Origin of the sequence: Frankia sp. R43, from assembly GCF_001306465.1 — a bacterium.
Taxonomy (GTDB): domain Bacteria; phylum Actinomycetota; class Actinomycetes; order Frankiales; family Frankiaceae; genus Parafrankia; species Parafrankia irregularis.
Genome location: NZ_LFCW01000002.1, coordinates 1,367,734 through 1,420,597 on the forward strand (window position 1 = coordinate 1,367,734; position 52,864 = coordinate 1,420,597).

Consider the following 52,864-nt stretch of genomic DNA (forward strand, 5'->3'; position numbering starts at 1 on the left):
CGACGTCCAGTGAGCTGGCCCGCGGAGCGCACACCGCGAGCCGCCTGCACGGCATCACCCGCAACCCGTGGCGGCTGGCGGCGTCCGCCGGCGGCTCGTCGGGTGGCAGCGCCGCCGCGGTGGCCGGTGGCCTGTTCGCGCTGGCGACGGCGACGGACGGCGGCGGCTCGACCCGTCAGCCGGCGGCGATGTGCGGCCTGCCCGGGCTCAAGGTCAGCTGGCGGATCGTGCCCGGTGGGCCGGAGCCGGTGCTGGAGCCGTTCACCGTGGTCACGACCACGCTGAGCCGCTCGGTACGCGACATCGCCCGCGCGCTCGACGTCACCGCCGGCTTCGACGCGCGTGATCCGTTCAGTGCCCCGATCTCCCCCCGGTTCGAGGCCGGTCTCGGGACGGTGCCCACCGCGGGCCTGCGGGTCGCCTGGCTGCCGGACCTCGGTGGCGCCGCGCACGACCAGGGCGTGGTCACCGTGGTGGAGCGGGCGCTGCGCGACCTCGTCGCGGCCGCGGGCCTGCGGCTGGCCGCGCTGGCGACCCCGGCGGTCCCCGGACCGTCGGCGGCGTTCGCGGCGATCGGCGCGCTGCGCATCCGGCGGTTCCTGGGCCCGTACTGGCCCGCGTGCGCGGACGAGCTCACGGCGGAGATCCGGGAGGTGATGGTGGCCGCGGACAGCCTCGACGCCCGGGTCCTCACCGAGCTGGACACCTACCGGATCGACGTCATCGAGACCATGGCGGCGCTGTTCGACGACGTCGACCTCGTGGCCTGCCCGACGACGGGGGAGGCCTTCGACGCCGAGACGGGCAGCCCCGCGCCGGGCCCGCTTCCCCTGGCGAACATCAGCGGCTGCCCGGCGATCTCCATCCCGGTGGGGACGGGCCCGACCGGCCTGCCGGTGGGCCTGCACCTGTTCGCGCCGCACCACCGCGACGACCTGCTGCTCGAGCTTGCCGCGGCGGTCGAGCGCGACCACCCCTGGCCACTCGTCGCGCCGGCCTCGCCGTGGTGACGGCAGTTCGGTGCCGTCGCGCCGGAACCGGCAACCAGCGGATGTCTCCTGCGACGCTGATCTCCCGTGTGTTGACGTCTCGCGCGCTGCCGAGAACCCCGGCGGCACCGGCGCCCTCGGCGGTGCCGGTGCCGGTGCCGCCGGCCCGGCTAGGCCGGCGGCTTCTCCTTCTGGTAGCGGTGCGCCGCGCCGTTGATGTGTGCGCGCATCTCCGCCTCCGCCCAGTCCGCATCCCGGGCGCGAATCGCCTCCAGGATGCGGCGGTGCTCCTCCCAGGCACGCCCCGAGCGGCGCGCCACCCCGACGGAGAACAGCAGCTGCAGCCGGTTCTGCAGGTCACGCAGGACCTCGACGAGGTGGTTGTTGCCGCTGGCCCGCGCGAGCAGGTCGTGGAAGCGGGCGTTGAGCGCGGAGAGGCGCTCGTAGGCGCCCGCCTCGGTGACGCTCTCGCCCTCGACCAGCACCGCCTCGAGCTCTGCGTCGATCTCGGCGGTGATGCCCCTGGCCGCCGCCCGGCGTACCGCGGTGACCTCCAGCGCGGCGCGGACCTCGATGAGGTCGTCGGCCTCCTCGCCGCTGATCACCGTGACCATGACGCCCTTGCGCGGCGTGACCTCGACGAGGCCCTCCGACTCCAGCAGCCGGATCGCCTCGCGGACAGGGTTGCGGGAGACCCCCAGCTCCTCGGCGAGACGGTCCTCGATGACACGGCTGCCCTGGGTGAGCTCGCCGCGGAGAATGCGACCGCGCAGCTCGTCGGCGACGAGCTGCCGCAGCGGGCGGTAGGCCGCGCCGATCGTCGTCTTCATATCTCCCACCCGTACACCTCAGCAGCAAGATTGTGGACAGTATACAGAAATGAATCGACGCCGTCGTCGGCTGGAGTGAGCTCCTGCCCCTGGCCGTCGAAACCACCCTGACGCACCCGGCGGAAACTTCCGTTCCATGGCGGAAACATTTCGTCTGGAACAGTTTTCGCACGATAGCACAAAACTTCGCGCGAAGTGCGTTTTCGACCATGATCTTCGCGTCTACAGACGACATAGTTAGGTGGAGGTGCCGGTGCTCGCCGGAGTGAACTTCTTCCCCACGGTCTCGCCCGCCGAGAAGTCTGCTGTGCAGTTCTTCGACGAGGCTCTCGAACTGTCGATCCTCGCGGACCGCCTCGGCTACTCCTCGGTGAAGATCGTCGAACACTACTTCTATCCCTACGGGGGCTACAGCCCGGACCCCGTCACCTTCCTCGCGGCCGTCGCGACCCGGACCGAACGTATTCGGCTGATAACCGGCGCGAACATCCCGGCGTTCAACCACCCCATCAAGCTCGCGGGGCAGCTCGCGATGCTCGACAACCTGTCCCACGGCCGACTCGACGTGGGCTTCGCCCGCGCCTTCCTCCCTGGCGAGTTCGAGGCATTCGAAGTCGACATGGACACCAGCCGGGCGCGGCACCAGGAAGGTATTGCCGCGGTCCTCAAACTGTGGACCGAGACCGATGTGGTGTGGAACGGCACCTTTCACAGGTTCGGTCCGGTGAGTATGCTTCCCCTGACCTACCAGCGGCCCCATCCGCCGGTCTTCATCGCGGCGACGTCCACCCCGGAGAGTTTTGTCTGGGCGGGCAGCCAGGGCTTCAACCTGATGTTCATTCCGTTCACCTCGACGAACGAGAAGGTCGCCGGGCTGCTCGACCTGTACCGGAAGGCCCGGCTGGACGCCGGTTACCCGGCCGGCTCCGAGCGGATCCAGATGGGGATCCACTGCTTCGTCGACACCGACGGCGACCGGGCCCGGCGCAACGCCGCCGTCCACTACGCCGACTACGTCGACAAGATGGCCTCCACCTGGGAGGACTACATGGAGCGCAGCCCGTCGCAGTACGCGGGCTACGCCGACATGATCACCGGGATGCGTAGGAAGACGCTGGCCGAGCTGGAGGACAAGGCCCAGGTCTACGTCGGCACGCCGGCGGACGTCCGCCAGCAGGTGGCCTCGACCCTCGAGGTGTTCGGCGACGTCGAGCCCTCCATGCAGATCAACTTCGCGGCGACCCCGCTGTCGGACGCGCGCCGCACGCTGGAGCTCTTCGCCGCCGAGGTCATGCCCGCCTTCCCGGAGCCGGACAACGGGGTCGCGGCCGAGGCGTCGGCGGCGACCGCCGTCGCGGCGGCGTCGGTTCCGGCAGCCGCGAGCAGCTGAGCGCCGGAGCGCCGGAGCACCTGAGACCGGCTCCAGGAACAGATGAGCCATCCCAGCTCAGACGGCCCCGCATAACCCGAACAACCCAGCTGGCCCGACAGCCGGCTGAAGATACCTGAGGAGAAACCGTGCGCTTGTCCACTGTCCGTCGTCCCGGTGGCGTAACCGCCGCCGGTCGCGTCGAGGGTGATGAGATCGTCCTGCTCCCGTTCGCGAGCGTGGGCACTCTGATCGCCTCGGGCCCGGACTGGCGCCAGGCTGCCGCTGTTGACGGCGAGAGGATCGAGCGTGAGGGCGTCGACCTGGCGCCACTGGTGCCGCAGCCGCCCAAGATCGTCTGCATGGGCCTGAACTACGCGACCCACCTGAAGGAGATGGGGCGCACTCCGCCGACCCACCCGACGCTGTTCGCGAAGTACGCGAGCTCGCTGATCGGCGCGCACGACGACATCATCGTGCCGCCCGTGACGAACGAGGTCGACTGGGAGGGCGAGCTAGCCTTCGTCATCGGCTCGACGGTCCGTTTCGCCGACGAGGACACGGCCCGCGCGGCCATCGCCGGCTACACGGTGATGAACGACATCACCATGCGGGACTGGCAGTTCCGCACCCTGCAGTTCCTGCAGGGCAAGACCTTCGAGGGCTCCACCCCGCTCGGTCCCGAGCTGGTCACCCCCGACGAGCTCGACAATGTCGACGACCTCGCCCTGCGCACCCTGGTGAACGGTGAGGTGATGCAGAAGTCGCGTACCTCGGACCTGCTTTTCCCGCCCGCCACGATCGTGGCCTACGTCAGCCAGTTCATCACCCTGGTACCGGGTGACATCCTCACCACCGGAACCCCGGGTGGTGTCGGGCACGGCCGTGACCCGAAGGTCTATCTCGCCGACGGCGACGTGGTCACGGTCGAGATCGAGGGTATCGGCACCACCCAGAACACCGTCCGTTTCTCCTGATCTCCCGCCTTTTGCTTCCGTTCCTTTCGTCGGATCAATTCCGCGGGCGCGACCAGGTGTCGATCCGCCGCTGATCCGGCGCAGCACCTGGTATCGAGCAGGCCGCGATCCGGCGTGACGTATTTGTTGCCAGCGTGACCGGTCGCGGCGACTCCAGTTAGCGTCGATCTCCCGAACCGTCGCGCCGCCGTATCTCCGGAGCCTTCTGGAACACGATTTCATGGCTCCGAGACAGGCGGGATAAAACCCCGAAACATCGTGCACGGAGCATGAAAACCGCCGGTCGGGCGCCCGGCCGGCGGGGCTTCACGAATCCGGGCCGTGCCTCGGCACGCGGCGGCTCGTGGGCTCGTCCCGGCCCGACGGGGAGTCTCCCGGGACCGGCGCGCCGGGGGGAACGGAAGCGCCGCGGCATCGCGGCACAGCGGCAAAGCCACACCGGTGAGAGGTGCATCGTGCTCGTTCCCAACCAGGCCGCCGACGGCGGCACCCTCACAACCCTGTTCCGCCGTGCGCTGGAAGGCTGCGACGTGCGGCCCGGCGAGACGGTGGCCGTTCTCGGCAACGCCCAGTCGCCGCCGCTCTACCTGGAGACCACCGCGGCCGCGGCCGCGTCGCTGGGCGCCCGGGTCTTCACCGTCATGCTGCCGTCGATCACCCGATCCGCCGCCGCCGTCCCCGGGGTGGGCGAGGTGTACGGGCTGACCGGCCTGACCGGCCTGCGCCCGGTGGTCGAGGCGCTCAGGTCGGCCGACATGGTGGTCGACCTGTCGATCCTGCTGCATTCGGCGGAGCAGGAGGAGATCCTCGCCGCCGGCACCCGGATTCTCATGATCACCGAGCCGCCGGAGATCCTGGAGCGGCTGTTCCCGACGGACGACCTGCGCCGGCGGGTGCAGACCAGCGTGGCCATGCTCAGCGGGGGCAGCGAGCTGCGGATCACCTCGGACGCCGGCACCGACATCACCTTCGGCCTCGGCCAGTTCGGCGCCGGCGGTGGCTGGGGGCTCACCAGCGGCCCCGGCACCCACGCGCACCTCAGCGCCGGTCTCGCGGCGGCCTACCCGAACGAGGGCAGCGCCAACGGCCGGTGGGTGATCAACAGCGGCGACATCATCTTCCCGTTCAAGACCTACGTGAACGCGCCGATCACGATCGACGTCGTCGACGGGTTCATCCGCTCCATCGAGGGCCCCGGGGCGGACGCCGAGCTGTACCGGGACTACCTGGAGAGCTGGGGCGACCCCGAGGGCTTCGCGATGTCCCACATCGGGTGGGGTCTCAACGAGAAGGCCCGCTGGAACGCGCTGGCGCTGCTCGACCGCTCCGCCACCCAGGGCATGGACGGCCGCTGCTTCGCCGGCAACGTGCTGTTCTCCACCGGCCCCAACAACGAGGCCGGCGGCAGCCGGTTCACCCTCGCGCACTCGGACGTCCCGGTGCGCCGGTGCAGCGTGTGGCTCGACGGGCGGCAGATCCTCGACCACGGCCGTTTCGTCGTCGACGAGCTGCGGGTGGACGACGGGGCCGCCCGGCTCGGTGCCCCGCTCGTGGGCGCGCTCTGACCACCCGAGTGCCCGTTCGACCGCCCGGCTCGATCGCACGGCCCGGCGCGACTGCCCATCCCTGTCTCCGACTGCCCATCCCTGCCTGGAGGAGAGAACGTGACCGCGCAAGCCTTCGAAAGCCCCGCACCGGCCGCGTCCACCGGCGGGCCGCTGCTCGGGCCGCTGTCGTGGAACCTGGTGTACGTCGACGACCTCGCTGCCATGCGGGCGTTCTACGAGGGCGTCCTCGGCCTGCCGGTGAAGAACGCCTCGCCGTACTTCGCGGCGTACCACACCGGCGGCTGCACCCTGGAGCTGATGGCCCGCAAGGACAACGGGCCGGCCGCGGGTAGCCCGGCGCGGGGCTGGGACCGCAACCGCGTGCTGATGTCGTTCAAGGTCGAGAACATGACCGCGGTCGTCGCCGAGCTCACCCGGCGCGGCGCGACGCTGCTGCACGGCCCGTCACCGACGGTCTCCGCCGACGGGCTGCCCCCGGAGGGCCAGGTCGCGCAGTTCATCGACCCCGAGGGCAACATCTTCGAGCTCTGCGACGAGCCGCTGTTCTTCTGAGCTCCGCCGGGCTCGGCCGGGTCAGGCCGGGCTCCGCGAGCTCCGCTGAGCGTCTGCACCACCCATCTCGCCCCTTCGACCTCCCGCCGAGGAGTGATTACGTGAGCATCAGCGTTCCCGAGCAGGCCTCGGCGAGCGAACCGACCCAGACCCAGAGCCAGGCCCGGCACACCGAGCCGACCGCCGCGGGCATGGCCATGGCCAACGAGCTCGCCGAGCAGACCCGGGACCAGGTCGACCGGGTCGAGGCCCCGCCCCGCCGGGCCAGGCCCTGGCAGCGTTACCTGGAGGCGAACCTGGGCCTGCGCGAGTACTGGTATCCGGCGGCACTGTCCGACGCGCTGCCCGAGGGCGGCACCCACGCGGTGAAGATGCTCGGCGAGGAGATCCTGCTCGTCCGCAAGAACGGCAGGCTGTACGCGGTCGAGGACCGGTGCGCGCACCGCGGCACCCGTTTCTCCGAGCGCCCGCTGGTCCTCTCGGAGGACACGATCACGTGCTGGTACCACACGTGGACGTTCGACATGGAGAACGGCGACCTGCGCTGCATCCTCAACGAGCCGGAAAGCGCGCTGGCCGGCAGGACGGGCGTGCGCGCCTACCCGATCGTCGAGGCCAAGGGCCTGCTGTTCGTCTACATCGGTGACGAGGAGCCGCCGCCGCTGGAGGCGGACGTCCCGGCGAGCTTCCTGGCCGCCGACACGGTCATGCACTACGCCGAGCCGGGGATCATCCGGGCGAACTGGCGGCTGGCGCTGGAGAACTCGTTCGACCCGGGCCACCACTTCATCCACAACTGGTCGCCGTACGTCATCGAGTCGGGCTTCCCGATGACGTTCGGCTACGTGGCGAAGAAGGGCGAGGAGGCCGGCGAGACCACCTACGTCGTCGACGCCCCCGGCCCGAAGGGCTTCTCCCGCTGCACCGCGACCGCCGAGCTGATCTTCTCCGCGGTCATCCCGGGCAAGGACGGCCGCCCGGACACCACCTACACCGCGCCGGCGGCGGTCGGGAAGAGCCGGGAGGAGCTGATCTCCTCCTTCCTGGCGATGCCGCCGATCGAGGTCGGCATCTGGCTGCCGTCCTGCAACGAGACGGTGAACTTCCCGTCCGACATGATCACTTTTGACTGGCTGGTCCCGATCGACGAGAACCACACCCGCTCCTTCATGTTCGGCGCGAAGCCGTGTGCGACCGAGGAGGAGGCGGAGGCCTGGCGCGGGGAGACCGGCCACACCGAGTGGTACGTGCCCACCGTCGAGAAGTTCCTCATCGACGACAACAAGGCCCGGGAAAGCATGCAGACGTTCTACGAGAAGGAGAACGGCTGGGACCGGGAGCGGCTCTACCGCCCCGACCTGGAGATCACCATGTTCCGCAAGTTCTTCAGCGAGCACGCGCGGGACATCCAGACGCCCGACAAGCTGATCAAGCCGCGCAGCCGCCGGAACCCGACCCGAGGACGGTCCTGATGGCCACGGAACAGACCACCGCGGAGCCGATTCCCGGATCGCTGCTGGCCGGCAAGGTCGCCCTCGTCGTCGGCGGCACCCAGGGCATCGGCATCGGGATCGCGCGGGCCTACCTCGCCGCCGGTGCCCGGGTCGCCGTCGCCGGCCGGGACAAGGCCCGGATGGACGCCGTCGTCGAGGATCTCGCGAACGTCGCCGGGCCGGCGAACATCACCGGCATCCAGGTGGACGTCCTCGACGTCGCCGCGAACACCGCGGTCGTGCAGGCCTGCGTCGCCCACTTCGGCGGGCTGGACGTCTTCGCCGCCGTCGCCGGGGTGTTCCGCCCCGCCGAGCTGGTGGACGTCACCGAGGCCGACTTCGACGCGCAGATCGACCTCAACCTGAAGGGCACCTTCTTCGGTGTCCAGGCGGCGGCGCGGTACTTCCTCGCGGACCAGCGCCCCGGGAAGATCCTGACGGTGAGCTCGGTCGCCGGCAGGCGGGCGTTTCCCGGGTCGTCGGTGTACGGGGCGAGCAAGGCCGCCGTCGAGCACCTCACGAAGGTCTTCGCCGGCGAGCTGGCCCCACGGGGCATCAACGTGAACTGCCTGGTCCCGGGCAGCATCGAGACGCCGACGAACTGGCTGCTGAACAAGCCGGGCGCGGCCGAGGAGTCGGCCGCCGGCACGCCGGCGCGGCGCAACGGGCTGCTGGTCGACATGGGCGCCGCCGCGGTCTACCTCTCCTCCGGCGCGGCCGACTTCGTCCACGGCACCACGCTCGTCGTCGACGGCGGAGTCGCGGCCGTCGCCTGACCACCCCATCGCCTGACCACCCCGTCGTCTGACCACCCAGGTCCGTCGGTCGGTCTGCCCTCCCGGCCGGACCGGCGGGGTGGCTGCTTCCGTCCAACGCATCACAGAAAGAGGCCACCCGGCATGCCACTCGGAGCGATCAGCTGGAACCTCGTGTGGGCCCATGACATCAGCCTGATGACCGGCTGGTACCGCGACGGCCTCGGTCTCAAGGTGCTGTCGACCACCGAGCAGTCGGCGGTGTTCGACACCGGGCCCTGCATCCTCGTGCTCATCGGCCGGCACGACAACGGCCCGTCGGGCAACCCGGACCGCACGGGCTGGGAGCGTAACCAGGTCCTGTTCACCTTCAAGGTCGACGACATGGATGCCGAGCTCGCCGAGCTCGCCGAACGCGGCGTCGAGCCGATCCACGTCGCGCCGGTCGTCATCGACGGCATGGACGCCCCGCGCTGGCGGGTCGCGCAGCTGATGGACCCGGAAGGCAACATCGTCGAGCTGTGCGACGAGCCGGTTCGCTGGCACCCCCACATCTATGCCTGACCAGCCGCCTGTGCCTGACCAGCCGCCGGGGAATCCGAGCCCGAACCCGGCCGCGGAGCCGGGAGCGGGCGCGGGGGCGGCGCTCGCCGAGCTCGACCGGCTCCGGGCCCGGTTCGAGGCCTCCGGGATGGTCGGCCGGGTCGGCTGGGGTGAGGCACCGGCCGTCGTGGTCGTGGACCTGATCCGCGGCTTCACCGACCCCGCGTCGCCGCTCGGCGGCGACCTCGGTGACGTGGTCGAGGCGACCGGCGTGCTCGTCGCCACGGCCCGGCGGGTGGGCGTCCCGGTCTACTGGGCGGAGGTCGCCTACGCCCCGGACCTGAGCGACGCCGGGGTCTGGCCACGCAAGATCAGCGCCCAGCGGCTGCTCGTCGAGGGCGGCGAGTGGACCGGCCTGGACGCACGGCTCACCCGCCGGCCGGGGGAGCCGCGGGTGGTGAAGAAGCACGCCTCGGCCTTCCTCGGCACCGACCTGGCCGACCGGCTGCGCCGCGACGGCGTCGACACGATCCTCGTCGCCGGCTGCACCACCAGCGGCTGTGTGCGGGCCACGGTGGTGGACGGGTGCGGGCTCGGGTTCCGCCCCATCGTCGTGCGTGAGGCGGTCGGCGACCGCTCGGCGCTGGTGCACGAGGTCAGCCTGTTCGACCTGGATGCCAAGTACGGCGATGTGGAGGACCTCGCCGCGGTGCTCGACACGCTGCTGGACGGCACCCGCGACCGGGGCGCGGCGTGAGCCTGCCAGCCAGCTCACCGACCCTGCCCGCCGGGCCGGCCCGCGACGTGCTGGCTGGCGACGCGCTGGCCGGCGGGACGTCTGCCGGCCGGATGCCGGCTGGCGGGATGCCTGCCGGCGGGATGCCGGGCGGCGGGACGCTGCCCGGGCTGGTCGCGACGGCGTGCCGGGTGCTCGCGGCCGACGGCCAGGACCATTTCTGCTTCGGGCATGTGAGTGCGCGCGGGGCCGACGGTGGCCTGTTCGTCAAGGCGGTCGGCCCGTCGCTGGCCCGGGTCACCACCGCCCGGGTCGCCGAGATCAGCCCGGACGGATCACTGCGTACCCCCGGTCTGCGCCTGCACGAGGAGACCGCCCTGCACCAGGCCGTGTACGCCGCCCGCCCGGACGTCGGCGCGGTCGTGCACACCCATCCGCTCGCGGTGCAGAGCGCGACGACGCTCGGCCCGTTGCCGGACGGTGTCTTCAGCCAGGACGACGTGCCGTTCGCCGCCGGGCTCGCCTGGTACGACGACGCGGACCTGGTCGCCGACACCGCCCGCGCGCAGGGGTTCGCCACCTGCCTCGGCGGCGCGCGAGGCGCGCTGCTGCGGGCACACGGCCTGGTGACGGTCGGCGCCGATGTCGAGGAGGCCACCGCGCTCGCGCTGCTGCTGCACCGGGCGGTGTCGGTGCGGCTCGCGGCGATGGCGGTGGGCCGCCCGCGCCCGCTTCCACCGGTGACCCTCGACCGGCTCAGCGGCGCTTTCGAAGCTGGCCACCGCGGCCGGATGACCGCCATCTGGGCGGACGCCTGCGCCGGCATCGGAGCCGCCGCGGGTGACGGTGAGGGTGACGGGGAGGACCGATGAGCACGACAGCCGCGACACCCACGGACACCGCGACAACCACGACACCCGCGACACCCGCGACAACCGCGACACCCACGGACGCCGCGCCGCCCACGGCACCGAAGGCACCGCCGGCGGCGTCGCCCGCGACCACCCGGTGGGCGCACCCGACATCGCTCGCCGAGGCGCTCGCCGAGCTGGCCGTGCCGGGCAGCGTCCCGGCCGCCGGCTGCACCCAGCTCGCCTTCGCGCTGGCCGACCCGCGCCGTCGGCCCGGCCGGCTGGTGGCGCTCGGGGGCGTCCCGGAACTGTCCGCCATCCAGCAGATGAACTGGGCGGACGGCCGGGGGACGGTGGTGCTGGGCGCCGCGGTCACCCACGCCCGGGTGGCCGCCGACGCCGACCTGCGGGCGGCCGTGCCGCTGCTCGGAGACGTCTTCTCCCGCGTCGGCAACGTCCGGGTGCGGTCCGTCGCCACCGTCGGCGGTGTCCTCGCCGGTGCGGTCTACGCGTGGGACCCCCCGACGGTGCTGCACGCGCTCGACGCGCGGGTGCGCCTCGATGGCCCGAACGGGCGGCGCACGGTGGCCGTCGAGGACTTCTACCCAGCCGCGGGCACCACCGTGATCGAGCCGGGGGAGCTGCTCACCTCGGTGGAGATCGACGTCCCGCCGCCGGGGACGGTGAGCCGCTACCTGACGCTGAAGACCCGCTCGGCGGAGGACTCCTCGGCACTCGGGGTCGCGGCCGTGCTCGGCTTCGACCCGTCCGGGGTGTGCGTGCGGGCCCGGCTGGCGCTGGGCAGCGCGACGGACCGCCCTGTCACCTTCGCCGACCTCGACGCGCTGCTGCTCGGTGAGGGCCCCGGCTCCACCTCGGCGAAGGCCGTCGCCGACGGGTATGCCGACCGGGTGACCTGCGTCGACGACCTGCGCGCCGGTGCCGCCTACCGGGTCGAGATGGTCCGGGTCTACGTCCGGCGGGCGATCGCCGCGGCCTACGAGGCGGGTGCGGCGTGATCGACCCGCGGACGAAGGTCGCCGGTGGGCTGCCAATGCTCGCCGACCTCATGGACGTCGGCCCGGGCCTGCTGCACGCCCGGCTGCTGACCGCCCCCGTCGCGCACGCCCGGCTCGCCGTCGACACCGCGGCGGCCCGGCTGGTGCCCGGGGCCGCGGCGGTGTTCTCCGGCCGCGAGCTGGAGGCGGCGCTCGGTGGACGTCCGCTGCGCTTCGGCCCGGTGCTGCGCGACCAGCCGCCGCTGGCCGTCGAACGGGTCCGCTACGCCGGGGAGCCGGTGGCGGTCGCGCTGGCCACCGACCCGGATGACGCCGACGAGGCGCTGCGCCACGTCACCGTCACCTACGACCCGCTGCCGCTGGTCACCGACCCGGTCGCGGCGCTGGACCTGCCGCCGTCCGGTGCGGTGCTGCACCCGCGCGACGCCGAGCCGTCTGCGGCGTTCCCCGAGATCCGGCTGCGCCGGGAGTCGGGCAGCAACCTGGTCAACCACTTCGTCATCCGCAAGGGTGACGCCCCCGGCGCGCTCGCGCGGGCCGACCACGTCTTCACCGACACCTTCACCACCCCGGCGATGCACCACGGCGCGCTGGAGAACCACATCGCGCTGGCGGTGCCCGACGCGGAGCGGCTCGTCGTCTGGTCGGCGACCCAGACGCCGTACAAGGTGCGGGTCCAGCTCGCCGAGATGCTCGGCGTCGCGCTCGACCGGGTGGCCGTACGTACCCTCTACCTGGGCGGTGCGTTCGGCGCGAAGTGCTACGCGAAGATCGAGCCGCTCGCCGCCTGCCTCGCCCGGGCCATGGACCGGCCCGTCCGGGTCAGCCTGGACCGCTCGCAGAGCCTCACCACCGTCACCCGGCACGCCACCCGCTCCACGATCGAGACCGGGGTCCGCGCCGACGGCCGCATCACCGCCCGGCACGTCACCGCCTGGTTCGACGCCGGCGCCTACGCCGACATCAGCCCGCGGGTGATCAAGAACGGCGCGTACGGCTTCGGCGGGCCCTACGACATCGACGACATCTGGGTCGACGTGTACGCCGTGTACACCAACCGGCCGCCGGCCGGGGCGTTCCGCGGGTACGCCTCACCGCAGGCCGCGTTCGCCTACGAGGGCCAGACCGAGCAGATCGCCCGCCGCCTGGGTCTGGACCCGCGCCAGGTCCGCCGGGTGAACCTGCTGCGCGACGGCTCCCGCAACGTCACCGGCGAGTCGATGACCGACTGCCACTACGACACCCTCCTCGACGTCGCCGAGAACGCGTTCGGGCGGGAGCCGATCCGCCCGCAGTGGCCGGGACCCGAGGTGCGGGAGGCCCGCGGCCGGGGGCTCGCGCTGACGGTCAAGGGCACCAACACCCCGTCGGTCTCCCAGGCCGCGGTGCTGCTCAACCGGGACGGCAGCCTGCAGGTGCTGACCAGCACCGTCGAGATGGGCCAGGGAGCCCACCTGGCGCTGGCCCGGCTCGCCGCCGAGGCCCTCGGCATCGGTGAGCGGATGGTGTCGGTCAGCCTGCCCGACACCGACGTCACTCCCTACGACCAGCAGACCAGCTCGTCGCGGTCCACGATCGCGATGGGCGGCGCCGTGCGGGACGCCTGCCGGAACCTGCGCGAGCTGCTCGCCCGCCTCGCCGCGGACCACTGCGGAGTCCCCGTCGAACAGGTCCAGGTGGGGGGTGGCCGGGTCCTGGCCGGGACGGCGGCGTTCGGCTACGGCGAGCTGGTCACCGTGCTGCGCGCCGGCCAGCTGCGCTGCGAGGGCGAGTACGCGTCGACCGGCGGCCTGGACCACGAGACCGGCCAGGGCATCGCCTCGTCCCGCTGGCACCAGGCCAGCGGTGCCGCCGAGGTCGCCGTCGACCTGGAGACCGGGCGGATCCGGGTCCTGCGCTACCACGCCGCGGTCTGGGCGGGCCGGGTCGTCAACCCGGTGGAGGCCCGCATGCAGGTCGAAGGCGCGGTGATCCTGGGCCTGGGCTCCGTCCTCGGCGAGGAGCTCGGCCTCGACCCGGCCGGCGGCCAGGCGCAGCGTGACCTGCTCGACTACCGGATGCCCACGCTGAGCGACCTCCCCGAGATCACCGTCGACCTGCTCGGCGGGCCCGACGACGAGATCTACGGCCTGGGGGAGACCGCGGTGCCACCGGTCGCGCCCGCCGTCGCCGCCGCCGTCGCGGACGCGACCGGCGTCGTCCTCACCGACCTGCCGCTGCGCCCGGAACGGGTGCTCGCCGCACTGCGAGATCCAGGCCCGTGCCAGCGCCAGCGCCAGCACCAGCACCACCGTGACAGCTCCCCGGGCGACCGGGCCGACTACGAGAGGATCGCGCGTTGACGGCCAACGACGACCCGCGACAGCCGCTGCGCCTGGTCGTGAACGACGACGAGGTCGAGGTCCGCCCGCGTGGCCACCACACCCTGCTCGACGTGCTGCGCCGCGAGCTCGACCTGTTCGGCGCCCGTCCCGGCTGCACCGCCGGGGCCTGCGGCTCGTGCACGGTGCTGGTCGACGGCGCTCCGGCGAGCTCCTGCCTGCTGCCCGCCCAGGTGGTCGGCGCCCGGCCGGTGCGCACCGTCGAGGGACTGGCCCGACCGGGGGAGCTGCACCCCGTGCAGCAGGCGTTCATCGACCACACGGCGTTCCAGTGCTCGTACTGCACCCCGGGGTTCATCCTGACCGCGGTGTCGCTGCTCGAGCGGGAGCCGGACGCCTCCCGCGACCGCATCCGCGCCGAGCTGTCCGGAAACCTGTGCCGCTGCGGCAGTTACGTCAAGATCATGGACGCGGTGCTCGACGCCCGTGACCGGATGCGCGGCCACCACGACGACGGCACCCCCTACACGGGCCCCACCGCCGGCTACGCCCGCTCCTCCGCCTCCTCCGCCGCCACCGCGGGCGCGGGCGCGGCCCAGGCCCAGGCGGCCCACCCGTGACCCCCGAGGCGGACACCGCCCTCCGCGCTCGGGCCGTTGGCCAGCCCGGGATGAAGGCCTCCGGGCGGCGGGTGGACGTCGGTGACGCCCGAGACCGCACGATCGGGCGGTACCCGTACGTCATCGACCGGGTCCCGGCCGGCTGCCTGCACGCGGTGCTGGTGCGCAGCCCGCACGCCCACGCCCACCTGCGCTCGGTCGACGTCACCGCCGCCCGGGCCACCCGCGGTGTGGTCGCGGTCGTCACCGGCGAGGACCTGACCCGCTGGCAGGAGCAGCCGGACGGGCCCTTCCCCTACTACGGGCCGGTGCTGCCCGACCGGCCCGTGCTGGCCATCGGCCGGGTCCGGTTCGCCGGCGAGCCGGTCGCCGCGGTCATCGCCCGCGACGTCGACGCCGCCCGCGAGGCCGCCGCCACCATCACCGTCGACTACGACGTGCTGCCGGCGGTGTTCACCCCCGACGCGGCGATGGCCCCCGACGCCCCGATCCTGCACGAGCACGTGCCGACCCGGGACGTCATGACCTTCCCCGACCTCGTCCTGCACACCGACGACGGCGGCAACGTCTGCAACCACTTCAGGCTGCGCCGCGGCGACGTCGACGCCGGTTTCGCCGCCTCCGACCACATCCTCTCCCACGAGTTCCGCACCCCCCAGCAGCAGCATGTGCCGCTGGAGCCGCACGTCACGATCGCGACGGTGCGCGGTGACACGGTCGACATCCAGACGTCGGCCGCCTCCCCCTTCACCGTGCGCAGTCAGGTCGCCGAGACGCTGAGGCTGCCCGAGAGCCGGGTGCGGGTACGGGTGCTCAATGTGGGCGGTGCCTACGGGGCGAAGACGTACCCGCGGCTGGAGCCGCTCGTCGCCGTGCTCGCCTGGGCGGTGCGCGGCCGGCCGGTGCGCGTCGAGCTGACCCGGGCGGAGGAGTTCGCCACCGTCGCCCGGCACAGCTCGGTGGTGCGCATCCGCACCGGCTTCCGCTCCGACGGCACCCTGCTCGCCCGCCGGGTGGAGGTGCTGTGGGGCGCCGGTGCCTACGCCGACATCTCCCCGCGGACCATCAAGAACGGCGGCTACAGCTCCGCCGGGCCCTACGACATCCCGAACGTGTCGATCGACTCCTACGCGGTCTACACCAACACCACCCCGTCGGGCGGGTTCCGCGGGTACGCCATCCCCCAGGTGGCCTGGGCGTATGAGAACCACACCGACCTCATCGCCGAGCACCTCGACCTCGACCCCGCCGAACTGCGCCACCGTGTCCTGCTCCGCCCGGGGGATGCGTTCGCCACCGGGCAGACCATCGAGGACTTCCACCTCGCCGCCCTGCTCGACACCGCCTGCGACCGCATCGGCTGGAAACCCGGCCCGGCGTCCGCCCGGCGGGTCGTCGTCGCCCCCGGGATCGTGCGCGGCAAGGGCGTCTCGACCATCCTGAAGACGACCGTGACACCGTCGACGTCCACCGTGGCGCTCAAGCTCGACGAGGGCGCCAACCTCACCGTCGTGTGCTCCACGGTGGAGATCGGCCAGGGCGCGCGGACGGTGCTCGCCCAGCTCGCCGCCGACGCGACCGGCGTCCCGCTCGAGCGGGTGCACGTCACCTACCCGGACTCGGCCGTCACCGCCTGGGACCAGACCACCAGTTCGTCACGCTCGACGCTGATGATGGGCGTGGCCGTCGAACGCGCCGGAGAGCGGCTGCGCGGAGAGCTCGCCCGCCGCGCCGGTGCGCTGCTGGGCGTGCCGGCGACCACGGTGGACGTGCGCGCCGACCGCGTCCGCAGCGGCCTCGGCCCCGGCCTGAGCTACGCCGAGCTGATCTCCCGGGCGAAGCTCGGCGGCGTCACCGTCTCCGAGGTGCACGCCAGCGACGGGGGCCTGGACCCCGAGACCGGTCAGGGCGTCGTGACGCCGCACTTCTACCATGCCGCCGCGGCCGCCGAGGTCGAGGTCGACCTGGAGACCGGCACGGTGCGCGTCGTCGACCTGCACGTCGAGTCGTACGCCGGGCGAGTCATCCACCCCACCTTCGCCGAGCTGCAGTGTGAGGGGAACGTCGCGTTCGGGATCGGGCAGGCCCTGTCGGAGGCGATGGTCTGGGGCGGCGAGTCGGGGGCGCTGCTCAACGACAGCCTGCTCGACTACCGGATCCCGTCGGTGCGTGACCTGCCGGAGACGTTCACCGTCGGCATGACCGAGGACCCGGCCGGCCCGGACGGTGCCCGCATCCACGGCCTGGGGGAGACCGGCTCCCCGGCGGTGCCCGCCGCGATCGGCAACGCGGTCGCCGAGGCACTCGGCACCCACATCCGCGAGCTTCCCCTGCACCCGGAACGGGTCTGGAAGGCCGTCCGGGCCGCCGCCGAGCCGTCAGCCGGGACGTGACTCACCCGGGCATTCGCCTCACCCGGCATCACCCCCCGCCGCCCGGACGCGGTCATCGCGCCAGATGACCGCGGTGCGAGGCCCCGGGCTCACGCTGATGATGCCGTCAGCGGGCACTGCCCGGGATGTGGCGCCATCTGGGTGGTGGCCCCGTCAGTTGCCGTTCAGGTCGTCCGCGAACTCCTGGGCGCACTGGTCCTGCGCGGTCTGGCTGGTGCCGGCATCGTCCAGGCAGGTCTGGAGGTCCTGAACCTCGTCGGAGATCGCGACAACCGCGATCAGGAAGATCACGGCGAGCACCGCGCCGAGCGCGCCGGTGATGATGCCGGCCAGCGCCATGCCGCCGTTGGTGGCCTCCTGGCGCTTCGCCCGGCCGCGGCCGAGGAAACCGCAGATCAACGCTGCGACGCCGAGCAGGATTCCGCCGACGACGGTCCAGCAGGTCAGGATCGCGATCACGCCGAGGACCAGCGCTGCGACGCCGAGACCGTTGCGGGGCTGCACGCCACCGCCGTAGGGGCCGCCGCCGTGGGGGCCGTAGCCCGGCGGCGGGTAGCCCTGACCACCGGGCGGATAGCCGAATCCCGGCGCCGGCTGGTTACCCGGAGCAGGCGACGGATATGCCGGATAGCCCGGGTTCTGCGGGTAGGCGGAACCGCTGTTCGTGCCCTGGTCCGGGTATGGCGGGTAGCCCCCGCCCGGCCCGCCCTGGCCCGGCGCCGCCTGGCCCGGGTTCCAGGGGGATCCCTTGTCGTCGCTCACGTGTCGTCCGGCTCCCCTCGTCGCGCCGCCCTCACCATCGCCGTGCGGGCGGCATCCGTGCCGGAATCCAACCATCTCCGCATGGAGCCGGTCAGCTGACCGGAGGAGTTTGCCGCTGTCACCGGCGGCTGTCGGCGGTTGGTTGTCGCCGGGCCGACGTGAAGGCGGTGCCCGGCCGGTCGTCATCGTCCGCCGGACAATGCCGCCGCGCGGTGGTCTCCGTGCGGGCGGCGGCTTTCCGCATGTCGTCCACGGGCGGTGTGGCCGCGAGCGAGTGAATTTCGTATCAGGCTTCGAAAAAGTGGCGAATCGCGGTGGGTATGCCGTTGCGGTAGACTGGTCGTTCGTGGCGCCTTCTCCTGATTCTTCGGACGTTCGCCCTGATGCACGTGGCGTCAACACCCGCCAGCAGCTGCTCAGGGTGGCTGAGCGACTGTTCGCTGATCAGGGAATCGCGCGGACCTCCACTCGGCAGATCACGGCGGAGGCCGGCGTCAGTCGGGACGCGATTCATTATCACTTCGGCTCCAAGGCCGGGTTGGTGAGCGCGATCCTCGAGGCCCGGACAGGAGGGCTCCGCGTCGATATCGAACGAATCTTCGCATTGAACGTCCCGGATCGCGATGTCAGTTTTCGTGACATCGCGAACGCGATGGTCGTCGCCGCGAACGAGATGGCCGGCCACGAGACCGGCCGGTTCTACCATCCGTTCCTGATCGCGGTGATGAATGATCCGGAATACCAGCATCTCACCACGTCGAAGGCCACCCCGCAGAGCGAGGCGGTCGTCGAGCTCCTCACCCCGCTCACGCCAGGGCTCAGCGAGACGGAGCGTCTTTACCGGGTGGCGAGCGCGCTGTTGTTGGTGTTGTTCGGAACCGGTGACGGCGGAGTTGTCAAATGGGTCAGCGCGCAGGTCGAGACCACGCCGGGAAACCTTGCGACGATGTTGACTGATGTGGTGGCCGATGTGCTCTCGGGTCGTGGCTCCGCCGCCGGTGGCAGTCCGGTGGGCCACCGGTGGCGGCAGGGAGCCGGTGACGATGATTCCGTCGCGGCCGGTGACGCGGTGGTGGGAGCTTCTCCAGCCGCTGCGCGGTAGCGGCTTTCCGCATCCATATCCGCGTATCCGCCTATCCGTGTGTCCGCGATATCTGCGACCGCTGGTGAAGCGGTCCGTGAGCCGCCCGCACCACGCCGGTGCGGGCGGCTCACAGGGCCGGGCCGATGCCGCCAGCCCAACCGCCGGGCGTCATCCCTGTCGGATCACGCCGCGTTGCAGCGGCCGGGCTCAGTCCTCGATCGCGGAGACCCCGACCGGCGTGTAACCGCCTGGCTGGCCCTTGTCGTCCAGGGTCGCGACGAGCCCGCCGCGGACGCACACCGCGGGCTGCTCCGGGTAGGCCTTGCCGTTGCACCGGAAGCTCAGGCCCTCGGCGCCCGGCAGCTCCTGCGCCGGCATCGCCTTGATCGCGGCGGTGACGGACGCGGCCGTGACGTCCCCGGTGAGCTTCTCGACGGCCGCGCCGAAGGCGGCGACCACGGTGAACATGCTCATCGTGCCAGCCCGCCTGACGTCGATGTCGTGGCCGTAGGTGCTCACGACGGCCTGGAGCAGGCGGGTCGAGGGGTTGTCGGTGCCGATGGGTGCGGTCGCGCTGACGGACATCCCCCTGAGCGTGGACGCCGGCACCGCCTTGCGTGTCGCGTCGGTGATGCACAGCCCGATGGCGACCGTCGGGCCTTCATAACCGACAGCCCGCAGGCCGTTCAGCGCGCTGATGCAGAACGAGTCGCCCCCGATGATCGACACCACGCCCGGATCGCCGGAAGCGATGTCCTGCATCTGCGCCGTCATGTCGGCCGTCCCGGCGGGAACGGCGACGACGTCGAGGGTGAGGCCCTTCTCCTCGAACATCCGCGGTGCGATCGACTTGTAGAAGGCCGTGGCGGTAGGAACGTCGATGACGACTGCGGTCACCTTCCTGACGCCGGCCTCCTTGGCCTTGTCGGCGGGGAGGTTGATCTGGCCGAAGTACGGGTCGGTCAGATTGAAGGTCGTGTCAGCGTCCTTCAGCGGCCCGGTGGCGGTCGTGTTGGCGAACATGAGCGGGATCTTCGCCTGGTGCAGCGGTTCCCAGATGCTTTCCCCGACCGAGGATGATCCGACGACGACGGCGACGACGTCCTCCTCCACCATCCGGTTCGCGCAGTCGGTTCCCTTGCCCGGGTCGGCGAGTGTCTCGCACTTGACCAGGCTGATGGGGCGTCCTGCGATCCCGGAATGATGTTCGTTCAGGTAGGCGATCGTGGCGTCGGCCACCCGGCTTTCGTAGGCGAGGTCCGAGACCGGGCCCTTGCCGTCGGAGATGATCCCGATCCGCACCGGGTCGCCCTTCGCCGGAGCGGACGGCCCGAGCACGTCCGAGGCGTCGGCGGTGCCGGCACCGCTGGTGGCCGTGGTGCCGCCCGAGTCGTCGTCACCACTGCCGCAGGCCGCGACCGTGAAAAGGCTCGCGGATAACGCGGCCACCGCGGCTAAGCGCACTCGCGTTCGGTGTCGAGCCGCTCCGTGACTGGGCACGGTCGGGCGAGAGATCCTGGTGCGCTTCATGATTCAGCCAATCTGGGGGAGGTTGGTCGGAAAAGGTTCATCCGGCGCCGTCGAGAACGGCGTCGGTGTGCTCACCGAGCCGGGGCGCGGGGCGTGAGATCCGCCAGGGGGTGCGGGTGAAACGGTAGGGCGCGCCGGGGTGTGTCTCCTCGCGGCCGGTATGCGGGTCGGTGACCTTCGTGGCGAAGTCGCGGGCGACCAGGTGCGGGTCGTGGATGACCGCCTCCGGGGCGGCGACGAACCCGGCGACCAGGCCGCGGCGCTGGCAGCCCAGGAAGTACTCGTAGGCCGGGATCCGCTCGGCCAGGAGCACCATGGCGTCCCGGGCGGCGTTCCAGATCTGCTGCGCGATCGGATCCGTCCCGAGCTCCACGACACCGACCCCGCCACGCTCGACGCCCATCTCCAGCAGCACGGCGTCCGGGAAGTCGTCGCGGATCCCGACGAGGTCGATCCATTCGAGGATGGACGCGTAGTCCTCGGCCGCGCGTGGCGGGAAGCCGAGCACCACGTAGTTGCCGTCGGCGGCGCGGACCTGGGTCGGCGCCGTCGGCGTCACCATCGCGTGCCGTCCGGTCTGGCGCTGCACGACACCACCGTCGGTGAGCTGGTGGGTGGTGGCGGTCTCGCAGGAGACGTTCAGCGCCGCGTCGATGCTGACGTCGACGTGCTGGCCACGGCCGGAGACGGTGCGGTTCAGCAGCGCGGTGAGGGCGGCCGTCACCGCGAACATCCCGCCGACGTGCACGCTCTGGTTGCCGCCGCCGCGGACCGGCGGCAGCGAGTGGTCGTCGTAACCGCAGGTGAGCACCGGCCCCCCGCCGGCCAGCAGGGTGAGATCGGTGGTGGGGACGTCCGGGGGCGCGCCGCGCCGGCCGAAGGGTGTCACCGAGACCCAGACAAGCGACGGGAAGGAGGCTGTGAACGTCCCCGGGTCAAGCCGGAGGGCGGCGGTGACCTCGGAGCCGGGCATTCCCTCGATGAGGACGTCGCACTTCGCGAGCAGGTGGTGGAGGCGCTCGCGGCCGGCGTCCTCGGTGAGGTCGAGGACGATCCCGCGTTTGGAGGTGTTGTAGTGCCGCCAGTACAGGCTCGCCTCGGGCCCGGGCTGGTCGTCCGCGAACGGCCCCCAGGAACGGGTGGCCGCGCCGTGCGGTGGTTCGACGACGATGACGTCCGCCCCGAGGTCGGCCAGGAGCTTGCTCGGGTACGCGGAGAACTCCCCGGCGATCTCCAGGACCCGTAACCGGTCCAGCGGGCCGTTCATACGACGCCCTCCGCTGCCAGCTCACTCAGCTCGGCGTCGTCGACACCCAGCAGGTCACCCAGGACGTACCGGTTGTGCTCGCCGAGCCGGGGTGCGCCGCGACGCAGCGACCAGTCGCTCCCGGACAGATGCACCGGGATCCCGTCGACCCGGGCCGGGCCGATGTCGGGATGCTGGACCGTCGGCCACAGACCCCAGTCGGACGTCGCCGGCGTGCCGTCGGCGCGGTCAGCCGCCGTGCCGTCGATGCGTTCGGCCGGTGTGCGCACCGGGCTCGCCGGGATGCCGGCGGCGACCAGCCGGCCGGCGAGCTCGTGGTTGTCGAAGCCGGCGGTCCAGGCGGCCAGCCGGGCGTCCAGCGTGTCCTGGCCGGCGAGCCGGGCGGCCAGCGTCGCCAGTTCCCCGGCGGTCGCCCACGGCTGGCCGATCTCGCCCGCCAGCAGCCGCCAGTCGTGATCATCGCGGCAGGCCACCGCGATCCAGCGATCCTCCCCGCGGGCGGGGTAGATCCCGTGCGGCGCCATCGGGGAGTCGGCATCGCGGTTGGAGTCGACCGAGCCGGCGGCGCGGGGCGATCGGCCGTTCAGATGATGATCCAGGATGTCCGGGCCGGTCAGAGCGAGTCCCGCCTCGACGCCGGACAGGTCGACCCACTGCCCCTCGCCGGTTTGGTCGCGGTGCCACAGCGCGGCCAGGATCGCGACCGCCATCGCGTAGGCGCCCATGTGGTCCATGTACGAGAAGCCCCAGCCGGTCGGCGGATGTCCCGCCAGCCCCGCGGTGAAGGTGAGGCCGCTGACGGCCTGCACGATCGGCCCCCAGGTGCGGAAGTCCCGGTACGGCCCGGTGGCCCCGAAGCCGCTGTGCGAGACGTAGACGATGTCGGGCCTGATCTCCCGAAGCCGCTCGTACGGGAAGCCGAGGCGGGCGAACACTCCGCCGGCGAAGTTCTCGGTGACGACGTCCGACACGGCGATCAGCCGGGTGAGCAGCTCCCGGCCGCGCTCGGTGCGCAGGTTGAGGGTGATTCCCAGCTTCTCGGTGTTGTGGTTGTTGAAGGTGGCGCCGAACTCGATACCGCGGCGATCGTCGTGGAACGGCTGGGCCCCGCGGACGATGTCCCAGCCGCCCCTGGTCGCCGGGTCCTCGACCCGGATCACCTGAGCGCCGAACGCGGCGAGGAGCCTGGTGGAGCCGGCCCCGGCGAGCTGGCCGCTCAGGTCGCACACCCGGATGCGTCGTAACGCGTCCGACCGTGCTTCGAGGTCAGGTGGGCACCCCGCCCACCGGTCGACCGCTTCTTCCGCGGGTCCTGACGACGGTCCGACCACGCGCTGCCTCCTCGGTGTGTACCTCGGCGGATCTGCGGAGCCAGTTTCTATCAAGCGCTTGACAGAAAAGTCCATAGGTCTGACCCAAATGCAGGTACACATCCAGATATGTCCGATCCTGGCGGCGTCCCATCCGGAGTAGCTCCGTGACCGGCCACGCCGATGACCGCGGATCCGGTAGCCGTGAGCTGGGGATCGATTCACCTGTCGACTCGGCAATATGCTGGCGGCAGCGCCGAAGCGAGTCCGTTCTCGGTGATGTGTTGCGCCATCGGGGGGCGGCCGGCATGGAATCGCTGCGCACTGACGACCCGGCCCGCATCGGCCCGTACCAGGTGGTGGGGCGGCTGGGCGCCGGTGGGATGGGCCGGGTCTACCTGGGGCGCACCGCGGCAGGGAGACTGGCCGCGGTGAAGGTCATCCGGCCCGAGCTCGCCGACAGTCCTGACTTCCGCGCCCGGTTCGCCCGGGAGGTGGCCGCGGCCCGTGCGGTAGGCGGCCGCCACACCGCGGCGGTCATCGACGCCGATCTTGACGCGACGTCCCCGTGGCTCGCCACCGCCTACGTCTCCGGCCTGTCCCTCGCCATGACGATCAGCCGCCACGGACCGCTCCAGGAAGCGGCGCTGACCACGCTTGCCACCGGGCTCGCGGAGGCGCTGATCGCGATACACGACGCCGGCATCGTGCACCGTGACCTCAAGCCGTCCAACGTCATGCTGGCGGTCGACGGCCCCAAGGTGATCGACTTCGGTGTCTCCCGGGCCGCCGACGCCAGCGTGCTCACCAGGACCGGTGCGATGATCGGCTCGCCCGGCTTCATGTCACCCGAGCAGATGACCGGGGCCGAGGCGGGCGCGCCCAGCGACGTCTTCTCCCTCGGCGCGCTCGTCGCCTATGCCGCGACCGGCCGCGAGCCGTTCGGTGTCGGCCCGACGCCCGCGCAGGTGTACCGGGTTGTGCACGCCGAGCCGGATCTCGACGGGATACCCGGCGCACTGCGCGGGATCATCGCCGACTGTCTCGCGAAGGAGCAGGCCGCTCGGCCGACACCACGCGCGCTGCTGGCACGTCTGATCTCGGCCGACCAGGCGACGAAGGTGCTCACCGGTCCGACCTGGCCGCCAACCGTGCTCGCCGCCGCGCTGCGCGACGAGGACTCCATGGTGGCGACGGCGCTCGCGTCCTGCGTGACGGAGAACACGGAGCCCCTGGCCGGCGCCTCACCCACGCCCGCCCGACCCGGGGCTGCCCCGCCTGCCGACCGGGTGCCGGCCGGCTGGTCGCCGCGCCGATGGAGCCGCGGCCGACGGGGGCGCCTCGCAGCGGGGTTCGTCGTGCTCGCGGTGGCGGCCATGGTCACCGCGTCCGTGGTGGTCGCGGGAGGGAAGCCGGATCATCTGACCGCCACCGCGAGTGTCGGCGCGCCGCTCTCCACCGCCACTGCCGCTGCCTCCTTCTCTGCCTCCACATCTGCCTCCTCCTCGGCCGCCGCGGGCCCGTCGGTGACGACATCCGGTCCCACGGCGGCCGTCCTGTCCCCGTCTCCCTCGACAGCCCCGCCGGTAGACGGGCCGCCGCGGGCGAACAACGAGACCGTGCCCGGGACAGCCCGCGGCACGGCCCACGCAGGGACCAGCCAGCCCCCGACCACGCGCGATGAAACGCCGGCCGCGCCGGGGCCGCCGGCGCAGACCGCCGCCCACGTCTTCTCCTTCAGCGGCTCTCTCGCGCGCCGGCCATGCGCGGACGAGGGCGCTGTCACCTCAGGTCGTACGACGACGGGTGTCCGGGTGACCTTCGTGAACCAGAGCCCGGAACCCGTCCGGATCTACTGGCTGGACTTCTACGGCGCGCGGGTGAGCTACGCGCCCGTCGTCGCGCCGGGCGAAAGCTACAGCGCCAACTCCTACCAGCAGCATCTGTGGCTGATCGCCCGTGCGACCAGCTGCCTGACCATCGCCGACGCGGGCACAGCGGGGGGATCCCTCACGATCAGCTGACGCCATCCACGGTCCGCGTGGCGCAGCTGGGTGGGCGCGTTGTCCGGATGGGCGCGTTGTCTTGGGTGGGCGCGTTGCCGCCGGGCATCAGCGAGGCTCCCGGTCACCTGAGCGGGTGAGGTGGGTGAACAAGGTGAGCATGTGTTCCATGGCCTCGTCGACGCCTTCCTGGTCGCCGGTGGCGAGGAGGTCCAGGAGGAGCCCGCGGGTGGCGGCGAGTGAGAGGCGGGCCTGGGCACGTGCGGCGGTGGGCTCGAGGCCGTCGCGGGTGAGGAAGTCGGTCATCGGGCCGAGCCAGTCGTCGACGACTCCGTCGAGCAGCGGCTGGGCGTAGGCGCGGCCCTGCAGCGCCTGGGTGTAGATCTCGAAGAAGAGGCGCTCGAACGGCGCCAGCTCCGGCTGGCGCAGCTGTCGCCACATCCGGCGGCCCAGCTCGGCGGCGGACGTCGCCGGAACACGGCGCATCTCGGCGAACGCGGCGCGTTGCTGTTCCTCCATCGCACGTACGACCTCGACGAGGAGGCCGTCGCGGGAGCCGAAGTGGTAGATGAGCATGCGGTGGCTGGTGCCGATCGCGGTGGCCAGCTGCCGCAGGCTCACGTCGCCGATTCCGTGTGCGGTGAGGTGGGCGATGACGTCCCCCAGCAGGCGCTGTCGGGCGCTGTCGGGCGGGCTGTCCGATGGCGGACCTTGCGACGGCATGTACCGGATGGTACATGTACCACGTGGTACAGAAGCCGGGCGGCTGCGTGTCGCCGTCCGTGAGCCTTTGATCGCGTCTCCAGGAGGTATCCCCGATGTACTACGAGACCTCGGTGACCATCGACGCCGCCCCCGACGAGGTCTGGGCCGTGATGCGGGACGTCGAGCGCTGGCCCACCTGGACTCCGACGATGACCGCCGTCGAAGCCGTCGACGCCCCGGGCGGCGAGCTACGCGAAGGCGGAAGGGTGCGCATCCAGCAGCCCAGGCTGCCGGTGGCGACGTGGACCGTGACCGATCTGCTCCCGGGCGCGGGCTTCACCTGGACCTCCCGTGCGACCGGAATGATCACCGTCGCCGACCACCGCATCACGTCCGACCCGAACGGCGGCCCGGTCACGGTGCGGCTGAGCCTGCGCCAGAGCGGGCCGCTGGCGCCGGTGGTGGCCCTGCTCATGGGGCGGCTGGTGCGCCGCTACGTCGACACCGAGGCCCAGGGCCTGCGCACCCGCTGCGAGGAACGAACCGGCGCAGACCGAAGCGAAGCCTGATGCGTGCCGTTCACACGGGAGAGGACGCCGAGGAGTCGTAAAGCTCTTGTTGTTCTGGTCGTGGAATGTCTTGCAGCCGGGCGGCGAGGGCTCGCCCTGCGGGTGTCAGGAAAACCTGGTTCTGGCCCGTGCTGAGGTCGCGTGTGTCGTCGAGCAGGCCACGCATCTCCAGCTCGTGAAGGGCCTCGAAGAGCTCCAGCTGCCGGGCCCGCCAGACCCGATGCGCCCGGTTGCGGCCGTCCCCGACCGGTGGCGGGGGTGACAACGCGGCTCGGAGGTCGGTGGTGTCGACGCTGCCTGAACCGGCAACCAGGCGAAGTATCTCGATGTACGTCTCGTTCAGCGGCTCGGACGGCTCGGACGGCTCGGGTGGCGTGCTTGGTTCGGCCGGTTCCGGTTCCGGTTCCGGCTCCGGCTCCGGGTTTGGGTTTGGGTTTGGTTCCACGTTTGCTTCCACGTCGACGTCGCCTGGTGGCCGTGGCGTGGCGCGGGTGCGCAGCGTGGAGCTGGGCCTGGTCGCGAGCCAGCTCTCGAAGGTGCTGCGGCGCCATCGTGGCTGGCTGGGCACCGAGGCGTCGTCGGGGGCCGGCAGCTGTCTCAGTCGGCGGTACCTGCGAAGGGTGGCCGGGGTGACCCCGGCCCGCTGGGCCATCTCCTGGTAGCCGACCAGCGGATCCTCCGCCGACCCGGCGGGGCGGGTCTGCGCGGATTGTGTCGAGGCGTCGATCATGGCGGTCAACGTACCGGGTAATCCTGCGATATTTGCTGTGAAGCAAGTGGCCTTCATGGGTCTCGTCAGGTCTCGCGGTCGGCCGGCCGGATCGTTAGCGTGCACCGCGTGGACCTGAGCGAACAGTGGACCTGAATGAACAGGAGTGCCGCCGCCGGCTCGCGGCGGCGCGGGTCGCTCGCCTCGCGACCGTCGGAGCCGACGGCGCACCCCACCTGGTTCCGGTGACCTTCGCGCTGGCCGGCGATCAGGTCGTGACCGCTGTGGACCACAAACCGAAACGCACGGCGGCGCTGCGGCGACTGGCGAACATCGCCGCCAACCCGCGGGTCAGCCTCCTCGTTGATCAGTACACCGACAACTGGCCCGGCCTGTGGTGGGTCCGGGCCGATGGCCAGGCCCGCGTCGTCGACACGCCGGGCGGCGAGAGATCGGCGGCGATCCGGTGCCTGACGGCGAAGTACGACCAGTACCGGGCCGCCGTTCCAGCCGGCCCGGTGATCCTCGTCCAGGTCGAACGGTGGCGGGGATGGGCGTACGCCGACCGAGGGGTGAGCCGCGCCGCGGATCCGGCCGCTCCGACGGATGCCGTTCCAGACCGCCCCGCCCAGGTTCAGATAGGGGTCATCGGCCCCGGAGCCGGCGAGGCGACGCCGGCCCAGTACCAGCTTGCGCGCCAGGTGGGAAATCTGTTGGCGCACACCGGCGCGCGGGTGGTCTGCGGCGGCCGCGGAGGTGTCATGGAGGGCGTCGCGCTCGGCGTCCAGGAGGCAGGCGGCCTCTGCGTCGGCATTCTGCCCGGCCACGACCGGGCCGCCGCCAACCGGTACCTCGGTGCGGTGATCTGCAGCGGCGTCGGCGAGAAGCGGAACGAGATGGTCGTGGAATCGTCCGACGCCCTCGTGGTGATCGGCAGCAACGCGGGCACGGTCATCGAGATCCTGCTGGCGAAGAAGAACGGCGTGCCGGCCTTCGGCCTCGACTGCGCCCCTGTTTCCACCGGCGGAAGGCGACTTGACGCGGTCGTCATCGTCGACGACCCGGCGGAGGCCGTCACCCGAGCGGTCGAGACAGCCCGAGCCAGAGCCCACGCGCACCTTCACCCGGAGTGACCCCGACGGTGCATCGCACGCGTTCTTCGGACATGTCGGTTCCGCCGATGCGGTGAGGTCGCGGTCCCGCCCTGCGACTGAGAGCATGCGGGAAGTCGCGTCGCGTCAGCGTTGTGAAGGGTGGGCCTGTGGCGGTCAAAACGGCGGCGGGCCGTGCGGCACCTGGTGTGGTGCCCGGCCACGCGGACGTCATCTTCTTCGGCGGGCCGATCGTCACCGTCACGGACACCCCGGTGAACGCGGGTTCACCGGAGGCGGTGGTGGTGAAGGCGGGCCGGATCGTGTTCGTCGGCGACCGCTCCCGGGCGCTGGCGGACTGGCGGGGCGCGGATACCCAGCTGCGCGATCTTCGCGGCCGGGCGTTGCTGCCGGGCTTCATCGACGCACACGGTCACCTGACCGGTACCGGTTTCCAGGCGTCCGTCGCCAACCTGCTCGCCGAACCCGACGGGAATGTCACCACCATCGCGTCACTACGGGAGGCGCTGGCGGAGTTCGCGGTGAGCGAGGTGGGCCGGCGCTCCGAATGGATCATCGGTTTCGGCTACGACGACTCGATGCTCGCCGAGACGCGGCATCCGACCCGTGACGAGCTGGACCTGGTGTCCACCGACCGGCCGGTCCTCGCCATTCATCAGTCGTTCCATCTGGGCGCGGTCAACAGCCGTGGGCTTGAGCTTCTCGGATACGGCGCCGGCACACCGAACCCGGCCGGCGGGGTGATCCGGCGCCAGGACACGGCGCCGCAGTACGGGACACCCGACGGTGTTCTGGAGGAGAACGCGTTCAACCCGGCCGCGGCCAGGGCGATCGCGGGCATGCACGCCGACGACCAGGCCCAGTTCCTGCCCAGGGGGCTACGGAAGGCCGCGAGTTTCGGTTTCACCACCGTGCAGGAGGGGGCCGCCACGCTCGACCAGCTGGCCGCTATGCGCAAGGCCGCGACGGAGTTCCCCGCCGGGCTCCCCATCGACCTGGTCGTGTACGTCAAGGCGGACGAAGCCGTGCAGGATCCGGATCGGCTCCAGGAAGCCCAGGAATACAGTGCCGGCCTGCGGGCAGCGGGAATCAAGATGTTCCTGGACGGTTCGCCGCAGGGCCGCACCGCCTGGCTGACCCGGCCCTACCTCACTCCACCGCCCGGCACCGGCGCCGACTACGCCGGCTACCCCGTCATCACCGACGACGTGGCCGAACGGCAGGTGCGGGCCGGTTTCGAGCGGGGCTGGCAGGTCCTCGCGCACGTCAACGGGGACGCGGCCATCGACCAGTTCATCGCCGCCATACGGAATGCCACCGCGGCTCTGGGACCCGCCGACCGCAGGACGGTCGCGATCCACTCCCAGACCGCCCGGGCGGACCAGCTCGACGCGTTCGCGGAGCTCGGGATCATCCCGTCCTTCTTCTCCATGCACACCTACTACTGGGGCGACTGGTACCGCAGCACCGTGCTCGGCGAGGAACGCGCGGAGAACATCTCCCCGGCCAGGTGGGCGCTGGACCGTCAGTTGCTCTACACCAGCCACCACGACGCACCGGTCGCGCTGCCGAACTCGATCGCGATCCTGGCCAGCCAGGTCACCAGGGTCACCCGCTCGAACCACACCCTCGGCGCCCACCAGCGCGTGTCCGCCCTCGACGCGGTGAAGGCGATCACCATCAACGCCGCCCACCAGTACTTCGAACGGGACACCAAAGGCAGCATCGAGGTAGGCAAGGTGGCCGACCTCGTCATCCTCGACCGCAATCCCCTCACGGTGCCCGCGGAGACCATCCGGGACCTCACGGTGGAGGAGACCATCAAAGCCGGGACCACCGTCTACGACAGCCACCGCGACGGGAACGCCCCGGACTGATCCGCCCACCGAAAGCTGGTGGTGCGCCGGCGTTCTGTCGGGCCGTGACGATGCCGCCGCGGGTCGGGATCCCAGCGCAGCAGTCTGTGGCCATCGGTCGGATGTGATCGGGATTGTGCCGAGGCCCGCTAGGATCGGACGCGTTGCGTGACGGTCCTTGGGGGGCGGAGTGGCGTACGAGGGCAGTTTTCCTCGATGCGAGGCCGGGGCCGGGGCCGCCTCGTGATTGAGGACAAGGCCCAGATCGCGGCGGCGTTACCGGGATACGAGATCGGGGGCCGGCTGGGGCGGGGTGCGTTCGGGCTGGTGCTGGCCGGGCGGCATCGCGAGCTGGGCCGCGAGGTGGCGATCAAGATTCTGCCCGCGGACCAGGGCGGCGTCGCCGGGCGTAGCTGGAGCGAGGCCCGGGTGCTGGCCTCGTTGGATCATCCACACATCATCCGGGTCTATGACGCCCTCACCGTTGGTGATCTTCATCTGCTGGTGATGGAGCTGCTGGCCGGTGGCCCGCTGACCACCCGCGAATACGACATGACGGTCGAGGCGGGCTGCGCGGTGGGGCTGGCGGTGGCGTCCGCCCTGTCCTACGCCCATGGGCGTGGGGTGCTGCACCGCGACATCAAGCCGTCGAACGTTCTCTTCGACGCGGCCGGCCGGCCCAAGGTGGCCGACTTCGGCATCGCCAAGATCGCGCAGGGGACGGTGACCACCGCGAGCGCGGTGAGCGGCACCCCTCGCTACATGGCTCCGGAGCAGATCCTCGGCGGCCAGCTCGGGGCGGCGACCGACCTCTACGCGCTCGGCATCATGCTCTACGAGCTGCTGGGGGACGATCCGCCCTTCGACCCGGCGCTGCCCGCCGCGGGGTTCATCCATCACCACCTCAACGTCATGCCCGCCCCGCCGGCGGGTGTGGCGGAACCGATCGCCGAGGTGGTGATGCGCTGCCTGGCGAAGGATCCGGCCGACAGGCATCCATCGGCGCACGCCTTCGCCCTGGACCTGGCCGTCGCGGCCGCCGCCGTGTGCGGCCCGGGCTGGTCCGACCGCGCCGGCATCGGACTCAGCATTGACGACGCTGTCCGAGCCGCGGCCGAAGCGCCCGCCACCCGGGTACTGGCACCGCATATCCCGGACGCTGTCGAGCCACAGCCGGACAGCACCTCGGACCTCCCCACCCAGCGGGCTGCCCACCCGTCCACCTCGGACGTCGCATCAAACTCGGACAGCGCATCAGACTCGGACGGGGTCCCGGACTCGGACGGGGCAACACGTGAAGCACGGACCTGGCGCCCCGGTCGATCCCTGCCCCGGCGGTTCCGCCTGCCCGCTGCCGCCGCGGCGGCCCTGCTCGCCATCGTCGGTGTCGTCCTCGCCCTGACCCTTCCCTCGGGCAAGGATCCCGCCGCACTCACGGTCGGAGATTCCACCGCCTCCGGTGCGTCGGCCGGCACACCCACCTCGACGACGCCCACGGCGTCGAGGCGATCGACGGCTTCCCAGGGGCCGACGGCCAACCCGGGGCCCATCGCCCCCCTCAACCCCCGCCCGGTGAGCTCCGCGCTCACCGGGCATACCAACGTCGTGTCCTCGGTGGCGTTGTCGCCGGATGGCCGCACCATGGCCAGCGCCAGCTGGGACAGCACGGTGCGGCTGTGGGACGTCACCGACCGGAGCGCGCCCCGCCCGCTGGGCTCTCCGCTCACCGGTCACACCGGCTACGTGTTCTCGGTGGATTTCTCGCCGGACGGGCGCACTCTGGCCAGCGCCGGTTGGGACAGCACGGTGCGGCTGTGGGACGTCTCCGACCGAGATGCGCCCCGCCCCCTGGGCGCCCCGCTCACCGGCCATGCCGAAGGGCTCTATGCGGTGGCGTTCTCGCCGGACGGGCGGACTCTCGCCAGCGCCAGCGACGACAACACGGTGCGGCTGTGGGACGTGACCGACGTGGCCGCGCCCCGGTTGCTGGAATCCGCGCTGACCGGTCACACGGACTACGTGTTCTCGGTGGCGTTCTCGCCGGACGGGCGGACCATCGCCACCGCCAGCGGCGACTACACGGTGCGGCTGTGGGACGTCACCGACCGGAACGCGCCTCGTTCGCTGGGTCCGGCGCTCACCGGCCACACCAACCCCGTGCGGTCGGTGGCGTTCTCGCCGGACGGGCATGTCCTGGCCAGTGCCAGCGACGACAAGACGGTGCGGCTGTGGGATGTGACCGACGTGAGTGCGCCCCGGCCGCTCGGGGCACCACTCACCGGTCATACCGAATATGTGTTCTCGGTGGCGTTCTCGCCGGATGGGCGAACCCTCGCCAGCGCCAGTGGCGACTTCACGGTGCGGCTGTGGGATGTCACAGAACCGGGTGTGCCTGTCCCCGTGGCGTCTCCGCTCACGAATCACGCCAGCTACGTCTACTCGGTGGCGTTCGCGCCGGATGGACGGACGATTGCCAGCGGCAGCGGCGACTTCACAGTGCGGCTCTGGGGCCTGAACTGACCGGGCCACCTCGGCGGCCAACGTGGTGGCCGCCCGCCCGGTCCGTCAGGTCGCCGGACTGTAGGAGCGGAGGCGGTGGCAGGGGAGGCGGCCTCTGCGGGAGCAGATTGTGCTGATTCGTCTTCGTCGGTGATCAGTGAATGCCTCGTCCGGTTCAGCGGAACCGGCGGCGCTCACTCGCGTGTAGTCAGCCGGGCCGTCTTGTCGAGGGCGGGTTCCTCCGGGAAGGTGTCGAGTTTCTGGACGCCGGTGTGAGGCTCGTGCGGCTGCCAGGTTCCCTGTCCGGTGGGGCGACACGAAGGGTTCCTCGTTCCGGCGCTGGACGTCCTCGGCTAGCGCATGATCAACCCGCCGGACACGCCGGAAGGCGACATAGCCCCACATTTGGCCCACCTCGTCTTCGGCGCCGTGGCCGCGTAGGAACAGTGGGCGCTCGGCACACCGTGAAGCTGCCGTCGGGACACCTGCGGGCTAAATACGCTGGCCGTGTTCCTTCGCGGTGGTTGCCAACGCGTGCGGCAGTGTGTTTGCATGACGGCTACCCAGACTGTGCCGCTGGCCGGGCCCTAGTAGCGACGGAGCGTCGCGAGGGGGCAAGTCCGGCTGGCGGCGCACTGGCACGGTTAGCATGCTGGGCCGCCTGGATCTCCATCCAGCGCATAGAGGTAGCCATCGTCGCTGCCGATTACCAGGAGCGATCCGGCCGAAACGGGGGTGGAGTTCACAGCCCCACCGGTTTCGTGGCGCCAGAGTGAGTGGCCGTCACGAGCGTCGAGCGCATACAGAAAGCCGTCGCGAGCGCCTACGTAGACGACTGTTCCTCGTACCACGGGGGACGCCTTGATCGCGCTACCTACCTCGTAGGTCCAGCGTGACGCGCCGCTCTTCCTGTCCAATGCGTAGACGACACCGTCGTAGGACCCGAAGACCACGAGCTCACCGAAGACTGTAGGGGTTCCTTTGATCTGACCGCCAGCCGGGTAGTACCAATCGAGTCTGCCGGTAGCCCGGTCGAGTCGGTGCAGCCGGTGGTCGTAGCCACCGATGAACAGGCTGTCCTCATGGATTTCCGGTGGCGCGTCAAACCATTTACGGGCTCGGTACGCCCAAAGCTCCGCACCGTCGGCGGACCACGCTCGGACGTGGCAATCGTGCCCGCCGAAGTAGAGCGCTCGCCCATCCGTTGCTATCGGGCCATGTACTGGCTGGCTGAGTTCCTTCCGCCATCGCTGGATGCCGGAATGGAAGTCGAGCGTCGTCACACAGCCGTCCGCAGTAGGGACGACCACGGTTTTCCCTGCGACAGTAGGTGCCGCAGTGGGTATCGCCGGGAGATCAGCCTGCCAATGTGTCTCACCGGTTGTGACGTCGAGCGACCACAGACGACTGTCGCCGCCAGCGACCAGCGCGCTCTCGCCACTGATCGTGGGTGCGGATCCGCGGAGCACGGGGAAGTCGCGACGCCACCGAGGCTGGCCGCCGGACGAATCGAGCGCGACCACTTGGTCGACGTTCCCGGTGACCACTAGATACGGCGTCGCGTCCGCCGGTGCCGGTGTGCCACCCAGGTAGAACCGCCACGGCTCTGGCAGCCGACCGTCATCCGCAGGCGGGTTCTGCCGGCCATGACCCGTCTCGGCATGGCTGCCCTCGGGGCGACGCCGTTGGCGTTGTCGCGTCCGGGTCTGCTCGACTGTGTCGAGCGCCTGACGAGCGTCCTGGCGTTCGGCGGGTGCAGGTGCCTGTTCCGCGGAAGCGTCACGCAGCGCGCCGAGTGGAGATGCCCCCACGGTGACCCGTGGCGGCGACGGGGGGGAAACGGACTCGGCGACTGGTGGCGTCGTTCGCGGGGGAACTGGGAACTCCGGGGCTGTGGCAGGCTTGGCCCGGCCAGCCAAACTATGGCCTATCTGTTCGAGCAGGTAGACCCTGGCCGACTCCGCCGGCAGACCGAACAAGTCGAATCCGACCAGGGTGCGTAGCAGCCCTGGCCGGTCACAGTCCTCAAGTCGCACTGGGAGTAGCTTGCGTGCGAAGCCTTCCGGGTCTTCTGCCCGTACGGCCCGCCATTCCTGACCGCCGTAGACGGAACGTAGGTAGGCCGCCGACAGCAACGCCACCATCCGCCCAGCGTGCCTCACTCCCTGCTCCATGCTGGACATCCAGTCCGAACCCGGCACGAAGTCCCACGCCTGGATCAGGACCCGGTAGCCGGCGTCCTCCAGCTGCCAGGCCACCCACTCCGCCCACTGCCGGTCCACGGCCGTGTAGGAGATGAAGAAATCCCACGTCTGCGGCCTGCCCGCAGCCCCCGCATCCGGCACAACCCCAATCCTGGCACCGACACCTCCCTACTGGTAGGCCCCGCCCCTTCCAAACCGGGACCGCCGACAGGAGCGGGCTCTGGACGCACCCACCGTCCCACCCCGCATAGCACCGCGGGAACGCCCCGGGTCGACGGGACCGGCGGAACTGTGCAGTAGTTAGGCCGTCATGTGAGCCAGGTAGGTGGCGAAGGGTTCCAGGCCGGCCGCGGCACGGCGGGCGTCGAGATGTTCCGGGTCGGCGATGGGACGAGGGCCGAGGGCGTCGGTGCCCTGTGGTCCGCGCCAGAACTGGGTCCCGTAGATCTGTGGCTCGTCGCGGGCGCAGAGCACCCGATCGGTCAGGTAGGCGAGGTGCCTGGTGGATGCGTCCCCGGCCACGACCGCGGCCCGCAGCAGCTCCAGGCATTCCGCCTGGAATTCGGGGTCGTGGTCGGCGTGCTGGGCGATCAGCCAGGCGTCGCTCGCTCCGACCGGCCCGACCAGTGTCTCTCCCGGCCAGCCGTGCTCGGCGATGACTGCCCGCAGCCACGCGGTGTTGTCCGCGTCAATCTCTCGCATCCGATCAGCGAGCACCTCACGCTCGGCTGGATCGGCTGCGTCGGTGCCGGCTGCGCCGTCCCGGCCGGCGGGGTCGCTGTGCCGGGTTGAAGTGATGGCCAGCCAGGCGTTCCGCACTTGCTGGTCGGCCTCCGTCCGCCGTGCCAGTTCCTCCCGAAGATCCTCCCGCATGTGCTCATTGTGGGCGAGGCGGGAGGCGGCGGCGGCCCCATCGACTGCGAACGGCCGGGCTGGCTGCCGCCTGCCGCGTCGCACTCGCCGCGGCCTGACACGGTCGGATCGAGGGCGCCGAGCCGCGAAGCTGCTGCTGAGCCCGCAAGCGCACGCCCCGGCGGTCCGCTCTGTCCGTGTTCCGACGGACCGGGCGATCTGACCACCAGGATCTCTACGGTGAACGCTATGGGGATCAGGCACACGTTTCTGGCAGGCGCTGTCGCCACCGTGCTAGGGAGCGGACTGCTCACGGGCTGCGCCGGGCTGGACTCGACATCCGACTCGGACGGCATCGCGGCGTCCGCCGGCCAGCAGGCACTTCCCGCCGGAAGCTGCGGAGGCGCCGTCGAAACGGTGCAGGACGTCGAGGCGATCATCGTCGAGCCCGCGGGCTGCCCCGGCGCGGTGAACACCTACTGGGCCGGCGAGTTGGGCGAGAAGTGGACCCCACCGCGCTACATCTCCTACCGAGACGGGGAGATCCCACCGATCGCCTGCGCGCAGGGCGAATCCGACCCGGCCGCGTTCGCCGACAACGCCCTGTACTGCCCACTCGACGACACCATCGCGTACAGCGTCGACTTCATGACCGAGCTGCACGACACCGGTGGTCCGTCCTACCCGATGTATGTGCTCATGCACGAGCTGGCTCACCGGGCTGCCACTCTCTCCGGCCGCACCGGAGTGGTTTCCCGCGCGGAGGAGAACCAGGCCGACTGCCTTGCCGGCGGCCAGGCCCGCACGGCCGCTGACGCCGACCGGCTCGACCTCGGCGATGCCGTCTCCGGCGTCCTGCTGTTCTTCGGCCTCGGTGACAACCGTGACCGCGGCTGGTTCGACCGCGAGACCGCCACTTCGGAGGGCGCCCACGGCACGTCCCGCCAGCGCGCCCAGGCGTTCACCTTCGGCTATCTACGCGACAACGACACCTGCTTCCGCCTCGGTGAATCACCCACCGGCAGCGTGCTTTTCTGACCGTTGACGGCCTGACGGGTGGAGCATGGCGAGTTCCTGGCTGGTTCAGCCCGTGGCGGCCTCGGTGGCCCTGCGCAGCTGTTCGGCGTCAATGATCTGGCGTGCCAGCTCCTGCTCCGATACATCGACGGCGTCGGGGGTGCCCTCGGCCACGGCACTACGTGCCGGCCGAGTTCCCCACCGCCCGCGCCGTCGAGTTCACAGTGATCTGCCCCGGTCACCTGGGTGATGGGGCTGGCGGCGTGATGCCGGGCCCGCCACGGTGGCAGACGCCCCCTGGATCGGCGCTGCCTGAGCCCGGGGGATACCCTGACCCGCTCTTATTTGAATGAGCGTACGGGGGAAACAGAAATTGACAACGACATGCGGTCTGGCGGCGTGCGGGTGCCGAGGCCTTCTCGCAGGGAAACGAGGCACGCCCGATGGCGGTGTCCTCCGCATGAGTACGCTGGTCCGTCGCGGCCGGCCCGCTCGCCGCGGAAGTGAGGCCGAGCTGTGACGACGCTTCTCGCGTTCCTGGTGTTCTTCGCCCTGATCGGCTTCGTGGTGGGCCTGATCGCGTTCGCCCGGCGGGGACTCGCCTGGGCGCGGATCCGTGACCGCCGGACGGCCGCGGGCGTGACGGCCGTCGCCCTGCTCGTCTTCCTGGTGAGTGCTGCCCTGATGCCCACCGAGGAGGCGGACGAGAGTGACGGAGCTGTGGTCGCGGCCTCCGCGGTAGTGGGGCGGCCCAGCCCGCCCGCCACGACGTCCCCGAGCGCCGGTGGCACCCTCACGGCGACAGCCACGTCGGTCAGCCCGACGGCAGCCGTCGCGTCGGCGACGTTCGTGCCGCAGGCGCCCGCGAGCACGGCGGCCGGGAGGCCCTCCGACAGGTCGGTGTCGCCGGCGTCGCCGCCGACCACCTCGACCGCGGCGGCTGCGGTCCAGCCTGCACCGGCTGCCGCGCCGCAGCAGCCAGCGGCGGTCGTCCAGCAGCCGACAGCCGCTGCCGCGCCGCCACAGGCCGCGCCGCCTCCGGCCGCGGCCCCCGCACCGGACCCGCGTGCCGGGTGCGAGTCGTCCTACCCGGAAACCTGCCTACGCAGCGGCATCGGCGACTACGACTGCGCGGGCGGCAAGGGCGACGGCCCGAACTACGTCCGTGGCCCGCTGCGCGTCACCCCGCCCGACCCGTTCGACCTTGACCGCGACGGCGACGGTTACGGCTGCACCAGCTGAGCCTCAGCCGCCGCCCGGTGCCCGCCCAGGCCGACTCCGAATGTCACGATCACGCGGTCTGCGTCGTCAGGTCAGCATGGATGAGATTGTGATCAACGGATCCACGGGTGTCATCGGGCGGCGGCTCGTCCGTGAGCTGCTCACCGCCGGCTACCAGGTCCGGGGGGTGACCCGTTCCGCCCGCGGTCGGGAGCGGCTTGAGCGCGTCGGGGCGCGGGCCGTCGAGGCGGACGTGTTCGACGAGGCGTCGCTGCGCCGTGCGTTCGACGGGGCGGACGTCGTCGTCAACCTGCTGACCCACATTCCCGGCGTTGAACGCATGGCCGATCCGACCGCCTGGGAGGAGAACGATCGGCTGCGTGTCGTGGCGTCGGAGGCGACCGCCCGCGCCGCCCAGGGCGCCGGGGCGCGCAGGCTGGTGCAGGAGTCGATCTCGTTCGTGTACGCCGACGGCGGCGACGGGTGGCTCGACGAGGACGCGCCGGTCGCCGGTGGTGGCCCGACGACGTCCGCGCTGACGGCCGAGCGCAACGCATGTGAGTTCTTCGAAGGCGACACCGTCGTGCTCCGCTCGCGCACGCCGCGAGACCTACGTCGGCCCGTGGCTGCCGGAGCCGCTGGGAACGCCGCAACCACGAGGGTCGGCGGCCGACCCGGCCGACCGGGTCTCGCTCGACGAGTCGGTCAGCTACGCCCTGCTGACCGTGCTGGAGCAGCTCTCGCCCGCGGAGCGCACCGCGTTCGTGCTGCATGACGTGTTCGACGTCCCGTTCGGTCAGGTCGCCGAGGTGGTTGGGCGCACACCGGAGGCGGTGCGGCAGCTCGCCTCGCGTGCGCGCCGCCATGTCCGGCGCGAACAGCCGCGTTTCGCCGCGTCGCCCGCCGAGCACGACCGCGCTGTGCGGGCGTTCGCGCAGGCGGTCGGCGAAGGCGACCTCGAGAGCCTCGTCTCCGTGCTGGACCCGGAGGTCGTCTGGACCTCGGACGGTGGCGGGCGTGCGACGGCGCTACGCAAGCCGCTGCACGGCCGGGAGCGGGTCGCGCGGGTGTGGGCGGCGCTCGGCCGGGAGTCCCCGCACCAGCCGGTCGAGATCACGATGAACGGCCAGCTAGGGCTGATGCTCCCCAGCGATGACGGCTATCGCGCGGTGTTGTCGTTCGTCGTCGGCGACGGTCGCATTGCCCGCATCGACACGGTTCGCAACCCGGACAAGCTGCGGCGGGTCTGAGGGTACTTCTCTGGGCCTGCCTGGCGGTCGGATATTCGTCGTCAGTCCGGAACGCATCGACTGCATGACCTGCTTATGAGAGATCGGTAGATGATCGGCAGACAGGCTCATGTATGTCGGCTCATGTACTCCGCATCGCGGTCTGTTTCGGCGGAGGTTCGGATGCCGAGCGGTTTCTACCTGGCCAGCGACAGCTGTTCCGAGCCGGCGGCGTTCGCGCCGGATGGGCGCCTGTGTGCTTTCGCCTGCGGTGATGGTCGTCTGCGGTCGCGGTTGTGGGACGTGCTGGACGGGACCGAGGCTCGGCAGCTGAACCGCTCCTTTACGGACCACACGGACGAGGTGTTCTCGGTGGCGTTCTCGTTGGATGGTCGCACTCTGGCCAGCGCCGGTTGGGATGGCGCGGTGGGCTGTGGAATCTGTGTTCGAAGTGAGCCGTGCCGGCCTGGTAAACCCCTGTTGCACCAACCGGGCGACGGTCGCAGTCGTGAGGGCTGTGTGGGCGCGATGCTCTTCTCGCCGGACGGCGAACATTTCTGCGAGGAGCCACAGGGGATATCGCGGTGCAGTTGTGGGATGTTTCCATCCGGATTACCCCGCGCCCGCTCGGCCATGATCGTACCGGCGGCCGTCACGACGAGGCGATGGTGGTGGCGTTCGCCTCGGACGGGCGCACGGTTGTCCGGGTCAGCGAAAAGAGCCCGCTGTGGATGCGGGAAGATGACTGGCCGCGGCGGCGTCGCCGGGTTGCGAGCCGGCCACCGGGCCGATTTCCTCGAAGGAGATGTTGTTCATCATGTCCGATGGCCTGGAGAACCCGGGTGGTCCACCGGGGCCGTGGCCTCCGCCTCCTCACCCGCCCGCGTCGCCCTTTGCTCCGCCGACTCCGTCTCCGTCTCCGTCTCCGTCTCCGTCACCGTCTCCGTCTCGGCCGGGCCCCGCAGCACCATGGCCGGAGCCAACGGGCCCGGTGATGCCAGGGCCCGCGCCGTCTGGGTTCACCGGGCCCGGACAGGTCTGGCAGCCCCCGCCGCCGGCGTCTGCGCGGACGCACCGCGGACCGGCCGCGCTGTCACCCGGGGGAACGTCGGGCGATTCCAGAGCCGAGGCCACCGCCTGGGTTGCGGCCTCGGTGCCGCTCGTCGGGCTGGTCGCCGCCGTGGTCGTCGGCGTGATGTTCCCGGGCCTCGGCATCGCCACCGCGGTATCGCTGGGACTTCTCGTCGGCTGGGGCTGTGGCGTGCTGGTCGCGGTCATCGACCGCCGGCTCCTGCGGGTGCTCGGGGAGGATCCGGCGCACTGGGCCTGGGCGTTGATCGCGCCCTGGGCGTATCTGTTGGCCCGCGCGCTCCGTCGGCGGCCCGCACCCCGGACGACCTGGGCCGCCCTCGGCCTGTGCGTCGTGCTGACGCTCCTGAGCGCTGCCCTCGCCATGCCGCTGACGAGGAGCGTGTGGTCGTCGACTGCCGTGTTCGACCGGGACCGGGTCCAGCAGGACGTCGCGGCGGAGGTGGAAAGACAGACCGGGATCCCGGTGATCGTGTCGTGCCCGGAGGACCCGCGTCTGTCGGCCGGCTCGAGCTTCCACTGCGCGGTCAGAGGCGACGATCTGGTCGCCGTCGCGGTGGTCACCATGGCGGACGACAGCGGTGGCTACACCTGGATTCTCATGTGATCGCCTACCGCACTTCGCCCAGGTCAGCGACGGTTTTCCGGTCGGATTGACCTTCGTCCGGGCGGCTCGGGCTCATTCGTCGATGCTGTCCGCGGGTGATGTCCGGGTGCGTAACAACGCGCGAACTTGCTTGCGGACGGCGTCGGCCTGTGCCTATCCTCTGGATGCCTTCCTACATGAGGCCCGGGCTGCGCGGTGGGCTGACATGCATGCGATGTGACTGTTCTCGGAACGATTGGAATGTGGACTGGGATGTCCATCCAACTGGTCGGGTCAGGTAACGCGAGGCGGGGGACTGAAAGCAGGTATGGAGCCGCGCGACGGGGATCCACTGCTCGCGGTGGCGTCGCGGGTTTAGGTGGTGCCGCGGGTTGATCCCGCTGTGGGACGTTGCCGGCCGGATCCCTGCCGATGATGTCGCGTTGACCGGCCGTTCTCCGCGGCGGCGTGCGCGCCGATTCGCACGGTACCTTGCCACCCCCTTGCCACCCCCTTCCGCCGCCGGCCCGGTCATCTGAACGCCGACCGGACGATCGTGTTCTGTTCGGTCGACGGATCCTTGTACCCGGTCTGATTCCGTCGCCGTTTCTCTCCGCCTGAATTCCTGCACCTGGTCGGTGATATCCGCCGCCCGGGGCCTGTCCTCACGCGTCGGACCTTCATCCCGGGAGAATCGTTGGCCGGACAGCACCGTTCCACCTGGCGGGAGACGCTTCTCGGTCTTCCGGAGGTCGAACAGCACCGGGTCCTGCTCGACCTGCTGCGCCGAAACCTGGTCCGCGCTGTCGGCGACGAGGGCGAACGGGTCCCGTTCGACCCCCGTGTTCCCTTCACTCGGCTGGGGCTCGGCGGTGGAAGCACCGCCGGCTTCCGGGACGCGCTGAGCACGGGGCTCGGGCTGCCACTTCCCGCCACGCTGCTGTTCGACCATCCGTCGCCGGAACGTCTCGCGAGCTATCTGCGGGACCGGGTGCTGCGGACATCAGTGCCCGCCGGCGTCGCCGGCGGGTCGTCGCCCGGCGGCGAGGCACGGCCGGATCCGGTGGACGACCCCATCGTGATCGTCTCCATGGCGTGCCGGTTCCCCGGCGGTGTTCGGGGCCCCGAGGACCTGTGGGAGCTGCTTGTCGAGGGGCGTGACGCCGTCGTCGACCTGCCGACCGACCGCGGCTGGGATCTCGCCGCCGGCTACGACCCCGACCCGAGCCGGTCCGGCACCTTCTACACCAGCCAGGGTGGCTTCCTCGCCGACGTCGCCGGCTTCGACGCGGCCTTCTTCGGTATCGCGCCCCGGGAGGCGCTGGCGATGGACCCGCAGCAGCGACTGCTGCTGGAGGTCTCGTGGGAGGCGCTCGAGCGGGCCGGCATCGACCCGTTCTCGCTGCGCGGCAGCTCGACAGGAGTGTTCACCGGTATCGCCGTCGCCGACTACAGCCCGCCGTGGCGGGCCGCCCCGGCCGCCGTCGAGGGCCACCTGATGAGCGGAACCCTGCCCAGCGTCGCCTCCGGCCGTGTTGCCTACACCCTCGGCCTGGAAGGGCCGGCGGTGACAGTGGACACGGCGTGCTCGTCCTCGCTGACGGCCCTGCACCTGGCTGCGCAGGCGTTGCGTGCCGGTGAGTGCACGCTGGCCATGGTCGGTGGTGCCACGGTGATGTCCACCACCGACGTGCTGGTGGAGTTCAGCCGCCAGCAGGGCCTGGCACCGGACGGTCGCTGCAAGTCCTTCGCTCAGGCGGCGGACGGCACCGGCTGGGCCGAAGGCGCGGCGGTGGTCGTGCTCGAACGGCAGTCGGACGCCCGCCGCAACGGCCATGCGGTGCTGGCGGTCGTCCGGGGCAGCGCGGTGAACTCCGACGGCGCCTCCAACGGGCTGACGGCGCCCAGCGGGCCGGCCCAGCAACGGGTGATCCGGGCGGCGCTGGCCGGGGCCGCCCTCACTCCGTCCGACGTGGACGCGGTGGAGGCGCACGGCACCGGGACCAGGCTCGGTGACCCGATCGAGGCACAGGCGATCATCGCCACGTACGGGCAGGACCGCGCGGCCGACCGGCCGCTGTGGTTGGGCTCGCTCAAGTCGAACATCGGGCATACCGTCGCGGCAGCGGGCCTCGGCGGCGTGATCAAGATGGTGCTGGCGCTGCGGCATGGCCTGCTTCCGCGCACGTTGCACGTGGACGCGCCGGCATCCCGCGTCGACTGGTCCGCCGGGCAGGTGCGTCTGCTGACCGAGCCGGTGCCGTGGCCACGGGCCGCCCGGGTGCGCCGGGCCGGTGTCTCGGCGTTCGGGGTCAGCGGCACGAACGCCCACGTCATCGTGGAGGAGGCGCCCCACGTCGCCGATGTCTCCTGCACTGGTGACTCCGTCGCCGATGACTCCCTGGCCGGAGTCTCCCCGGGCGGGGTCTCCGTGGCCGACGACTCGGCCGCCGATGGCGGGCCGGGTCGGCACCTGCCGTGGCTGCTCTCGGCCCGGTCGGAGCCGGCGCTGCGGGAGCAGGCGGCCCGCCTGCTGGCCCGGGTGACCTCCGAGCCCCGACCCGCCCTGGTGGACGTCGGCTGGTCCCTGGTGACCGGCCGCGCCGTACTGGAGCACCGCGCCGCCGTCGTCGCCGCGGACCTCGCCGGCATGCTGCGCGGGCTTGACGCGCTGGCGGCGGGGGAACCGTCCGCGTCGCTGATCCGGGGTGTGACCCGTCCCGCGCGCCACACCGATCGCCTCGCGTTCCTGTTCACCGGCCAGGGCGCCCAGCGGCTCGGCATGGGCCGCGAGCTGTACGGTCGCCACCGGGTGTTCGCCGAGTCCTTCGACGCGATCTGCGCCGCCTTCGGCCAGCATCTGACCCGCCCGCTGCGCGACGTCGTGTTCGGCACCGACCGCGTGCCGCCCGATACGGCGCTGGACCGCACCGAGTACACGCAGCCGGCGCTGTTCGCCCTGGAGGTCGCCCTCGTCGACCTGCTGGGCTCCTGGGGCGTTCGCCCGGACCTTCTGCTGGGCCATTCGATCGGCGAGCTCGCCGCCGCCCACGTCGCCGGGGTGTTCTCCCTGGACGACGCCTGCGCGCTGGTGGCGGCGCGCGGACGGCTGATGCAGGCGATGCCCGGTGGGGGCGCGATGGTGTCGCTGCGCGCGTCCGAGGCGCAGGCGCTCGACCTGATCGCCGTGTGGGGCGGGCTGACCGGCCCCGGCGCGGGCCGGGTGGACGTCGCCGCGGTGAACGGGCCGGAGTCGGTGGTCCTCTCCGGTGATGCCCGGGCCGTCCTGGAGATCGCGCAGCGGTGGCGCGCGGACGGCGGCAAGGCGAGCCGGCTGCACGTGTCGCACGCGTTCCACTCGGCGCATATGGACGGCATGCTGGCTGAGTTCGGTGAGCTCGTCCGTGGTCTGAGCATGCGTCCGCCGGAGATTCCTCTCATCTCCAACCTCACCGGTCAGCTCGCCGACCCGGACGAGCTCAGGTCCGCCGACTACTGGGTCCGCCAGGTCCGGTCCACGGTGCGTTTCCGGGACGGCATCGACCGGCTGCACGAACGGGGCGTGCGGACCTTCCTCGAGATCGGCCCGGACGCGGTGCTGACCGGAATGGGCCAGGAGTGCCTGGTGGGCGACGCCGACGCGGTGTTCGTCCCGACGCTGCGGCGGGATGCCGAGGAGCACACGGCCCTGGCCCGCGCGCTGGCCCTGCTGGCGGTGAGTGGCGTGGACGTCGACTGGTCGGCGATCTTCGCCGGCACCGGCGCACGCCGGGTGGATCTGCCCACCTACCCGTTCCAGCACCGGCGGTTCTGGCTCGGCGACATCCTCTCCGCCCCGGCGCTCCCCGGCGACCTGGCCGGCATCGGGGCCGGCACCAGCAGCGGCGTCGGTGCGGCGAGCGCGCAGGAACGGCCGGGTGAGGCCGGCGAGCGGGCCTTCTGGGACGCGGTGGCGCGCGGCGACCTCACCGAGGTGCTGGACATTCCCGCGGACACCCCGTTGCACACCGTGCTGCCCGCGCTCGCGGCCTGGCGGGCGGACCGCCGCGGCCAGGATGCCGTCGACAGCTGGAGCTACCGGGCGGTGTGGCGGCCGGTGGCGATGCCGCCCGTCGAAGGCGCACCAGGCCGGTGGCTGCTGGTGGTCCCCGCGGACGGCGTCGGCGGCACGCCCGCGAACGGCATGCCCGCGAACGGCACGTCCACGAACGGAGCGTCCACGAACGGAGCGGTTGTCGACGGCGCGGTCGTGGACGGGTGCGTGCGGGCCATCGAGGTGAGCGGCGGTCAGGTGATCGCGGTGCTCCCGGTAGGGACGGACTCCCACGAGGCTGAGCGCGACTCGACGGCAGCACTGCTGGCCGAGGTGGACACCGGCGGCGGTCCGCTGACCGGGGTGCTCTCGCTGCTCGCCCTGGACGAACGCGACCGGACCGACCATCCGGCCGTCTCCCGGGGCCTCGCGGCCACCCTGACGCTGCTCCAGGCACTCGGCGATGCCGGAATCGACGCGCCGCTGTGGTGTGCGACGCACGCGGCGATGCCAGCCGGCCTGGTCGGTGCCCATGCCGCCGACGGCGAGCCCGCTGACAACGACCCCGCTGCCGCCGAGAACGCGTCCGGTGTGGACGGGCCGTCCGCCTCAGGCGACGCCGGTCCCACGGGCGATACCGCTTCCGGCACCGAACCCAGCACGGCTGCTGCCGGGCTCAGCGCGGTCCAGGCGCAGGTGTGGGGCCTGGGGCGGGTCGCCGCGCTGGAGCTGCCGCGCTCGTGGGGCGGCCTGGTGGATCTGCCGCCGGTTGTCGACGGCCCGGCGGCCCGCCGGCTGGCGGCGGTCCTCGTCGGCGCGACCGGCGAGGACCAGGTGGCGATCCGCGACTCGGGAGTCTTCGCGCGGCGGATCGTCCGTACCCGCCCGGACCCGGTCGGCGTCGGCTGGCGGCCCCGCGGCACCGTACTGATCACCGGCGGGACCGGTGCGTTGGGTGCCGCGGTGGCGCGTTGGTGCGCCGACCGGGGTGCCGCCCGACTCGTTCTCACCAGCCGACGGGGCATGGCGGCGCCGGGCGCGTCCGGCCTGGTGACCGACCTCGCCGGCCGGGGCGCCGAGGTGAGCGTGGTCGCCTGCGACGCGGCGGACCGGGACGCGCTGGCGGCCGTGCTCGCGGCCGTCCCGGCGACCAGCCCGCTCACGGCGGTCGTCCACGCGGCCGGCGTTGCCGGGCAGTTCACGGGGCTGCCCGACATCGACATCGCCGAGTTCGCCGACGTGGTCACCGGCAAGGTCGCGGGGGCGCGGCACCTCGACGAGCTGCTGGGAGCCCGGGAGCTCGACGCGTTCGTCCTGTTCTCCTCCATCGCGGGCACCTGGGGCAGCGGCGGCCAGTGCGCCTACAGCGCGGCCAACGCCTGCCTCGACGCGGTCGCCGCGCACCGTGCGGCGCGCGGGCTGGCCGCGTCGGCTCTCGCCTGGGGGCCGTGGGCGGAGGGCGGCATGGCTGTCGACCCCGAGATCGCCGGCCACCTGCGGGAACGCGGCCTCCGCCCGCTGCGCCCGGAGCTGGCGGTGGCCGCGCTGGAGCGGGCCGGCGGTGCCGCGGGCGTGCGGACCGTGGCTGATGTCGACTGGGACCGCTTCGCACCGATCTTCACCGCGGCACGCCCGAGCCGGCTGCTGGCCGATCTGCCCGAGGCCGGTGCCGCACTGAGCCCGCGGGGAGCGAACGCGCAGGGAGCGCTCACCCCGTCGACCGCCGGAACGGCGGACACCGGTGGGGAAGCGGACCCGCTGCGCCGTCCGGCCGGGATGTCCGATCCCGACTGGCGCCGGCTGCTGCTCGCCATGGTGCGGGCGGAGACCGCGGCGGTGCTCGGCTACGACGAGGCCGACCAGGTCCCCGCCGACCGGGCGCTGAGCGAGCTCGGCTCGACCTCGCTCACCGCGGTGCAGCTGCGTGCCCGGCTGGCCGATCGGACCGGGCTGGCGCTGCCCACCACGGTGGTCTTCGACCATCCCACCCCGGCCGCGCTCGCCGGATTCCTGGCCGGTGAGCTCACGGGCGTGCGGCCGGCGACGGAGCCGGTCGCCCCTGGCGGCGGCGCTGATCACACCCCTGGCGGCAGCGGGGATCACGGCGGGGACGCCGCCGCGGATCGTCCGCCGGTCGGTCCCGCGGCTTCCGCGGTGGCCCTGGCCCGGTCGCCGACAGCCTCCCGTACCGGGTCCGGTGACGACCCGATTGCGATCGTGGGTATGGGGTGTCGTTTCCCGGGTGGTGTGTCGTCGCCGGCGGAGTTGTGGGATGTGGTGGTGCGGGGTGGGGATGTGGTGTCGGGTTTTCCGGTGGATCGTGGCTGGGATCTGGGTGCTCTTTTCAGTGCGGATCCGGGGGCGCCGGGTCGGAGTGATGTTCGGGTGGGTGGTTTCCTTTCGGATGTGGCGGGTTTCGACGCGGATTTCTTTGGGATTTCTCCGCGTGAGGCGTTGGCGATGGATCCGCAGCAGCGTCTGTTGTTGGAGGTGTCGTGGGAGGCGTTGGAGCATGCGGGGATCGATCCGACGTCGTTGCGCGGCACCGACACCGGTGTCTTCACCGGGCTGATCTACCAGGGATACGGCGTCGAGACGGTCGGTGCGCCCGAGAGCGTCGAGGGGTACCGGATCAGCGGCACCGCCTCCAGTGTCGCCTCCGGTCGGGTCGCTTACACGCTGGGGTTGGAGGGGCCGGCGTTGACGGTGGATACGGCGTGTTCGTCGTCGTTGGTGGCGTTGCATGTGGCGGTGCGGTCGTTGCGGGTGGGGGAGTGTTCGTTGGCGTTGGTGGGTGGGGTGACGGTGATGTCGACGCCGGTGGGTTTTGTGGAGTTCTCTCGGCAGGGTGGGTTGGCGGTGGATGGTCGGGTGAAGGCGTTTGGTGAGGGTGCGGATGGGACGGGTGGGGTGAGGGGTGGGGTTGTGGTGGTGGAGCGGTTGTCGGTGGCGCGGGAGCGGGGTCATCGGGTGTTGGCGGTGGTGGGTGGTTCTGCGGTGAATTCGGATGGTGGTTCGAATGGGTTGACGGCGCCGTCGGGGGTGGCGCAGGAGCGGGTGTTGCGGGCGGCGTTGGTGGATGCGGGTGTTGCGGCGGATGGGGTGGATGTGGTGGAGGGGCATGGGACGGGGACGCGGTTGGGTGATCCGATTGAGTTGGGTGCTTTGTTGGGGGTTTATGGGCGGGGGCGGGGTTCTGGTCGGTCTTTGTTGGTGGGGTCGGTGAAGTCGAATATTGGTCATACGCAGGCGGCGGCGGGTGTGGCGGGGATTGTGAAGATGGTGGGGGCTTTGGGTCGGGGGGTGGTTCCGGGGTCGTTGCATGTGGGGGTGCCGACGTCGCGGGTGGATTGGTCGGTGGGGGGTGTGGAGGTGGTGCGGGAGTCGGTGGGGTGGCCTGAGGTGGGGGGTCGGGTGCGGCGGGCGGGGGTGTCGTCGTTCGGGATCAGTGGCACGAACGCACACGTCATCCTGGAGCAGGCCGGCCCTGACGCGGACTGGTCAGGCGCCCGGGACCTCCCGGCCCCCGGCGGGAGCCCGCACGACGGCACCGCCGCGACGGGGGTGCCTCCCACGGTCGTGCCCTGGCTGGTCTCCGCTCGGTCCGAGGATGCGCTGCGCGCCCAGGCCACCCGGCTGGCAGCATTCCTGCCCTCCGGCGTCCCGGCTCCGGAGACCGGGACCGCCTCGGGGCCGGCACAGCCTCTGGTGGACGTGGGCTACTCCCTGGCGACCGGTCGTGCCGCGCTGCCGTCCCGGGCCGCGGTGGTGGCCACCGACCTCGACGGCGCCACCGGCGGGCTGGCGGCGCTCGCCCGCGGTGAGTCCACACCGACGGTCGAGCGGGCGACGGTCAGCGCTCCGGGCCGCACGGCGCTGCTGTTCACCGGCCAGGGCTCGCAGCGGCCCGGGATGGGCCGTGAGCTCTACCGGCGGTTCCCGGTCTTCGCCGAGTGCTACGACCAGGTCCGCGCCCATCTCGACCCGCTGCTGGACAGCCCCCTCGACGACGTGGTCGACGACCCCGAGCGGCTCGACCGCACCGAGAACACGCAGCCCGCACTGTTCGCGCTGGAAGTGGCGCTGTACGGCCTGCTGCGGGCCTGGGGTGTCGCACCGGATGTCGTCGCCGGGCACTCCATCGGTGAGATCGCCGCCGCGCACGTCGCGGGAGTGCTCTCGCTGCCCGACGCCTGCGCCCTGGTGGCCGCGCGGGGGCGGCTGATGGCGGCCGCGCCGGGCGGGGCGATGCTCGCCGTCGAGGCGACCGAACGTGAGGTGCGTGCATGGCTGCGCGCCATCCCGCGCGGCGCCGCGGCCCCTGACATCGGCACCGCTGACGGCGGGGCGGCCGGTGACGCCGATGTGACCGGTGACGTCGATGTGACCGGTGACGTCGATGTGACCGGTGACGTCGACGTGGCTGGTGACATCGACGTGGCCGCGGTGAACGGCCCCACCTCCGTCGTGCTTTCCGGGACGGTGGCCGCAGTGGCCGCGATGGCCGTGCTCGCGGACCGGGCCGGCCGGCGGACCCGCCGGCTCAGGGTCACCCACGCGTTCCACTCCCCGCTGATGGACGGCATGCTGGAGCCGTTCCGCAGAGTCGCCGAATCCCTGCGCTACCAGGCACCGACCGTTGCACTGGTCTCCACGGTGACCGGCCGGTCGGTGTCGGCCGCCGAGCTGTGCGGGGCCGACTACTGGGTCCGGCAGGCCCGCGCCGCGGTGCGTTTCGGTGACGCTGTCGCCTGCCTGCGTGAGCGGGGCGTCACAACATTCCTTGAGCTCGGGCCGACCGGTGTCCTTTCCGCGATGGGGCGTGCGTGCGTCGCCGACGGCGACGCCGTGTTCATCCCGACGCTGCGGGCGGACCGCTCCGAGGAGCACGCTCTGGTGACGGCGCTGAGCCGGGCGCATGTCCATGGCGTCGACATCGACTGGGCGTCGTTCTTCGCCGGGACGCGGGCCCGCCGGGTCGACCTGCCCACATACGCGTTCCAACGGCGTCGGTACTGGCTGGCGCCGTCCCCGGTCGTCGCCGACTCCGCCGACTCCGGCGGCCGCGCCGACGAGACCGCCGGGTCCGGCGCGGACGACCTCACCTACCGGATCGCCTGGACGCCGGTGACGGTCCCCACCGCGCCGGTGCTTTCGGGAACCTGGATCGTGGCGGTTCCCCCGCTTCCGGAAGCGGCCCGGCTGGCCGACGAGTGCGCTCAGGCGCTGGAGCTGCGCGGCGCCAGGGTGGTGCGACTCGCCGTGGACGGCTCCGACACCGACCGCGGGCGGCTCGCCGGCCGCCTCGCCGCCCTGACCGGAACGCACCAGCCGATCCTGGATGACATCCGGGGAGTGCTGTCCCTGGCGTCGATGGACACCACTGCGCTTGGGACGCATCCCGTTCTCCCGACAGGCATGGCGCTGACCGCGGCGTTGCTGCAGGCACTGGGTGATGTGGGGGTGACCGCCCCGCTGTGGTGCGCGACCAGTGGCGCGGTGTCGACAGGAGCCGGGGACCCACCGTCGGGCCAGGCGCAGGTGCTGGCGCAGGCGCAGGTCTGGGGGCTCGGCCGGGTCGCCGCGCTGGAGATGCCCGGGCGCTGGGGCGGTCTGGTGGACCTGCCGGGTGCGCTTGACCCGAGGGCGGCCGAGGGGCTGGCCGCGGTCCTCACCGGGATCTGCGGTGAGGACCAGGTGGCCTTGCGCCCGGCGGGCCTGTTCGCCCGGCGGATCATGCGCGCCCGGGGCGGCCCCGGAGCCGTCACGGATGGCTCCCGGTGGCGTCCCCGCGGGACGGTTCTGATCACCGGGGGGACCGGTGCGCTGGGCTCGGAGGTCGCCCGCTGGTGTGCCACCGAGGGCGCCGAGCGCCTGCTGCTCACCAGCCGGCGGGGCCTGGCCGCACCCGGTGCCGCGGAGCTGGCGGCGGAGCTCACCCGCCTCGGCGCCGAGGTCGTGGTGGCCGCCTGCGACGTCACCGACCGGGACGCGCTCGCCGAGATCATCGCCACGGTGCCGGCGGACCAGCCGCTGACCGCGGTCGTCCACGCGGCCGGTAGCGGTGACGGCGCGGTGCTGGAACGGACGACGCCGGCGGAGCTGGCCGCGGTCGTCGCGGCGAAGACGACCGGTGCCGCCCACCTCGACGATCTCCTGGCCGGGCAGCCGCTGGACGCCTTCGTGCTGTTCTCCTCCGTCGCCGGGATCTGGGGCAACCCCGGCCAGGGCGCCTACGCGGGGGCGAACGCCTGGCTGGACGCGCTGGCCGAGCGACGCGGGGCCCGGGGCCTGCCCGCGACCTCGGTGGCCTGGGGGCCCTGGGCCGGTGCGGGCATGGCCGACGACCCGCGGGTGCGGGAACGGACCGAGCGCCACGGCCTGCCGCCGCTGGCGCCCGAGGAGGCGCTGCGAGCGCTGGCGCAGGTCGTCGGCCGTGCCGAGCCCGGCGTTGTGGTGGCGCGGGTGGACTGGGAGCGCTTCGTCGCCGCCTTCCCACCAGACCGGACGACCCGTTTCGTGGACGAGATCCCGGCGGCCCGGGAGGCGGCCGCGCGCGGCCGGGACGGTCGTTCGCGGATCGCCGGGGCGGGGCCCGACGACCTGTTCGCAGCGGGGCTGTCGTCCGCGGGGCTGCCCTCCGCCGGGCTCGCCAGCCCGCGGTCTGTCGGGCTGCGGGATCGCCTCGCGTCGGTGCCGGCGAGCGGCCGGCACCGTCTCCTGCTCGGCCTGGTGCGGTCCGAGGTCGCCGCGGTACTCGGGCACGCCTCGCCGGACGACATCCCGGCGGACCGGGCCTTCACCGATCTCGGCTTCGACTCGCTGACCTCGGTGGAGACACGTAACCGCCTCGCCCAGGCGACGGGGGAGCAGCTCCCCGCGGTGGTCGTCTTCGACCATCCCACTCCCGACGCGCTCGCCCGGCACCTGCTCACACTGCTGAACCCCGAGGAGAGCGGCCTCGGGAAGAACGGCCCCGAGCCGATGCTCGCCACCCTCGACCGGCTGGAGGCCAGCATGCTGGCCAGCTCTCCGGACGAACAGGCGCGGGCCGCGCTGGAGACCCGGCTGCGGGCCATGCTGCGTACCCTGCGCGGCCAGGCACCGGCCGGAGGCGACGGACCCGCCGCCGACACGGCCACCGCGGATCTGGGCGTGGCGACCGACGAGGAGATGTTCGACCTCCTCGGCCGGGAGTTCGGCATCTCGTAAGCCTGGATCCGCCCATCCAGCTGTTCGTCCCCGCCAGAGACCAGGAGGAGTCCGACGTGTCGAACGAGGACCGGCTGCGCCATTTCCTGAAGCAGGCGACCACCGAGCTTCGGTCGGCGACCCAGCGGGTGCGCGAGCTGGAGGACTCCGCTCGCGAGCCGATTGCGATCGTGGGTATGGGGTGTCGTTTCCCGGGTGGTGTGTCGTCGCCGGCGGAGTTGTGGGATGTGGTGGTGCGGGGTGGGGATGTGGTGTCGGGTTTTCCGGTGGATCGTGGCTGGGATCTGGGTGCTCTTTTCAGTGCGGATCCGGGGGCGCCGGGTCGGAGTGATGTTCGGGTGGGTGGTTTCCTTTCGGATGTGGCGGGTTTCGACGCGGATTTCTTTGGGATTTCTCCGCGTGAGGCGTTGGCGATGGATCCGCAGCAGCGTCTGTTGTTGGAGGTGTCGTGGGAGGCGTTGGAGCATGCGGGGATCGATCCGACGTCGTTGCGCGGCACCGACACCGGTGTCTTCACCGGGCTGATCTACCAGGGATACGGCGTCGAGACGGTCGGTGCGCCCGAGAGCGTCGAGGGGTACCGGATCAGCGGCACCGCCTCCAGTGTCGCCTCCGGTCGGGTCGCTTACACGCTGGGGTTGGAGGGGCCGGCGTTGACGGTGGATACGGCGTGTTCGTCGTCGTTGGTGGCGTTGCATGTGGCGGTGCGGTCGTTGCGGGTGGGGGAGTGTTCGTTGGCGTTGGTGGGTGGGGTGACGGTGATGTCGACGCCGGTGGGTTTTGTGGAGTTCTCTCGGCAGGGTGGGTTGGCGGTGGATGGTCGGGTGAAGGCGTTTGGTGAGGGTGCGGATGGGACGGGTGGGGTGAGGGGTGGGGTTGTGGTGGTGGAGCGGTTGTCGGTGGCGCGGGAGCGGGGTCATCGGGTGTTGGCGGTGGTGGGTGGTTCTGCGGTGAATTCGGATGGTGGTTCGAATGGGTTGACGGCGCCGTCGGGGGTGG

General features: G+C 71.8%; 36 protein-coding genes and 1 pseudogene (1 of these 37 cut by a window edge). 28 read left to right on the top strand and 9 right to left on the bottom strand.

What is annotated here, in order from left to right; translation table 11 throughout:
• A protein-coding gene (locus tag ACG83_RS13520) for an amidase (protein WP_054566438.1) crosses the window boundary here: on the top strand, positions 1-1,010 show its 3' portion. 415 nt of this gene lie to the left of the window's left edge; 1,010 of the gene's 1,425 nt are visible here — the last part of the coding sequence; the start codon falls outside the window, past its left edge; it ends in the stop codon at positions 1,008-1,010.
• Between the two features lie 149 nt (positions 1,011-1,159).
• Here the strand turns inward: ACG83_RS13520 and ACG83_RS13525 are convergent, their stop codons facing one another.
• Positions 1,160-1,819: a GntR family transcriptional regulator gene (locus tag ACG83_RS13525; protein WP_054566439.1), complete on the bottom strand. Its 660-nt coding sequence runs from the start codon at positions 1,817-1,819 to the stop codon at positions 1,160-1,162.
• Positions 1,820-2,072: 253 nt separating this feature from the next.
• Here ACG83_RS13525 and ACG83_RS13530 point away from each other — a divergent pair, with 253 nt between their 5' ends.
• The 13 genes from ACG83_RS13530 to ACG83_RS13590 all read left to right on the top strand — a co-directional run bounded on the left by ACG83_RS13530 (position 2,073) and on the right by ACG83_RS13590 (position 17,016).
• Positions 2,073-3,209 carry an LLM class flavin-dependent oxidoreductase gene (locus ACG83_RS13530; protein ID WP_054566630.1) on the top strand — a complete coding sequence of 379 codons (1,137 nt, stop codon included), beginning with the start codon at positions 2,073-2,075 and terminating at the stop codon, positions 3,207-3,209.
• Between the two features lie 128 nt (positions 3,210-3,337).
• Complete coding sequence (locus ACG83_RS13535; RefSeq protein ID WP_054566440.1) at positions 3,338-4,165, top strand: fumarylacetoacetate hydrolase family protein; 828 nt, start codon at positions 3,338-3,340, stop codon at positions 4,163-4,165.
• Positions 4,166-4,620: 455 nt separating this feature from the next.
• Positions 4,621-5,730 carry a hypothetical protein gene (locus tag ACG83_RS13540; RefSeq protein ID WP_054566441.1) on the top strand — a complete coding sequence of 370 codons (1,110 nt, stop codon included), beginning with the start codon at positions 4,621-4,623 and terminating at the stop codon, positions 5,728-5,730.
• A 99-nt stretch (positions 5,731-5,829) separates the two neighbouring features.
• Positions 5,830-6,285: a VOC family protein gene (locus tag ACG83_RS13545; RefSeq protein WP_054566442.1), complete on the top strand. Its 456-nt coding sequence runs from the start codon at positions 5,830-5,832 to the stop codon at positions 6,283-6,285.
• Positions 6,286-6,386: 101 nt separating this feature from the next.
• On the top strand, positions 6,387-7,757 hold the full coding sequence (locus ACG83_RS13550; protein WP_054566443.1) for a Rieske 2Fe-2S domain-containing protein: 1,371 nt from the start codon (positions 6,387-6,389) through the stop codon (positions 7,755-7,757).
• Positions 7,757-8,554 (top strand): SDR family NAD(P)-dependent oxidoreductase, encoded by a 798-nt coding sequence (locus ACG83_RS13555; protein WP_054566444.1) that lies wholly within the window; start codon positions 7,757-7,759, stop codon positions 8,552-8,554. The genes ACG83_RS13550 and ACG83_RS13555 overlap by 1 nt, the downstream gene beginning before the upstream one ends.
• A gap of 123 nt (positions 8,555-8,677) precedes the next feature.
• Positions 8,678-9,097 carry a VOC family protein gene (locus ACG83_RS13560; protein WP_006541787.1) on the top strand — a complete coding sequence of 140 codons (420 nt, stop codon included), beginning with the start codon at positions 8,678-8,680 and terminating at the stop codon, positions 9,095-9,097.
• 127 nt (positions 9,098-9,224) lie between these two features.
• Positions 9,225-9,833: an isochorismatase family protein gene (locus ACG83_RS13565; RefSeq protein WP_054566631.1), complete on the top strand. Its 609-nt coding sequence runs from the start codon at positions 9,225-9,227 to the stop codon at positions 9,831-9,833.
• A complete protein-coding gene (locus ACG83_RS13570) occupies positions 9,830-10,684 on the top strand; it encodes a class II aldolase/adducin family protein (RefSeq protein WP_054566445.1) in 855 nt (284 codons plus the stop codon). The genes ACG83_RS13565 and ACG83_RS13570 overlap by 4 nt, the downstream gene beginning before the upstream one ends.
• Positions 10,681-11,682, top strand: a complete 1,002-nt coding sequence (locus ACG83_RS13575) for a xanthine dehydrogenase family protein subunit M (RefSeq protein ID WP_054566446.1) — start codon at positions 10,681-10,683, stop codon at positions 11,680-11,682. Before ACG83_RS13570 ends, ACG83_RS13575 begins: the two co-directional genes overlap by 4 nt.
• The gene (locus ACG83_RS13580; protein ID WP_054566447.1) at positions 11,679-14,024 is read left to right on the top strand and encodes a xanthine dehydrogenase family protein molybdopterin-binding subunit; all 2,346 of its coding nucleotides are present in this window, start codon (positions 11,679-11,681) and stop codon (positions 14,022-14,024) included. The genes ACG83_RS13575 and ACG83_RS13580 overlap by 4 nt, the downstream gene beginning before the upstream one ends.
• Positions 14,021-14,623, top strand: a complete 603-nt coding sequence (locus tag ACG83_RS13585; protein ID WP_054566448.1) for a (2Fe-2S)-binding protein — start codon at positions 14,021-14,023, stop codon at positions 14,621-14,623. The genes ACG83_RS13580 and ACG83_RS13585 overlap by 4 nt, the downstream gene beginning before the upstream one ends.
• Positions 14,620-17,016 carry a xanthine dehydrogenase family protein molybdopterin-binding subunit gene (locus tag ACG83_RS13590; RefSeq protein WP_054566449.1) on the top strand — a complete coding sequence of 799 codons (2,397 nt, stop codon included), beginning with the start codon at positions 14,620-14,622 and terminating at the stop codon, positions 17,014-17,016. Before ACG83_RS13585 ends, ACG83_RS13590 begins: the two co-directional genes overlap by 4 nt.
• A 153-nt stretch (positions 17,017-17,169) precedes the next feature.
• Here ACG83_RS13590 and ACG83_RS13595 read toward each other — a convergent pair whose 3' ends face one another.
• Positions 17,170-17,778 carry a DUF4190 domain-containing protein gene (locus ACG83_RS13595; protein WP_054566450.1) on the bottom strand — a complete coding sequence of 203 codons (609 nt, stop codon included), beginning with the start codon at positions 17,776-17,778 and terminating at the stop codon, positions 17,170-17,172.
• A 109-nt stretch (positions 17,779-17,887) separates the two neighbouring features.
• On the opposite strand from ACG83_RS13595, the gene ACG83_RS13600 reads away from it, so the two are divergent.
• Positions 17,888-18,880, top strand: coding sequence for a TetR/AcrR family transcriptional regulator (locus ACG83_RS13600; RefSeq protein WP_235497867.1), 993 nt, complete (start codon positions 17,888-17,890; stop codon positions 18,878-18,880).
• Between the two features lie 189 nt (positions 18,881-19,069).
• Here ACG83_RS13600 and ACG83_RS13605 read toward each other — a convergent pair whose 3' ends face one another.
• Genes ACG83_RS13605 through ACG83_RS13615 form a run of 3 tightly spaced genes read right to left on the bottom strand, consistent with a single transcriptional unit; the run spans position 19,070 to position 22,990 of the window.
• Positions 19,070-20,392 (bottom strand): ABC transporter substrate-binding protein, encoded by a 1,323-nt coding sequence (locus ACG83_RS13605; protein WP_054566452.1) that lies wholly within the window; start codon positions 20,390-20,392, stop codon positions 19,070-19,072.
• A 37-nt stretch (positions 20,393-20,429) separates the two neighbouring features.
• Positions 20,430-21,659, bottom strand: coding sequence for a CaiB/BaiF CoA-transferase family protein (locus ACG83_RS13610; RefSeq protein WP_054566453.1), 1,230 nt, complete (start codon positions 21,657-21,659; stop codon positions 20,430-20,432).
• Positions 21,656-22,990: a CaiB/BaiF CoA-transferase family protein gene (locus tag ACG83_RS13615; RefSeq protein ID WP_054566454.1), complete on the bottom strand. Its 1,335-nt coding sequence runs from the start codon at positions 22,988-22,990 to the stop codon at positions 21,656-21,658. Before ACG83_RS13615 ends, ACG83_RS13610 begins: the two co-directional genes overlap by 4 nt.
• Before the next feature lie 287 nt (positions 22,991-23,277).
• Here ACG83_RS13615 and ACG83_RS13620 point away from each other — a divergent pair, with 287 nt between their 5' ends.
• Positions 23,278-24,993, top strand: coding sequence for a protein kinase (locus ACG83_RS13620; RefSeq protein WP_054566455.1), 1,716 nt, complete (start codon positions 23,278-23,280; stop codon positions 24,991-24,993).
• Between the two features lie 87 nt (positions 24,994-25,080).
• Here ACG83_RS13620 and ACG83_RS13625 read toward each other — a convergent pair whose 3' ends face one another.
• The gene (locus tag ACG83_RS13625) at positions 25,081-25,695 is read right to left on the bottom strand and encodes a TetR family transcriptional regulator (RefSeq protein ID WP_054566456.1); all 615 of its coding nucleotides are present in this window, start codon (positions 25,693-25,695) and stop codon (positions 25,081-25,083) included.
• 95 nt (positions 25,696-25,790) lie between these two features.
• On the opposite strand from ACG83_RS13625, the gene ACG83_RS13630 reads away from it, so the two are divergent.
• Entirely contained in the window at positions 25,791-26,246 is a 456-nt protein-coding gene (locus ACG83_RS13630; RefSeq protein ID WP_054566457.1) for an SRPBCC family protein, read from the top strand.
• Positions 26,247-26,256: 10 nt separating this feature from the next.
• Here the strand turns inward: ACG83_RS13630 and ACG83_RS46005 are convergent, their stop codons facing one another.
• On the bottom strand, positions 26,257-26,985 hold the full coding sequence (locus ACG83_RS46005; protein WP_200931313.1) for a hypothetical protein: 729 nt from the start codon (positions 26,983-26,985) through the stop codon (positions 26,257-26,259).
• A 116-nt stretch (positions 26,986-27,101) separates the two neighbouring features.
• On the opposite strand from ACG83_RS46005, the gene ACG83_RS47930 reads away from it, so the two are divergent.
• The 3 genes from ACG83_RS47930 to ACG83_RS13650 all read left to right on the top strand — a co-directional run bounded on the left by ACG83_RS47930 (position 27,102) and on the right by ACG83_RS13650 (position 32,443).
• Positions 27,102-28,088: a TIGR03668 family PPOX class F420-dependent oxidoreductase gene (locus ACG83_RS47930; RefSeq protein WP_063793049.1), complete on the top strand. Its 987-nt coding sequence runs from the start codon at positions 27,102-27,104 to the stop codon at positions 28,086-28,088.
• A 128-nt stretch (positions 28,089-28,216) separates the two neighbouring features.
• The gene (locus tag ACG83_RS13645; protein WP_054566458.1) at positions 28,217-29,944 is read left to right on the top strand and encodes an amidohydrolase; all 1,728 of its coding nucleotides are present in this window, start codon (positions 28,217-28,219) and stop codon (positions 29,942-29,944) included.
• A 222-nt stretch (positions 29,945-30,166) separates the two neighbouring features.
• Positions 30,167-32,443, top strand: a complete 2,277-nt coding sequence (locus ACG83_RS13650) for a WD40 repeat domain-containing serine/threonine protein kinase (RefSeq protein WP_054566632.1) — start codon at positions 30,167-30,169, stop codon at positions 32,441-32,443.
• A gap of 623 nt (positions 32,444-33,066) precedes the next feature.
• On the opposite strand, the gene ACG83_RS46645 is transcribed toward ACG83_RS13650, so the two are convergent.
• Positions 33,067-34,767: a toll/interleukin-1 receptor domain-containing protein gene (locus ACG83_RS46645; protein WP_076833906.1), complete on the bottom strand. Its 1,701-nt coding sequence runs from the start codon at positions 34,765-34,767 to the stop codon at positions 33,067-33,069.
• A 159-nt stretch (positions 34,768-34,926) separates the two neighbouring features.
• Entirely contained in the window at positions 34,927-35,499 is a 573-nt protein-coding gene (locus ACG83_RS13655; protein ID WP_054566459.1) for a DUF6624 domain-containing protein, read from the bottom strand.
• A gap of 228 nt (positions 35,500-35,727) precedes the next feature.
• Here ACG83_RS13655 and ACG83_RS13660 point away from each other — a divergent pair, with 228 nt between their 5' ends.
• The 8 genes and pseudogenes from ACG83_RS13660 to ACG83_RS13690 all read left to right on the top strand — a co-directional run.
• Positions 35,728-36,516, top strand: coding sequence for a neutral zinc metallopeptidase (locus ACG83_RS13660; protein ID WP_054566460.1), 789 nt, complete (start codon positions 35,728-35,730; stop codon positions 36,514-36,516).
• A gap of 495 nt (positions 36,517-37,011) precedes the next feature.
• Positions 37,012-37,737, top strand: coding sequence for a hypothetical protein (locus ACG83_RS13665; protein ID WP_054566461.1), 726 nt, complete (start codon positions 37,012-37,014; stop codon positions 37,735-37,737).
• 76 nt (positions 37,738-37,813) lie between these two features.
• The gene (locus ACG83_RS13670) at positions 37,814-38,491 is read left to right on the top strand and encodes an NAD(P)H-binding protein (RefSeq protein WP_083473197.1); all 678 of its coding nucleotides are present in this window, start codon (positions 37,814-37,816) and stop codon (positions 38,489-38,491) included.
• Positions 38,481-38,966: a nuclear transport factor 2 family protein gene (locus ACG83_RS13675; protein ID WP_235497868.1), complete on the top strand. Its 486-nt coding sequence runs from the start codon at positions 38,481-38,483 to the stop codon at positions 38,964-38,966. Before ACG83_RS13670 ends, ACG83_RS13675 begins: the two co-directional genes overlap by 11 nt.
• Before the next feature lie 162 nt (positions 38,967-39,128).
• Positions 39,129-39,362 (top strand): annotated as a pseudogene (locus ACG83_RS47935) (WD40 repeat domain-containing protein); the annotation flags it as partial.
• Between the two features lie 736 nt (positions 39,363-40,098).
• On the top strand, positions 40,099-40,641 hold the full coding sequence (locus ACG83_RS13680) for a DUF4333 domain-containing protein (RefSeq protein ID WP_235497869.1): 543 nt from the start codon (positions 40,099-40,101) through the stop codon (positions 40,639-40,641).
• A 676-nt stretch (positions 40,642-41,317) separates the two neighbouring features.
• Complete coding sequence (locus ACG83_RS46010; RefSeq protein ID WP_054566463.1) at positions 41,318-51,865, top strand: type I polyketide synthase; 10,548 nt, start codon at positions 41,318-41,320, stop codon at positions 51,863-51,865.
• A gap of 20 nt (positions 51,866-51,885) precedes the next feature.
• Positions 51,886-52,864 (top strand): beta-ketoacyl synthase N-terminal-like domain-containing protein (locus ACG83_RS13690; RefSeq protein ID WP_369812883.1); only part of this gene is annotated, 979 nt, incomplete at its 3' end.

Coding starts and splice junctions, on each gene's coding strand:
- ACG83_RS13565 (WP_054566631.1), top strand. CDS start 9,225: ATGGTCGGCCGGGTCGGCTGGGGTGAGGCACCGGCCGTCGTGGTCGTG.
- ACG83_RS13560 (WP_006541787.1), top strand. CDS start 8,678: ATGCCACTCGGAGCGATCAGCTGGAACCTCGTGTGGGCCCATGACATC.
- ACG83_RS13630 (WP_054566457.1), top strand. CDS start 25,791: ATGTACTACGAGACCTCGGTGACCATCGACGCCGCCCCCGACGAGGTC.
- ACG83_RS13660 (WP_054566460.1), top strand. CDS start 35,728: ATGGGGATCAGGCACACGTTTCTGGCAGGCGCTGTCGCCACCGTGCTA.
- ACG83_RS13525 (WP_054566439.1), bottom strand. CDS start 1,819: ATGAAGACGACGATCGGCGCGGCCTACCGCCCGCTGCGGCAGCTCGTC.
- ACG83_RS13555 (WP_054566444.1), top strand. CDS start 7,757: ATGGCCACGGAACAGACCACCGCGGAGCCGATTCCCGGATCGCTGCTG.
- ACG83_RS13625 (WP_054566456.1), bottom strand. CDS start 25,695: ATGCCGTCGCAAGGTCCGCCATCGGACAGCCCGCCCGACAGCGCCCGA.
- ACG83_RS13620 (WP_054566455.1), top strand. CDS start 23,278: ATGGAATCGCTGCGCACTGACGACCCGGCCCGCATCGGCCCGTACCAG.
- ACG83_RS13575 (WP_054566446.1), top strand. CDS start 10,681: ATGAGCACGACAGCCGCGACACCCACGGACACCGCGACAACCACGACA.
- ACG83_RS13655 (WP_054566459.1), bottom strand. CDS start 35,499: ATGCGGGAGGATCTTCGGGAGGAACTGGCACGGCGGACGGAGGCCGAC.
- ACG83_RS13670 (WP_083473197.1), top strand. CDS start 37,814: ATGGATGAGATTGTGATCAACGGATCCACGGGTGTCATCGGGCGGCGG.
- ACG83_RS13605 (WP_054566452.1), bottom strand. CDS start 20,392: ATGAAGCGCACCAGGATCTCTCGCCCGACCGTGCCCAGTCACGGAGCG.
- ACG83_RS13610 (WP_054566453.1), bottom strand. CDS start 21,659: ATGAACGGCCCGCTGGACCGGTTACGGGTCCTGGAGATCGCCGGGGAG.